Raw genomic sequence first — 57,004 nt, 5'->3', positions numbered from 1 at the left:
CGTGTTGTTGGCGACGCCCCCATGGGCCAGTTGATGAGGCGCCATTGGACCCCGGTGTGTCTGATCGAAGAAGTTTCAGAGGCTGACGGGCCACCGGTCAAAGCGCGTGTGTACGGCGAAGATCTGGTGGTGTTTCGAGATACGGATGGGAGCGTGGGCGTTCTCGACGAAAAGTGTCCGCACAGGCGTGTCTCCCTCGTCTATGGCCGCAACGAAGAAGGTGGCCTTAGGTGTCTGTACCACGGCTGGAAGATGGATGTCGCGGGCAATGTTCTCGAAATGGTGTCAGAGCCTGCGGCAAGCGGATTCGCGGAGAAGGTGAAGCACAAGGCATACCCCGTCAAGGAATGGGGTGGGTTTGTTTGGTCATGGTTTGGCCCCGCGGAAAGCGTGCCCGAGTTCGTACCCCCTCCATGGGCGCCGACGCAAGACACTCGGGTGTCAATCGCAAAGGTCATCCTTCCTTGCAACTGGGCTCAGATTCTTGAGGGAGCCATCGACTCGGCGCACAGCTCCAGTTTGCATTCGTCGGATATGGTTCCCGCTCGCGTCTCCGGTGCTGCGGCTACCGACAAAGCCTGGTTGCGCCCTTCGACGGACAAGGCGCCGCGCATGCAGGTGCAGCGATCTGGCTACGGTTTCCGTTATGCGGCGATCCGCAGGCCCATTCAGAATGCCAGCTCACACGACTACGTGCGCTCAACGGTTTTCGTTGCACCCGCGTCTGCGCTCATCCCCCCCAACAACTTGTACAACGTGGCGAACGTGAACGTCCCGATGGACGACACCAACACCGCCTTCTACTTTTTGGCCTGGGGGCACCCTGCTCAAACGCCTGAGACCGAAACCTGGCGAAAATTTCTCGGTCAGACAGTGGGGGTTGATCTCGACGACAGGTACCGGCCTTTGCGCAACGAAGAAAACCGCTTCTGGCAGGATCGGCAAGCCATGAAGGCCGGAAACTTTACCGGCATCAAAGGCTTTCCCAATCAGGACGTAGCGATGTGGGTGACGATGGGGCCCATTGCCGACCGCACCAACGACCGGTTGGGTGCCAGTGACATCGCCGTGGTGGAATTTCGCAAGCAGATGCTGGATGCGGTTCGTGCTTTCCAAAATGGTGAGCCAGCAATTGGAACCGGTGACGCTGCTATCCCGGCCAGCGTTTGTTCATTCCAGGCAGTGGTGCCAAAGACGACTGACTGGCGAGAATACGCTGCAACTTATGTGTGGGCAGACGGCATTGAACGTCCCGAACTCGAACCTTCTTATTCTGTCAATACCTGAGTCCACCATGAGCAAGCTTCAACTCTCGGTCGCGATGGGCGACTACGACCGTACCCGCGCTTTGCTGGATGGGCGAGTTCAGATCGACGGCGTCGACCCCGTCTTCATGAATCTGAACCCGGAAGAAATGTTTTTCCGGGCCATGCGAAGTCAAGATTTCGATATTTCAGAACTTTCGTTCTCGAGCTATGCCGTCAAAACCGCGAAGGGGGATTGCCCCTACGTTGCCATTCCCGTGTTCTTGTCGAGAGCTTTTCGGCATACATCGATTTATGTGCGAAAAGACAGAATCAAGCGTCCTGAGGACCTCAAAGGTAAGCGTATCGGGCTGCCTGAGTACCAGTTGAGTGCGAACGTGTGGGCTAGAGCGCTCCTGCAGGATGACTACGGCGTCGCTCCAGAGGACGTGATATGGGTGCGAGGGGGCATTGAAACCGCGGGCCGACCTGAAAAAATTGCGCTGTCTCTTCCAGAAGGCGTGAAGTTGGAAAGCGCTCGGGAAGGCGCGACCATTTCTGAGCTTCTGGATCTTGGTGAAATTGATGGATTCATGGCCCCAAGGCCTCCCAGCGCCAAGGTGCTTGCCAATCCCAACGTGGGTTGGCTTTTCGATGATCCAACCTCAGTGGCGAAGGATTATTTCCGCCGCACCGGGATCTTCCCCATCATGCATGTTGTGGGTATCAGAAAGAGATTGGCGGAACAGCATCCGTGGCTACCGGGTGCTGTATACAAAGCATTCACGCACGCAAAAGCTGCGGCTCTGGAGGCTTTGTCGGATACCTCTGCAACGAAGGTCACTCTTCCTTTTGTGGAAGAGCAATTGAAAGCGGCTCGCGAGACGATGGGCAACGACTACTGGTCTTATGGCGTGACAAAGAACAAAGCCACCATTGATACCTTCCTGCGTCACCACCACTCTCAAGGCCTCTCAGCGCGGCGGTTGGCAGTCGAAGAGATTTTCCACCCGGCTACGTACGAAACCTACGCTATTTGACGTTTGGAACTTGCGGGTCGGAGGAGGCGGCCTCATCGGCGGCCAGATTTTCGATCATTGTAAGAAGGCATTTCCGCACGATGGCAAGTGAACGGTCGGATAAACCTTGAACGCTGACGCCGTTGACCTCCTCGGCCAGCGGCACCAGCGCTTTTTCAAGCGAACGTCCTGCAGGCAGCAAAAAAACATGCATGTTCTTTCTGTTGCCAGCCAACTGCCGTCGCTCGATGAAGCCCATGCTCTCCATGGCCTTGACTGCGCTAAACGTGGTGGGCTCCATGACGCCAGCCAAGTCGCTCAGCTCGCGCTGCGTCAACCCGTCTTGTATCCAAAGAATTCGCAAAAATGTCCAATGCCCAAACGAAACCCCGTGGGCGGCCAGGCGAAGTTGCAGGGCCCGCATCTGCGCACGGGAGACATCTCGAATCAAGTGTGCCAAGCGGTCTTGCGGAACTGCTTCGCGCCAGTGTCTCAATAGATGTCGTGTGTGTTCGGTATCAGGCATGTGGAGGTGGAAGGTAGCCAACTTGAAGCTTTGGCATGATATCCACTGATCGACGGCTGGACTCGAGCATGGCGAGGCACACCTCCAGAGTCGCCCGGGACCAAGGTCCGCTGTGGAGCGGGGCGCGGCCTTCGCGCGCAACGCTCCACAGTTCGTCTACCACTTCACCTCTGGGAACCGAAGGAACTGTGGCTTTGACGAATCGGGAGCCGGACTTGTCGAACACATGAACGCCATTCGGTGTCAGCCGCAAGTCACCGCCTTCGCAGCTCACGAGTACCGGGCCGAAATGCTGACAAGCTTCGGGGGAGGCCTCCTGAGGAGCCGTATACAGACTGCCGCCGAAGTTCCGCTCCGCTTTCAACATCGCCTCCTGCAGCTCGTCCTCAACCTTAGCGAGCCGTTGCTTCGTCTGGTGATGAGCAGCAGGGTCCTTTGGCCGACCCATCTCGCCGATGCCATCCATGAGCGCGTCCGTGTCGTAGAAACCGTAGCCGTTGTAGGTCACGCTCGCGAAAGCCCCATTGGCGAAGTTCAGCAGTGCCGAGAACGCACCCTCCGTCGGTCTGGCAGGATCCCACGCTCCTGTCACTGCTCTCACCTGTGTGGTCAGTCCACCGGCCAGCAATCGGACAATATCAATCTGGTGCGCGGCTTGGCTGAACACAACCCCGCCTCCGCGCGATGTGTCCAGTTCTTCAGGACGCCGCGGCCGGTACAAAAAATCGGTGTACTGCATCGCATGCACAAGACGAGCCGCGCCGAAATCGCCCGAATCGATCAGTCGGCGGGCCAGAAGCACTGGCGCATTGAAGCTGTGGCTGTGTCCGATGATCAGTTGCGCACCTGACTGTTCACACGCTTCAATCATGCGGGTGCAGTCGTCGACGTGGATCGCCATGGGCTTTTCGACCAATGCGGATTTTCCGTGCCTTGCTGCGAGCGCCACATGCTCTGCATGCATTTGATGCGGAGTAGCGATGTAGACCCATTCGACACTGGAGTCTGCACACAGCGCCTCAGGCGAAAGATGCGCGATCCCGCCGAACGTTTGTTCAAACGCGGTCCGCGCTCCTGGCCTTGGATCGAACGCTGCAACGAGCTTAACCCTTCGATCGCCAAGGAATGTCGGGAGCATCAATGTGAATGCTCTGCCCAGCCCAAGAACGCCAAGCCGTATGGGCGCGGCAGATTCTGATGGTGACCGAACGTTTTTCATAGATCCAGCAACAAGGAAGGGGACTTGGCTCTTGAGACGCAGACCATGATGTGATCTGACTTCTCCTCTTCCAGCAATACCAGATCTCGATGATCGGCTTCGCCCTGAAGAAGCCGTGTCTTGCACGAGCCACAAGTACCGCTTTCACACGAGCTGGGAACGTGAATCCCATCACCGCGGAGCGTGTCGAGAATGGACTTTCCTACCGGTACTGTGAATTTCTGACCACTGCTTTTAAGCTCCACCTCAAACGGCTGGTCATCGGCGTGGGGCTTCGTGTCCCCACCAAAACTTTCGGAGTGCACGGTGCTGCTGGGCCAATGACCCGTCATGTCCTTGATGGCATCCATCAGTGGCTTGGGACCGCAGAAATAAACGTGGCGGCCCGTCGCTGCTCCAGCTTTCTCCAGCACCGGCCAAAGATCGAACGCATTGGCCGGATCTCCAAGGTCGTGGTGCACCACGACACTGGAAGAAAAGTCTGCGCCTCGCAACTCTTCAAGGAAGGCGGTTCCTGCGGGGTCTCGTGTCAGGTAGTACAACTTGAAGGGGCGATCCCCCTGCGTACTGAGGTGCCGCGACATGGCCATCATTGGCGTGATACCAATTCCGCCGGCGATCAGCACGAAGCTGCGCGCCTTGGGATCCAGCTCGAAAAGATTCTCGGGAAGACCCACCTGCACGGTGTGACCGATCTTGACGGTGTCAACCAAGCTCCTTGAGCCGCCTCTGCCATCGTGTTCGCGCTTGACGGCAATGACATAGCGGTGGCGCTCTTCAGGGTCGTTGCTCAAGGAGTATTGTCGAATGACGCCAATGGGCGTCTTGATGCGTATGTGTGACCCAGCTGTGAAGGGGGGTAGAGACTCCCCGTCGGGGTGAACCAGCTCAAAGCGTTGGATGTCTCGAGCAGCCGGCTCAGCACTCGCTACCACGAGGTTTAAAGAAACAGGATCGGATGACATGGGTATTCCTTGAGTTTTCCCTCTCGACACAAGGAGGGCTTTCGGTGCCAACAAGTGTTAGCCGGCTCGCGAGGATGCATTATCTTAGGTAGCTAAGTAAAATGCAAGAGGTGCACTAAGGCATCGCTCATGGCACTTTTCCGTGAACGCGCAGCACGGGCAGGCCTGCCATCACATCGCGCATTTGGGCGTAAGGATCATGTCCATTCATTTTCGCCGCCTGGATCCGGTTCGTCACGGCCGCTACCCGCTGACCCGCGGGTCGCCCGAGCGCGATTCCCAGAAGTCGTGGACGACCGCCTTGGTTGTCTTGAAGTCGCGCGTGGCCATCTGTTGCGATGCCGTTTTGCCCATCCATTCCGCAGTCAAGCAGCCACGTCACGTTAAGCGCGACCGACACAACTAGGCTGCTCGGCGTGGTGCCCAGCTTGCGCGGGTTGCAGGCTGCGTACGCGGTTAGTACGACGGCCTAGACGCACGAGGCGCTCTTGCGAACGAGGCCATCGGCTTGCTACGCACCCAGCGGACCAGCGACGAGAAGAGGGTTTTCAGTGTTGACAACGACCCAGCGGTTTGCAAGAATGCACAAGCTTAGGCCTCTAAGTAAAATACACGAAGCGCTCACGTCGGGTGCTCGCGGCCGATTCGTGACGGTATTGCCGGCGTCATGGGTCTTTTCTTCGATCCGGCTCGGTTCACGCCAAAAACCACATCAGGAGACATCAAATGCAACGAAGAACCCTAGCGGCAACTGCAGCGCTTGCCTTTTGCCTGGCGCCCCTGACTTCGCTGGCCCAACAAGCCTACCCATCCAAGGCTGTGAAATTCATCGTGCCATATGCGCCTGGCGGTCTCCCTGATTCCGTCGCGCGGGTTGTGGCGAAGCAGCTTGGTGATCGACTGGGCCAGTCGGTCGTGGTCGATAACCGACCTGGCGGGAATGGGGTGGTCGCGTACCAGACACTTTTGCAAAGCACGCCAAGTGACGGTCACGCTTTCATCGTTACAGACGGCTCGATGCTCTCGATCACGCCCTTGATCAACAAATCAGCCACTTATCAGGTAGGCAAGGACATCTTTCCCGTCTCATTGATTGCTCGCTCCCCCTTGTTCGTCGTGGCTCATCCCAGAACGGGGGTGAATACATTTGCAGAGTTTGTGAGCCTCGTAAAGAGCAAGCCCGATCAACTCACATACGGTTCATCAGGGATTGGAAGCACTCACCACTTGACGATGGAAGCGCTGAAAGCTGCATTGAACATCGACGTGCGTCATGTCCCGTACCGCGGGTCAGGTCAATCCACTCCCGCACTTGTTGGGGGCCAAGTTGACTTTTCCGTCGCCGCACTTCCTTCCGTTCTGGGCTTCATCAAGAGCAATCAGGTGCGACTGCTGGCAAGCAACGCGCCGAAGCGCTCACCGCAAGCCCCGGACGTGCCGGCCATCGCGGAAACGGTCCCAGGATTCGACTTTTCGGTCGTGGTCGGTGTACTTGCGGCACCTGGTACGCCTCAGGCGGCCATCGATCGAATCAGCAAGGAGATAGCAGAGGTGGTGAAGTTGCCCGAAGTGGTGAAGACCTTCGAGGCCGCCGTGATTGAGCCGGTGGGTGCTGGCCCAGCAGAGTACGGGCGAGTGATTGCACTTGAAAACGAGTTGATGTCAAAGGCGGGCAAAGCGGCAAACTTGAAGTCTGAATGACTCTCTGTGCACCCGGGGCACTGCGAGTGAGTCTTTGATGGTGCCCGACTACACCTGGCTATTCATTTTTGGCGCGTTTGTACTGGGCGGAACTGTCAAGGGTGCGCTAGGCGTCGGGCTACCATTGGTGACAGTTCCATTGCTCTCACTGTGGCTGCCCATTGGTCAAGCAATCGGCTTGATGGTGATGCCAGTTTTGCTGTCGAACCTGATTCAATCGCGGGAAGGGGCTGGGCTACGAGGCAACTTGCACCGCTTTGCGGGCATGATCGCAACGCAGTTTGTGGTCACAATCATCGCGGTGAGATTGACACTGGCAATGTCTCCTTCGGAGCTTGAAACCATGGTTGCTGTTTCCCTGCTGATCGCAGTGGGGTTGATGGCCTTTAGCCCGCAATTCACAGTCCACCCGCGGCACGAAGGCGCAGCTGGCATCGGAGTCGGAGCGTTGTCGGGTTTGCTTGGGGGTATCTCCTCGCTGACGGGGCCTTTGGTGATCGCCTACCTCATGGCTCTGCGACTGAACAGAGAGGCCTTCGTAGGCAGCATCAGTGTCATTTACTTGTGCGGCGCCATCCCTCTGTATGCCGCCATGCTTTACTTTGGCCGGATCGGCCTTGGAGATATTGGACTTTCCATTCTTGCCTTGGCTCCGATGGGTGCTGGCCTCTTGATGGGAAGAGCGTTGCGAACCCGCGTCAATGAAGCATTTTTTCGAAAACTTCTTCTGCTCTTCCTTACTGTGATTGCCATCCTTCTCCTGAGCTGAGCCACATGCAGACCGCATCCCATTTGCCCGCAATTCCACTGGTTTGGAATGATTCTCTGTTGTTGGGCTACGACCCAATGGACGCTTCACATCGTGAATTTGTTGAGGTCGTGACCGCACTTATGAACGCGACTGATGACCAACTCGGAGCGAGCCTTGAGTTGGTCGAACGGCACTTGCTCGATCACTTCAATACAGAAGACCGTTGGATGGCTGAAACCGATTACCCAGCGCGTGAATGCCATGCGAACGAACATGCTGCTGTACTTCGTTCTCTCCTACAAGTGAAGGAGCTTTGGTCGGAGGGAGATGCAGCGATCGTGCGCAGGTTCGGCAGCGAACTCTGCCAATGGTTTCCTGGGCATGCCGACTACCTGGACTCAGCCCTTTCGCACTGGATGAGCAAGATACGCATGGGTGGGAAACCTGTTGTAGTTCGCCGCAAACTCTCTTTTGCAGAGCACGCAATTTCTGAAACCAAGTGAGGCCCTCTTGCTAGATACAGCCAACGATATTTCTGCTCAAGTCCAAATCGATATAGAACGCGCCCTGCAAGAGGACGTTGGCTCTGGCGACGTGACCGCGGCTCTCGTGCCAGAACTGCAAATGGTCACAGCCGCGATCATCTGCCGGGAAGAGGCAATCATTTGCGGCCGACCATGGGTAGATGAAATTCTTCGCCGAGTGGCGCCAACTTCGGTCGCTCAATGGTTCGTCAAAGATGGAGAGACCTGCACATCTCGCCAGACTATCGTGGAAATATCCGGACCCGCACGCGATCTGCTGACAGCAGAGCGGGCGTGCCTCAACTTTCTCCAAACACTGAGCGCGGTGGCTACGAAGACCGCCAAGTATGTGGAAGCCGTTTCAGGCACCAATGCTGTAGTTCTCGACACACGAAAGACGATTCCCGGACTGCGAGTCGCGCAGAAGTACGCGGTGCGTTGTGGCGGTGGATCCAACCACAGAATGGGGCTCTATGACGCGATCCTCATCAAAGAGAACCACATCGCCGCTTGCGGTGGGCTGACGGCCGCCTATGCAGCGGCCAAAAGGCTTTCCGACAAGGTTTCGTTCATCCAGGTTGAGGTGGAGACATTGACGCAGCTTCAAGAGGCCATCGACGCCGGAGTAAACATGGTTTTGCTCGACAACATGTCGCTTGAGCAAACGAAAGAGGCTGTTACGTTGGCAGCGGGACGATGCAGCTTGGAAGTCTCCGGAGGAGTTTCCCTCGACACAATTCGCCAGTGCGCCGAGACGGGGGTGGATCGAATTTCCGTCGGGGCTCTGATCAAAGACATTACGGCCATCGATTTTTCGATGCGCTTCTCGGAGAGGCCTGTGGAGGCGCTGCGCGCGAAATAATGTAGAGGGTGAGCGTGCGCGCCCACGGATTGGTGAACGATCCATTGCGTTCACTTCGTTCAAAACTGACCGACTGTAGTGGCTTTTTACTGGCAGTCCAGGTGATTCGGAAACGGACGTTGGATCGGCGTCGGCAAGCTTGCGGTGGCACTACAACTGCAGCACCTCCAGCAGCGGTCATTGGGGCCGGTGTCTTTTCGCCCTAGCCAACAGCCGCTTCCTGCCCATCAGCGTGAATTCGCGTTGCAGCATCGAACGACGGCAGTCGCTGCGCAGCAGCCACTCAACTTCCGAGTTTGAACTACAGCACCTAGCTTGTCGCGGCACTGCAGATTCGTTGGTGGAGAACCTTCTCGCGCGCTGAATTCGTGGTCTGCAGACACAGCTATCTCCACAGCATGCGACAGATGACAGACGGGCTTGGAACGCGAAAAATACAAACCGTAGAAAGAGTTCGCGTAACCCCTTGATTTTGCTAGGCGGGTTTTACAGACTCAATTGTTTTTGTACAGACTCAATTGTTTTCGACAGGTGTCCTCACCACTGCCCGCTTTCCATGCGGATCGCAACTTCGCAGTCTTCAAAAATTTCCAGCTTGGCGATCTTCACGCGCACGCCGATCACACCGGGCATCTGCATCAGCCGGCGCGTGAGCTTGCCGATCAGGCTCTCCAGCAGGTTCACGTGTTCGGCCGTGCACTCGTCGATGATGATCTGGCGCACCTTGCGGTAGTCGAGCACGTGGCCGATGTCGTCGTCGTGCGGCAGCAGGGGCTGCGTGCCCTGGTTGAGTTCGGCGTCCACCTGGATCGGCTGCGGCGCCGATTTTTCGTGGTCGAGGATGCCCAGGTTGGCGTTGAAGCGCAAACCGTTGAGCGTGAGGATCTGGGTGCCGGCGTAGGTGGCGGTCATGGGCATCGGTCCGGTTCACATGAGCGAAAAATCGCGCTCGAAGCGCATGAGGTGCTGGCCGCCGTCCACCAGCAGCGTGGTGCCGGTGATGGACTGGTTGGTCAGCGCGAAGGCCACGGTGGCGGCCACGTCGTCGGGTGTTGACGAGCGGCCCAGCGGCGACTGCTGGTGGAGTGCTGCGAACTGCTCGTCGCTCAGCAGGTGGCTGGTGAGCGTGAGCCCGGGCGCCACACCCACCACGCGCACGCGCGGGGCCAGGGCCAGCGCCAGCATGGTGTTGGCGGCTTCGAGCGCGGCCTTGGACAGCGTGTAGCTGAAGAAATCGGGGTTCATGTTCCAGAGCTTCTGGTCGAGCAGGTTGACCACGGCGCCGCGTGCGTCGCGCTGGCTCAGGTGCGCGTGCAGGGCCTGGGCCAGCAGCACCGCCGCGCCGGTGTTGGCGCGCAGGTGGGTTTCCATGGCCGCGAAGCCGAAGCTCTGTGCGCTGTCGTGCTCGAAGGTGGAGGCGCTGTTGACCACCGCGTCGATCTGCCCGAAGCGCGCCACCACGGCCGGCAACAGCGCGCGCACACTGCTCTCGTCAGCCAGGTCCGCAAAGAAAGGGGCGGCGCTGTTCGCGCGGCCGGTGAGGGCGTTGCAGTCGACGGCGGTCTGCTGCGCATCGGTCACCGAGTGGCGATGGTGCACGGCCACGTTCCAGCCGGCGCGCGCCAGCGTGAGCGCGATCTCGCGGCCCAGGCGTTTGCCCGCGCCGGTCACGAGCACGGTGCGCGCTGCCACGGAGGCGGAGGAGTCAGGGGAGGGCATTGGGCGACAATCCGGGGGTGCAGACCCCCATGGCAACAGAACCGTTGAGTTTAACGAGCGACCTCCTTGCGCGGGTGGTCGGGGCCATCGCACAAGCCGGGGGCTGGTTGCCGTTCGACCGCTTCATGGCCATGGCCTTGTACGAGCCCGGCCTGGGTTACTACGCCAACACCTTGGCCAAATTCGGGCACACACCGCAGGGTGGCAGCGACTTCGTGACCGCGCCCGAGCTGACCCCGCTCTTTGGCCACACCCTCGCGCGCCAGGTGGCCCAGGCGCTGGACGCCACCGGCACCGACGAGGTCTGGGAGTTCGGTGCCGGCACCGGCGCACTGGCGCTGCAGGTCGTCGAAGCCCTGGCCAGCCAGGGCAGGGCGCTGCGCCGCTACACCATCGTCGACCTCTCGGGCAGCCTGCGCGAGCGCCAGCGCGCCACACTGGCCGAGCACGCCGATGTGGTGCACTGGGTCGATGCCTTGCCCGAGCGCATGGAGGGCGTGGTGCTGGGCAACGAGGTGCTGGACGCCATGCCGGTGCAGCTGCTGGCGCGTGTGGGCGGCGCGTGGTTGGAGCGCGGCGTGGCGTGGCACGAAGACCGGCTGGTCTGGGCCGACCGACCCACCGAACTGCGCCCGCCGCTGGACGTGCCCGGCGAGCACGACTACCTGACCGAAATCCACCCGCAGGCCGAGGCCTTCGTGCGCACCCTGGCCGACCGGCTGCAACGCGGCGCGGCGTTTTTTCTCGACTACGGTTTCCCGGAGGCCGAGTACTTCCACCCGCAGCGCCACATGGGCACGCTGATCTGCCACCGCGCGCACCGCAGCGACAGCAACCCGCTGGCCGACGTGGGGCAGAAGGACATCACCGCGCACGTGAACTTCACCGGCATCGCCCTGGCCGCGCAGGACGCCGGCCTGGCGGTGCTGGGCTACACCAGCCAGGGCCGCTTTCTGTTGAACGCCGGTCTGCTGACGCTGGCCCAGGCCGCCGATGCTCGGCAGAACGCGATGATGCAGAAGCTGCTCAACGAACACGAGATGGGTGAGTTGTTCAAGGTGATCGCGCTGGCCCCCGCCGCCAGCGCGCAGGGCTGGGTGCCTCTGGGTTTTGCCGCGGGCGACCGCACACACCGGCTCTGACCATGATCCGCTGGATGATCGTCATCTTCCTGGCCCTGCTGCTCATCAGCTGGTTCACGCCGATGCTGCGTCGCCTGGGCTTCGGCCGGCTGCCGGGAGACGTGCGCTTCAAGGCCTTCGGGCGCGACTGGAACCTGCCGTTTGCCACCACCATCGTGCTGAGCATGGTGGCCAGCCTCATCAGCCACCTGGTCTGAGGTGCTTGCAATCGGCGCGGCGGCCACCACTTGGGCGGCATGAGCACCGAACCCCTGCACATCGTCTGCCCCCACTGCCACACCACCAACCGCGTGCCGAGCGCCAGCCTCTCGCAGGCGCCCGACTGCGGCAAATGCCACCAGCCGTTGTTCACCGGCCACCCGGTTGCGCTGGACGAGGCGGCATTCGAGAAACACATCGCCCGCTCGCAGGTGCCGGTGCTGGTGGACTTCTGGGCGCCGTGGTGCGGGCCGTGCCGCGCGATGGCGCCGCAATTCGAAGCCGCTGCCCGTGAACTTGAACCCCACATGCGGCTGGCCAAAGTGAACACCGAAGAGGCGCAGCAACTCGGCGCACGACTGCAGATCCGCAGTATCCCCACGCTGGCGTTGTTCGTGGGCGGACGCGAGGTGGCTCGCCAGCCGGGCGCCATGGGTGCCGCCGACATCGTGCGCTGGGCGCGCGCGCAGCGCCCGGGTTGAACCCGGTGCCCGCGCCTGGGGCGCCGGGCTATCATCCGCCGCTTTGCGCTGCCCGAGCGAAGTGCCGCGCACCCAAGGAGACCCGCCGCCATGTCCCCTGACGTTTCCAAGACCGGCCGGTTGCTGGCCGATGTGGGCGGCACCAACGCCCGCTTTGCCTGGCAGGCCCACGACGGCGCCCCCGTGACCGAGGTGCAGGTGTTGCCCGTGGCCGATTTCCCCACCCTGCCTGCCGCCATGCACGCCTACCTCGACGGACTGGATCTTGGTCGGCCGGCCATGGCCGCGATCGCCATCGCCAACCCCATCACCGGCGACCAGATCCGCATGACCAACCACGATTGGGCTTTTTCGCAGGCCGCTGTGAAGGCCGAGTTCGGTCTGACCCACCTGCGCCTGCTCAACGACTTCACTGCACTGGCGCTGGCCTTGCCCGACCTGCCCGCCAGCGAACTGCGCCAGGTGGGCGGTGGCGCGGCGCATCCCGACAAGGCCATCGGCTTGCTCGGTGCGGGCACGGGCCTGGGGGTGTCGGGCCTGGTGCCCGATGGTTCGGGGGGCTGGGTGCCGCTGGAAGGCGAGGGCGGCCATGTGACGCTGCCAGCCGTGAGCGCCCGGGAGCGGCTGGTGATGGACGGCCTCACGCACTTGTATGGCCGCGCCTCGGCGGAGCGCCTGTGCAGCGGCCAGGGTCTGGTGGATGCGTTCACGCTGCTCTGCGAGGCCGATGGCGTGGCCTTGAGCGGGCTGAACACGGCCGCTGCCGTGACCGACGCGGCCCTGAAAGCCCGCCAGCCGCAGGCCCTCGAAGCCCTCAACATGCTGTGCGCCATGCTGGGTTCGGTGGCCGGCAACCTGGCGCTCACCTTGGGTGCGCGTGGCGGGGTGTACATCGGTGGCGGCATCGTGCCGCGCCTGGGCAGCTGGTTCGATGCTTCGCCGTTTCGCGAACGCTTCGAGGCCAAGGGCCGTTTTCAGGGCTACCTGAAAGACATTCCCGTGTGGGTGATCACCTCGAGCCAGTCGCCGGCCCTGCTGGGCGCCGCTCGCGCGCTGTCCGGTTTGCGCTGAATCCCCGCGTCACCAGCCGGTGGGGTGGCCGGGGGTTTCCCCGGATGTTGCTGTTCATTAATTAATGAAAAATGAACGACCCTGACAGACGCGGTCGTTCGCGACCCCTCGTGCGTCGGGCCCATCCACAAGGCCACAGGCCCACCTTCGGAGACACCCATGAAATTCCCCGTCACCCTCGGCGCGACCCTGGTGGCCGCCATGCTCGCCACCGCCTGCGGCAAAAAAGAAGAGTCCGTGCCCATGGCCACCACCCCCGCGCCGGCCGCGATGCCCGCCGCTGCGCCCCAGCAGACGGTGGAAGTGCTGCACTACTGGACCTCGGGCGGCGAAGCCAAATCGGCCGCCGAGCTCAAGGCCATGCTGGAAGCCAAAGGCCATTTGTGGAAAGACTTCGCCGTGGCCGGCGGTGGTGGTGAAAACGCCATGACTGTGCTCAAGAGCCGCGCCGTCTCGGGCAATCCGCCCACCGCCGCGCAGGTCAAGGGCCCGGCGATCCAGGAATGGGCCAGCGAAGGCATGCTGAGCAGCATCGACAGCGTGGCCCAGGCCGAGAAATGGGACGAGCTGCTGCCCAAGGTGGTGGCCGACGTGATGAAGGCCAACGGCAGCTACGTGGCCGCGCCGGTCAACGTGCACCGCGTCAACTGGATGTGGGCCAACCCCGAGGTGCTGAAGAAGGCCGGTGTCGAGGGGATGCCCAAGACCTGGGACGAGTTCTTCGTCGCCGCCGACAAGATCAAGAAATCGGGCAACGTGGCGCTCGCCCATGGCGGCCAGAACTGGCAGGACTTCACGGTGTTCGAGTCGGTGGTGCTCGGCGTGGGCGGGCCGCAGTTCTACACCGACGCGTTCGTGAAACTCGACCCGGCCGCGCTCAGCAGCCCCACCATGACGAAGGCGCTCACGACCTTCCGCAAGCTCAAGGGCTACACCGATGCCGCCTCCACCGGGCGCGACTGGAACATGACCACCGCCACCGTGATCCAGGGCAAGGCCGGCTTCCAGTTCATGGGCGACTGGGCCAAGGGCGAGTTCACCGCCGCGGGTCAGAAACCCGGTGAAGGCTTCCTGTGCGCCGCCGCGCCCGGCACAGCCAACGCCTACACCTTCAACGTCGACTCCTTCATCATGTTCAAGCTGAAGGACGAAGCCGCGCAGAAGGCGCAGGCCGATCTGGCCTCGGCCATCCTGAGCACCGGGTTTCAGGAAGTGTTCAACCAGAACAAGGGTTCCATCCCGGTGCGCCTGGGCCACGACATGAGCAAGTTTGACGATTGCGCCAAGCTCTCGGCCCAGGACTTTGTGGACACTGCGAAATCGGGTGGACTGGTGCCGTCGATTGCCCACGGCATGGCGGTGGAGCCGGCCAAGCAGGGCGCGATCCAGGACGTGGTGACCCAGTTCTGGAACGACGACAAGCTCAGCGTGGCCGACGCGCAGAAGCGCATTGCCCAGGCCGCCGCCGCCAAGTGATCCTGGTCCGTGAAACCGGTGCGGGCCCGCAAGGGCTTGCGCCGGCCGCGCCATGAAGAACAACCTCGACCACGTCCTGCCCAAGCTGGTGCTCGCACCGGCCTTTGTGCTGGGGCTGGCTTTCATCTACGGCTTCATGGCCTGGAACGGCCTGCTCTCGGTGACGGCCTCGCGCATGCTGCCCAACTACGAGTTGGTGGGGCTGGCGCAGTACGGCCGGCTGTGGGAGATGGACCGCTGGTGGGTGGCGCTCAAGAACCTCGCCATCTTCGGCGTGCTCTACGTCGGTCTTTCGATGGCGCTGGGCATTTTCCTGGCGATCCTGCTCGACCAGAAGGTGCGCGGCGAAGGCTTCATCCGCACGGTCTACCTGTACCCGATGGCGCTGTCGTTTGTGGTCACCGGCACGGCGTGGAAGTGGATCCTCAACCCCAGCGAGGGCCTGCAGAAGATGGTGCAGGACATGGGCTGGACCAGCTTCAGCTTCGACTGGCTGGTGCAGTCCGACATGGCGATCTACTGCGTGGTGATCGCCGGTGTGTGGCAGTCGGCCGGTTTTGCCATGGCGCTGTTTCTGGCGGGCCTGCGCGGCATCGACGACAGCATCATCAAGGCCGCGCAGATCGACGGCGCCTCGCTGCCGCGCATCTACCTGCGCATCGTGCTGCCTGCGCTCAGCCCGGTGTTTTTCTCCACGCTCATGGTGCTGGCGCACCTGGCCATCAAGAGCTTCGACCTGGTGATGGCCCTCACCTCGGGCGGCCCGGGTTACGCCACCGACGTGCCCGCCACCTTCATGTTCGCCATGAGCTTCAGCCGCGGCCAGATCGGCCTGGGTGCGGCCAGCGCCACCGTCATGCTGGCCACCGTGGCCGCCATCGTGGTGCCTTATCTCTACAGCGAACTGCGGAGCAAGCCTCATGACCGGTAAGCGCAACGTGCCCGGGCGCTTCCTGCTCATGACCACCTTGCTGGTCGGCGCCGCGTTCTTCCTCGCGCCGCTCTATGTGATGCTCGCCACCTCGTTCAAGGATGCCGACGAGATCCGCAACGGCAACCTGCTCAGTCTGCCGGGCAGCCTCAACTTCTCGGCCTGGGGCCAGGCGTGGTCCAGCGCCTGCACGGGGGTGGACTGCAACGGCCTGCAGCCCTTTTTCTGGAACTCGGTGTTCATGGCGATCCCCGCCGTGATCATTTCCACCACCTGGGGCGCGCTCAATGGCTATGTGCTGAGCCTGTGGAAATTCCGCGGCAGCGAGACCTTTTTTGGCCTGTTGCTGTTCGGCGTGTTCATGCCGTTTCAGGTGGTCTTGTTGCCCATGAGCCAGGTGCTGGGCTGGATGGGCCTGTCCAGTTCCATTGGTGGCCTGATCCTGGTGCACTGCCTCGCCGGCCTGCCCAGCACCACGCTCTTTTTCCGCAACTACTACGCCGCCGTGCCTGGCGAGCTGCTGCAGGCCGCCAGGCTCGACGGTGCGGGCTTCTGGCAGATCTTCCTGCGCATCATCGTGCCCATGTCCACGCCGATCGTCATGGTCACGCTCATCTGGCAGTTCACCCAGATCTGGAACGACTTCCTCTTCGGCGTGGCCTTCAGCGGTGCCGATTCCAAACCCGTCACGGTCGGCCTGAACAACCTGGCCAACACCACCAGCAGCGTGAAGGCCTACAACGTGGACATGGCCGGCGCGCTCATCGCCGCCCTGCCCACGGTGGCGGTGTACGTGCTCGCGGGCCGTTATTTTGTGCGCGGCCTCACGGCCGGCGCCGTCAAAGGTTAAGGACATCCCCCATGGCATCGGCACTCGACATCCAGGGCGTGCGCAAGTGTTTCGGCAAGGGCGACAAGGCCGTGGAGGTGTTGAAGAAGATCGACATCGCCGTGGCCCCTGGCGAATTCCTCATCCTGGTCGGGCCTTCGGGCTGCGGCAAGTCCACCTTGCTGAGCATCATCGCGGGCCTGGATGAGCCCACCGAGGGCGCGATCCGCATCGCCGGCCGCGACGTGGTGGGCGTGGCCCCGGCGCAGCGCGACATTGCCATGGTGTTCCAGAGTTACGCGCTCTACCCCACGATGAGCGTGGCCGACAACATCGGGTTTGCGCTGGAGATGCGCAAGGTGCCCAAGGCCGAACGCCAGCGGCGCATCGGCGAGGTGGCCACGATGCTGCAGATCGAACACCTGCTGGACCGCCGGCCGAGCCAGCTCTCGGGTGGCCAGCGCCAGCGCGTGGCCATGGGCCGGGCGCTGGCGCGCCAGCCGCAGCTGTTTTTGTTCGACGAGCCGCTGTCCAACCTGGACGCCAAGCTGCGCGTGGAAATGCGCGCCGAGATCAAGCGCCTGCACCAGGCCAGCGGCATCACCAGCGTGTACGTGACGCACGACCAGATCGAGGCCATGACGCTGGGCAGCCGCATCGCGGTGATGAAGGACGGCATCCTGCAGCAGCTCGGCACGCCCGACGAGATCTACAACCGCCCGGCCAACACCTACGTGGCCACCTTCATCGGCTCGCCCACCATGAACCTGGTGCCCGGGCGCAGCGTGGCCCAAGCCGGGCGCGGCTTCAGCATCGCCGGGGCCGATCTGCCGCTGGCCAGCCCGGGCGAAGGCCACACCGCCGCCCTCATGGGCCTGCGGCCCGAACACATCACGCTCACCGACAGCGCGCCCTGGCGCGGCGAGGTCAGCGTGGTCGAACCCACCGGTGCCGACACCTTTGTGGTCATCAAGACGGAGGCCGGCGACGTGACGGTGCGCACCGCGCCGCAGGTGCGCGTGGCGCCGGGCGACCGCGTCGGCCTGGAGATTCAGGCCTTGCATGTGAACTGGTTCGAGCCGACCACCGGGCAACGCATGGCCTGAAGGCTTGAACAGTCCAGCTTTCCCGGCAGACAGCCGGGGCACAACCTGCGACAGTGGTGCGATATCGGCTTGACCGCAAGCCGCGCCCTGCCACTGTCAAAGAGTCATCATGGTCATCGCCCCCATTCCGGCCAACGAAGATGCGCGTCTTGCAGCGTTGCGAGATCTGCTTCTGCTCGATACGCTGCCCGAGGTCCGCTACAACAACATCGTCGAGTATGCGGCGGCCGAATTCAATGTGCCCATGGTGCTGATATCGCTGGTCGACAACGACCGCCAGTGGTTCAAGGCCAGCGTCGGCATGGATGTGTGCGAGACCTCGCGCGACATCTCGTTCTGCGGTCACGCCATTCTGGCGCCCGAGACCATGGTCGTGCGCGACGCCCTCGAGGACGTGCGTTTCATGGACAACCCGCTGGTGCTCGGCGAACCGCACATCCGCTTTTATGCCGGTGCCCCGTTGGTGTTGCCGGAAGGCGAGATCGTGGGCACCTTGTGCCTGCTGGACATCGAGCCCCGGCATTTCAAACCTGCCGAGCTGTCCTCCCTCGGCAAGTTGCGCTCGCTGGTGGTCGAGCAGTTGATGACCGGTGCCGTGATTGTCTGAGGCCGTGCTGGCGGGCGCCCGTCGCCCGCTGCGCTAAGCTGTGCCCGCGTCTGTTTCCTTTCTCATTCAAGGAACCACCATGAGCCAGCCATCCCTTCGCATTGCCCTTGTGTTCAACCCCGAAGACCAGACCTGGATGCGCCGCACCTCACTCGCCGTGCCCGACTACTGGCGCGGTCACGGTGTGGAGCCCATGACCGGTGACGTGTTCCGCCTCGGCGGAAGACAGTTCACTGTTCAGGGCCGCCTCTGGGAGCAGGACGGCGAGGGCACGGTGCTGCGGGTCTTTGTGGGCAGCGCGCACGCCGAGAGCGATTCGGTCTTCGGCTGAGCGCCGCGGTCAACCGAGCCGCAACACCACCCGCAGCCCGTGGGGGTTGACCCGCTCCACGCGGGCTTCACCCCCGTGCCGTCGAGCGATTTCACGCACGATGGCCAGACCCAGACCACAACCCCCGGGCATCTCACTGGCGCGCCAGAAGCGTTGGAACACATGGGCCATCTCCTCGTCGGTGAGGCCGGGGCCGTTGTCTTCCACCGCCAGCTCTGCGCCCGTGGCCCGGGCGGCCACCGTCAGCGTGACACTGCTGCCGCGGGGCGTGTAGCGCAACGCGTTGTCGATGAGGTTGGCCAGGGCTTCGCGCAGTTGCAGCGCGTCGCCTTCCAGCCGCAGGTGCTCTGCGCCCTCGTAGCCCAGGTCAACGCCCGCGGCCATCGCGCGCGGGGTCCATTCACGGGCCACGTCGCGCGTGAGTTCGGCCAGGTCCAGCGGCTCGCGCCGGGCGTGGGTTTCGTTGCGGGCGAGCGTTAGCAACTGGTGCACCAGATGGGCGCTGCGCTCCGCGCCGGTGAGCACCTTGGCCAGGCGCGCCCCGAGCACCGGATCGTGGGTTTCGCGTTGCGCCAGCTCCACCTGGCTGATGAGCCCGGCCAGCGGCGTGCGCAGCTGGTGGGCCGCGTCGTTGAGGAAGCGCTTTTCCTGCACCACGCTGCGCTCCACCTCACCCAGCAAACCGTTCACCGCCTGCACCAGCGCGTGAACCTCGCTGGGGGCCTGTGTCATGCCGATGGGCGAGAGCGCGTTGACGGAGCGGTTTTCCAGCTGGCCCGTGAGCCGCTTGAGCGGCGCCAGGCCCCGGCGAATACCGCCATACACCAGCAGGCTCAGCAGCACACCCAGACCCAGCAACGGCACCAGCAGATCGGCCACCAGTTCGCGTGCGATCTGTTGCTGCGCCGCCGTGCCCTTGGCCACCTGCACTCGCAGCGTTTGCGGCGCGCTGTCTTCGCCGTAGCTCACGTCCATGGCCACGATGCGCAGGGGCTGTCCGTCGAGCGTGGCACCGTATTGCATGGGTTCACCAAAGCGGGTGGGCGGGTTGGGTGGCGCGGGCAGGCGCGGGTTGCCCAGCAGGAACTGGCCAGGGGGTGAGGTGACCAGATAGCTCAGCGGGTCGGACGGGTCCTGTGCCAGCACGTCTTGCGCAGCGCGCGGAAAGTCGATCAACAAGCCCGAGCCGATCGGCTTGACTTGCCGGGCCAGCGCCCGCACCGATTGCATGAGCGACTGGTCAATGGCTTTTTCGGCATAGCTCAGGGCAATGCGGTAGGTGAGCAACCCGCCACCTGCCCACAGCACCAGCTGCGGCAACAGAAGCCAGAGCATCAACTGGCGGTGCAGCGACAGGAGCGAGGGTTTGCTCAAGTGCGCTCTACCCGGCGGTCTTTTCGAGCAGGTAGCCCAGACCGCGGATGTTGCGGATGTTCAGCGGGGCGCCGGCGAGCTTGCGGCGCAGGCGGTGCACATACACCTCCAACGCGTTGGACGCCAGCGCGCCGGTTTCGCCCGGCACGGCCTGCCAGGTGCTCAGCACATCGTCGCGGCTGACCACGCGCCCGCTGTGGCGCACCAACAAGTCCAGCAGTGTCCACTCGCGCGGTGTCAGGTCGATCGCTTCGTCGCCGAGCCATGCGCGTTGCAGCTGGGCGTCCAGCCGCAAGGGGTGGTTGCCGTCGTCGCCGGCTTCGCCCGCGCCGGCGTTGGCCGAGGGCAGGTTGGCCCGGCGCAGCAGGGCCTGCAGGCGGGCCTGCAGCTCGTCCAGGCTGAAGGGTTTGGTGAGGTAGTCGTCTGCGCCCGCGTTGAGCCCGGCCACGCGGTCTTCCACCCCGTCGCGCGCCGTGAGCACCAGCACGGGCAGGGCAGGCAGGCGCTCGCGCAGCGTGCGCAGCACGGTCAGGCCATCCACACGGGGCAGGCCCAGGTCGAGCACCACGCCGTCGAACGGCTCGGCCGCCAGCCGGTCCAGCGCGACCTGGCCATCCTCGGCCAGGGTGATGCGGTGACCGCCCTGCATCAGCTGGGCACTGAGCCCGTCGCGCAGGAGTTCGTCGTCTTCCACGATCAGGAGGTGTGCCATGCGTGGATTATCCGGCGCTGGCTGGCGGGGGAGCGTGGGGGCTCAAAGCGGACCCGCCGCCGGGCCGCCCCAAGGCGGGGCCAGTCCCCTCGGGGGGCAGCGGACCACGCGCAGCGGGGGAGCGTGGGGGCTCAAAGCGGACCCGCCGCCGGGCCGCCCCAAGGCGGGGCCAGTCCCCTCGGGGGGCAGCGGACCACGCGCAGCGGGGGAGCGTGGGGGCTCAAAGCGGACCCGCCGCCGGGCCGCCCCAAGGCGGGGCCAGCCCCCTCGGGGGGCAGCGGACCACGCGCAGCGGGGGAGCGTGGGGGCTCAATCGTCCTCGAGGTTCCACTGAAAGCCGCAGCGCTTGCAGCAGACCGGGACGAGGCGCTGGGCCGAGAGTCGGCGGTCCTGAACCTCCTGCAGCTTGAGCAGACCGTAGGCCTGGCACTGCGCGCAGTTGGCCTGGTTGGCCATTTCTTCGGCATGCATGAGCAGGTAGAGGTAGCGGCGCATGGACCACAGCGCAATGGCCGCGCACACGAGCACGAAGGCGGTGTTCATGAGTCTCTCGCTGGCACTGGCCCCGCGAAAGGCTTCGAAGCTGGCCATCATGGCCACCGCCGAAATCAGCGCCAGCGCCATGTGCGCGTGGCTGGACAGGAGCTCACGCTCGTACCACTTGCGAAAACCCACCCGCTGGATGCCGTCGGCCAGCGGGCGGTTGAGGGGGTTGCGAGCGGTCATGGTGGGCTCCTGATCGCCGCATGGTGTCACAGGCTTGCCGGCCCTGCCGCCAAGTGGGGCAATCGCCCGCCCGGGCGCAGGCCTCAGGCCTCGGTGAGCTGCTTCAGCGCGAACGCGGGTGCCTTGCCCTCGCGGTCCTGGCCGGCGTACACCGTCATGTGCGGGTAGGGAATCTCGATGCCGTGTTCATCAAAGGCGGCCTTCACCCGGCGCAGGTATTCGCGCTTGACGCCCCACTGCTCCAGCGGCAAGGTGCGGAAGCGGCAGCGGATGACCACCGCCGAATCGGCCAGGCTTTCCACACCGGCGATCTCCAGCTCGGCCAGAATCTTCAACTCGAAGGCGGGGTCCTTCTGCAGGTCCACCGCCACCTGACGCATCACCGTCATCACCTCGTCCACGTTCTCCCGGTAGGCCACGCCGATGTCCATCACCGCGTTGCTGAAGCCACGCGTCATGTTGATCACGGTGCTGATGTGGCCGTTGGGCACGTAGTGCACGTTGCCGTCGTAATCGCGCAGCTGCACGTAGCGCAGGGTGACCACCTCCACCATGCCGGCGTGGTCACCGAGCTTGACCACGTCACCCTGGCGGATCTGGTTTTCCAGCAGGATGAAGAAGCCGGTGAAGAAATCTTTCACCAGACTCTGCGCGCCAAAGCCCACGGCCAGCCCCACCACACCGGCCGCGCCCAGGATGGGGGCGACCGACACGCCGAGTTCGGCCAGCACCAGCATGACGGCGATCAGGCTGACCACCACCGTGGCGAGGTAGCGGAACACGCGGCCCAGGGTTTCGGCGCGCTTGGTCGATTCGCGGTCGTCCATGCGGCTGGCGATGCGCTCGCGCAGGGTGCGGATGCCGCGCTGCAGGACCGCGATCAACACCCAGGCAGCCACCATGATGAGGGTCACGCGCAGCAGCGTGGTGGCGGCTCCGCCCAGGCTGGCCCACCAACGGGCGGCGGTTTCAATCAGGGTGTCGTTCATGGTGTCCTCCGTTCGTGAAAAGGAAAAGCTCGCGCCGGCCGGCAGGCCAACGCGAGCGGGTGGGGGTTTACGGGGCGGGAATCGCGGCCAGCGCGTCGAGGAAGCTTTCGCGCCACCAGTGCACGTCTTGCTCGCGAATGCCGGCCAGCAGCGCCTGGTGGCGGCGCAGGCGTTCTTCCAGCGGCATCTGCAAGGCGCGCTGGATCGTCTCGGCGGTGCGGGTGGTGTCGTATGGATTCACCAGCAAGGCCGCATGCATTTGCTCGGCCGCACCGGCAAAGCGCGAGAGCACCAGCACGCCCGGATCGGTGGGGTCCTGCGCGGCCACGAATTCCTTGGCCACCAGGTTCATGCCGTCGCGCAGCGGCGTGACCAGCGCCACACTCGCCGCGCGGTACAAGCCCGGCAGGCGCTTGCGCGCCACGTTGCGGTGGATGTAGCGCACCGGCATCCAGTCCAGTTCACCGAAGTTGCCGTTGATGGCGCCGCACAGGCTTTCCAGCTCCTGGCGCAAGGCGGCGTAGGCGTCGACCGATTCACGGCTGGGCGCGGCGATCTGGATGAGCGTGGCGCTGCCCAGGTTTTCCGGGTAGGCCTGCAGCAGCTGGCGAAAGGCCTTGAGCCGTTGGGGCAGGCCCTTGGAATAGTCCATGCGTTCCACACCCAGCAGCAGCCGCCGGCGCGAATACTCGTTGCGCATTTGCGTGTACATCTCCTGGGCGTCGGGCGCCTTGCCGAGCTCGATGAACTCGTCCACATCGATGCCGATCGGGAAGGCCTGCACCTGCAGCGTCTTGCCGAAGGCGCGGAACTCGTGTTCACCCAGGATGTCCGCGCCGGTCTCTGTGCCCACGTATCGCGAAAAGTGCGCCACGTCGGATTCACTCTGCAGACCCACCAGGTCGTAGGCGAACAGCGAGCGCATCAGCCAGTCGTGTTCGGGCACGGCGGCCAGCATCAGTGGTGGCGGCATGGGAATGTGCAGAAAGAAGCCCATGCGTTGCTGGCAGCCCATGGCGCGCAGTTCGGCGGCCAGCGGGATGAGGTGGTAGTCGTGCACCCAGATCACGTCGTCGGGCCGCAGCAGGCTGGCCAGCTTGTGCGCCATCATCTGGTTCACCCGCCGGTAGCCGCCGATGTAGCCAGCGTCGAAGTCGGCGAGATCCAGGCGGTAGTGGAACACCGGCCAGAGCACACCGTTGCTGTAGCCCAGGTAGTAGCTGTCGTGGTCTTCGCGGCTCAGGTCCACGGTGGCCAGCTGCACCTTGCCGGCGGTCTGCAGGTGCAGGTCGCCTTCGCCCGGTGTGCCGTCCTCCACGATCTTGCCGCTCCAGCCGAACCAGAGCCCGCCCGACGCTTCGAGTGCCTGGCCCACGGCCACTGCGAGGCCACCCGACGCTGCCTTGCGCGGGTCGGCCACGCGGTTGGAGACGATGACGAGGCGGCCCATCTTCTTCGCCGTCAAATGACGGAGTCCCAAGGTGCCGACAGTCGCACCGCCGCGTTGATGATGCCCACCATCGAGTAGGTCTGCGGGTAATTGCCCCACATCTCGCCGGTGGTAGCGTGGGTGTCTTCGGACAGCATGCCCAGCGGGTTGCGCGCGACCAGCATGGTTTCGAAGATGGCGCGCGCCTCGGCTTTGCGGCCGGTGCGGGCCAGCGCATCGATGCGCCAGAAGGTGCAGACGTTGAATGCGGTTTCGGGTTTTCCGAAGTCGTCGGCCCCCTCGTAACGGCGCATGTAGGGGCCGTCGCACAGGTGTTCTTCGAGGGCTGCCAGCGTGGACACGAAGCGTGGGTCCATCGGGTCGATGAAACCCACCTCGACCATGAGCAACACACTGGCGTCCAGATCGCGCCCACCGAAGCTCTCGGTGAAGGCCTGGCGCTCTTCGCTCCACGCTTCACGCAGGATGCGATCGCGCATCACGGCGGCGCGGTTGACCCAGTGCAGGGCGCGGTCGGGCAGGTCGATCATGCGGGCGATCTTGGCCAGGCGGTCGCAGGCGGCCCAGCACATCAGTGCCGAGCTGGTGTGCACACGGGCCCGGGTGCGAAGCTCCCACATGCCGGCGTCGGGTTGGTCAAAAATGCGCACCGCCTGTTCGCCCACCACTTCCAGCCGCTCGAACTCGGCCAGGCCCGCCGGATGCAGCAGGCGTTTGTCGTGAAAGGCCTGCGCGGCCGCCAGCACGATGTTGCCGTACACGTCGTGCTGGAAATGTTCCTGCGCCTGGTTGCCCACACGCACCGGGCCCATGCCGCGGTAGCCGGGCAGCGTCTCGCAAATGCGCTCAGGCAGCTCGCGTTCCAGGCCAATGCCATGCAAGGGCTGGATGTGGCCGCCGGCATCGCCGTCCCTGGCACCCACCACCACGTTGGACAACCAGCGCAGGTAGTCCTCCAGCGTGCCGACCTCGGCCAGGCTGTTGAGCGCGCGCACCACAAAAAACGCATCGCGCAGCCAGCAGTGGCGGTAGTCCCAGTTGCGCTGGCTGCCCGGGGCTTCGGGAATGCTGGTGGTCATGGCGGCCACGATCGCGCCGGTGTCTTCGAACAACGAGAGCTTGAGCGTGATGGCCGCGCGGATCACGGCTTCCTGCCATTCCAGCGGCAGCGCCAGGCGCTGGCTCCAGCCGCGCCAGTAGGCCAGGGTCTCCCGCTCGAAATGGCGCGCGGTGTCCCCGATGCCGCTTTCCAGCGTTTCGTCCGGGCCGAAGATGAAGTTGAGTTCGCGCGTGAGCAGAAACGGTTCGCGTGCGAGCACGTGGCTGATGGACGCGTCGGTGTGCAGGCGCAGGGTTTGTGCATCGCCCACGTAGCGGATGTGGTGGCTGCCCGAGGTGATGCGCGGAGCTTGCGCGCCCCAGTCACAGCGTGGTTTCAGCGTGATGCGGATGCGCGGCGCACCCTTGAGCGGGCGCACACGCCGCACCAGCTGCGTCGGCCGGAAATAGCGGGCACGCGAGAGAAAACGCGGCGCAAAGTCGGTGATGGAAATCCCCTGTGCCTGGCTGTCCCACAGCTCGGTCGCGAGCACGGCGGTGTTGGGTTCGTAGCGTTGGGTGGCCTCCACCATGTCTTCGAGTTCGATTGCCCAGGATCCCGTTTCGGCATCGGGGCCGCCCAGCAGCGCGTGAAACACCGGGTCGCCGTCAAAGCGCGGCAGGCAGCTCCACACCACACGGCCGTGCGGATCGATCAGCGCGCTGAAAGCACAGTTGCCCACCACGCCGAGGGAGAGCGAGGGAGCAGCGGGCGGCGCGAAACCGTTCTTGGCGAGGGTCATGTGTGGATCAAAGGGGTCTGGAGGGCGTCCGCGAGCCAGGCTCGCAGGGCTTCGGGGCTCTCGCACCGGTGCAGGGCACAACTCGTGCCCGCGCCGACCTTGATGCCGGCACCGCCCAGGCGCTGCACCACGGCGAAGCCGGCTTCGTCGGTCACGTCGTCGCCGGCGAACACCGGCAAGCGGCCGGCAAAGGGCGCCTCGTTCATGAAAGCCTGGATGGCCAGGCCTTTGTTGACGCCCACCGACTTGACCTCGATCACGGCCTTGCCTCGCAGCAGCTGAAGGCCGCTTGCCTTGTCGATGGAGCGCGCCAGGGTTTCCACGCACAGCGCTTCGAGCGAGGGCGCCAGGCGAAAGTGCAACGCCATCGAGGTCTGTTTGATTTCGAGCAGCAAGCCGGCGTGTCGCGACACCAGGTGCTGCGCGGCAGCCACGGCGCGGTCCAGCCCGGGTGGGCGCAGGGCAGCCGCGTCGCCGTGCGCCGACACGCGCAACGCCCCGTGCTCGAACGCGGCTGGCCAACGCCAGGGGGACAGCATGGGTTCGATGTCTTCGCGGGCGCGGCCAGTCACCAGCGCCAGTGCGCCGTTCAGGTGGGCATGCAGGCTGTCGAGCAGGCGCGCGAGGTCTCCGGGCACGTCCACCGCATCGGGCCGGGGTGCCAGATCGGCCAAGGTTCCATCGAAGTCCAGAAAGAGTGCTGACCTTTGCGTCAGCAGCGTGGGCAATGGTCTCATCAGCCAGACACCGTAACACGCGTGGCGTGTGCAAGGCCAGCCCGGCGGCATACCCCACCTTCAGGGTGCGAAGTTTTTCAGCCCGCTTGACGGATGCGGAACGTGCTCAATCGCCAGCAGGGGCGGGGTCTGCGGCGCCGAGACCACGGGCGACCGCGGCGACGCGCGCCTTGTGGATCTGTTCGCCCACTTTCGGGCCACTGAGGCCATCGGCCTGTGCCTGCGCGGCGATGCCGGCCGTGTTCACCGACTGCGCCCACACCAGCGCCTGCGCGAGCCGATCGCGTTGGGGATAGGCGATCTCGCCCATGCCCAGCCGTCCGCGCGCATCGCATTCGCAGGCCAGCAGCACCTCGTGAAAACGCGCCGGCTTGCGCAGCGCGTCGCAGCGTTCGAGCAGCCGCACCAGTGCGGCGGCACCGAGCGTTTCGCTGCGGTGGATGTTGCCGTGTTCGCGTGCCACCACGTCGGCCAGTTCGCGGCAGTCCACCGGCACCCGCAGCCGCTCGCACACGCCCTTGAGCAGGCGCGCGCTGCGCTCCTCGTGGCCGATATGGCGTGGCAGCACATCGGCCGACGTGGTGCCCTTGCCGAGGTCGTGGCCCAGGCAGGCAAAGCGCACCGTGAGCGGCGCGGCCAGGCGTGCGCTCATGTCGAGCACCATCATCAGGTGCACACCGGTGTCGATCTCGGGGTGGTACTCGGCGCGCTGCGGCACGCCCCAGAGGCGGTCGACCTCGGGCAGCAGGCGCTTCAAGGCACCGCAGTCGCGCAGCACGTCGAACATGCGGCTGGGACGCTGCTCCATCAGCCCACGTGCGAGCTCCTGCCACACCCGCTCGGCCACCAGGTGGTCGACCTCACCCTGCGCCACCATGTTTCGCATCAAGGCCAGTGTTTCGGCCGCCACGGAAAAGTCGGGAAAACGCGCGGCAAAGCGCGCCAGCCGCAGGATGCGCACCGGGTCTTCGGTGAAGGCGTCTGTCACGTGGCGCAGCACGCGGTGCTGCAGGTCGTGCTGGCCGTTGTGCGGGTCGATGATCCGTGCACGCGCCGGATCGTCGGCCTCGCTGGCCGCCACCGCCATGGCGTTGATGGTGAGGTCGCGGCGCGCCAGGTCGTCTTCCAGCGTCACGCCGGGTTCGGCGTGCACCACGAAGCCCCGGTAGCCGGGCGAGGTCTTGCGCTCGGTGCGGGCCAGCGCGTACTCCTCGCGCGTGGTGGGGTGCAGGAAGACGGGAAAGTCGCGGCCCACGGGCAAGAAGCCTTGTTGCACCATGGCCTCGGGTGTGGTGCCCACCACCACCCAGTCGCGGTCGACGTGCGATGCCTCGGATGCGCCTGCATCGCGCACCATCAACGCATCGCGCACCGCTCCACCGACGAGATAGGTTTTCATCCCGCCGAGTTTAGGCGCGGCCCTTGTCAGCGTCCGAGTCGATACGGCTCGTCGAAGTCGATGAAGTCGTGCTCGGTCAGTGCGTCGTCGATCCAGGCTTTCACGCCCGGCAGTGCACACACCCGGTCGACATAGGCCATCAGGTCTGCCGGCAAGGGCAGTTCGTAGGTCTTGATGCGCATGCACACCGGTGCGAAGTAGGCGTCCGCGATGCTGAAGTCACCGAACAGCAGGGCCCCGGCCGGTTGTGCCGCGAGCAGTTCGCTCCACAGGCCCCCCAGGCGAGCCATGTCGGCGCGCACGGCCGGTTTGTCGCGCCAGATCAGGCGGCCGATCTCGGGCAGTGAAGCTTCGATGTTCATGGGGCAATGGGTTCGCAATGCGCTGAAGCCGCTGTGCATCTCGGCGCAGACGCTGCGTGCGCGGGCCCGGGCTTTGACGTCGGCGGGCCACAGCTGCTTGTCGGGAAAACGCTCGGCGAGGTACTCGGCAATCGCCAGCGTGTCCCAGATGGCGAAGCCATCGTCCACCAGCACCGGCACCTTGCCCAAAGGGTTCACGGCACGAAGGCGCTTCTTGAAGACGGAGTCGATGTCGAACGAGTCGAAGCGGATCATGACCTCGTCGAACGGGATGCCCGCCTGTGTCAGGAGCACCCAGGGTCGCATGGACCAGGACGAGTAGTTCTTGTTGCCGACGTAAAGCTGCAATGCCATGGGGCCTCCTGAAAGAGCCCCATGGTACGGACTTCGGTTGGGCGAATTGATGCCGAAATCGCCCCGGATTGATCCGCAGCGGCCGAGCTCAGGCGTATTTTTCGAGGATCCGGGTGGAGCGTTCGACTTCGCGGAAGGTGTGCACCTCCGATTCGGAAGACGAAACCGCCTCCATCACCGAGGTGGCCATCATGCGGTAGAAGGCCTTGTCCATCGCCTTGCGCGCCGCTGCCATCTGCTGGGCCACGTCTTCGCAGGAGCGGCCGTCTTCGACCATGTCGATCAGGCCACGCACCTGACCTTCGATGCGTTTGAGTCGGTTGATCACATCGCGCTGGTGTTCGGTGCGGTAGCCCGGGCTGTTGGTGGCTGCGCTGGCGCGGCGGGAGGGAGGCTTCACGCTGGTGTCGTTCATGGGTGTCCTCGGGTTGGAGTTGTACTCTGTACGGTTTAATGTAAGCTCGAAAAACACCCTGAAAAATGACACCTTGGTGTTATTTATAGAAGAAAGAATCAGATAAAAGTCACACTTCATTCCACTTTCAAACGGCAGGTGGCCGCCCGCCCTGCCGGAATGCCAGCAGCTTGCTGCGGCCACCTCGCCGCCCGAGGTAGGTGGGGGCGACGGAGTGCACGCTGGCGGGCGCGATGCCCAGCGAGGACAGTCCGGGCCACTGCTGGGTGGCCACGTTGTCGACCGACATGGCGTCCAGGTTGTCGCGGCTCATCAGCGGCTCACCGGGCATGAGCTCCATCACCCCGGCTTGCAGCCGCGCCAGCGCGGCAGGCAGCGGCAGCACCGGGCGCTGCCGGCTTCCGTATCGGCCCGCGATGCCCACGAGTTCGGCCAAGGTCAACACATCGGGTCCGGCGCATTCGAAGGTCTGACCCACCGTGCTCCGGGGCAGTCCCTGGTCGGCCAGGCAGACCGCCACCGCAGTGGCCACGTCTTCCACCCACACGGGTTGAAAGCGGGCGCCCGCGCTGGCCAGGGGCACCACCGGAAAGATCGACTGCAGGTCGGCAAACACGTTGAGAAAGCGGTCACCCGAGCCAAAGATCACGCTGGGGCGAAGCACGGTGAGGTCCAGCCCGGCGCCGCGCAGCACCTCTTCGCCGCGCGCCTTGCTGCGCTGGTAGCGTGATGGTCCGTCCAGGCTCACGCCCAGCGCGCTGATGTGCACCAGGCGGCGCACGCCATCGGCCACACAGGCTTCCGACAGGGCGAGCGGCAACTCCACGTGCACACGTTCGAACGCTTCTTCGGTGCCGTGCAGGATGGCGATCAGGTTGACCACCGCATCGTGGCCGTTCACCAACGCCAGCAACTGGGCGGGGTCGTGCACGTCGGCCTCGACCACGGTCACACGGGGCAGGTGCTGAACAGCGGCCGCCTTGATGGCGCGGCGCGTGGGCACCGTGACGCGCCAACCCTGGCGGTGCAGCTTTTCGCAAACGTGGCGGCCGACAAAACCGGTACCACCCAGAACGAGGATGTTTTTCATGGGATCAGGGAAGGTCTTTGTTGATGGTGGCTTCGCCGCTCAAGCGTGGGCCCACCGTGCCCAGGCGCGCACGCAAGGACTGCGGCTGACCCGTGATCAGCGCGGCGTAGCTGGTGGTGTTGGCCAACACCTTTTTGACGTAGTCGCGCGTTTCCTCGAACGGGATGTTCTCGGCCCAGACCTCGCCGGGCAGCACCGGTCCGTTGCGCCAGTTGCGCGGGCGTCCCGGCCCGGCGTTGTAGGCGGCAGCGGCCATGGGCAGTGAACCCTCGAAGTCGTCGAGCGCGAGCTTGAGGTAGGCGGTGCCGATGAGGATGTTGGTGTCGCGCTCCGTGATCTGGACCGGGCGGAAATCGGTCAGGCCGATCTTGCGGGCGGTCCAGCGCGCAGTGGCGGGCATCACCTGCATGAGACCGGAGGCGCCCACGCCGGAACGTGCGTCGGTGACGAAGCGGCTTTCCTGGCGGATCAGGCCGTACACATACGCCGGGTCGAGCCCGATCTCGCGCGAGCGGCTCACCACGGCCGAGCGGTGCGGCGTGGGAAAACGCTGGGCGTGGTCTTGCGCGGTCGGCGTGCGCAGGCTGGTGTTGATGCAGCGGTCCCACAGCTCGGCTTCGCAGGCCAGGGCCGCAGCGGCCAGCAGCTCTCGCTCGGCCATGCCGCCGGCATCGTGCAGGCCAATGGTGTAGTTCCACTCGCGCACGCCTTCGCTGCGCAGGCCCAGCCGCATGGCGATCAACGCGCGGCGCAGCCCCGGGTTGCGTTGGGCGGCCGTGGTTTCCTCTGCCGTGAGGGGTGCAGGGGCGGGTGGCGTGGTGATCTGGCGGCCGAGGTCTTCGAGTGCGAGCTGTTCGTAGAAGCCGCGCTCGGAGGCGATGGATTCGAGCAGCGCGCGGGCCTGTGCGTTGGCCGTGGGAACGTCGGGCAGCTTGAGCGCCTGCAGGGCGCGCGCTTTCCAGTAGATCCAGTCGGGCTGGTTTTGATTCGGCTCGGTCATGGCGGCGATCGCATCGCGCACGTGGCCCCAGGCGCCAGCCCGCATGCCGGCGCGCGCTTTCCATTCCAGGTGGTCGTCGTGCATGTGCCGGTCTTCGCCGTTGACGAAGTACGCCAGCGCCTGCGTTTCCAGCTTCTGCGCCGAGCGTTTGCCGATCACGCCCCAGACCCAGCTGCGTTCTTCGGTGGTGAGCTGCGCTTTCCAGCGGGTGCGGTCCATCTCCTGCGCGGCAGCGCCCGGGTCGTTGAACGCGAGCCGGATGATGGCCAGGGTCACCAGTTCCTTGGTGCGCGGGCGGATGGCGGTGATCTTTTCATCCAGATACTTGGCGGGGTCCTTGGCCACGGTGTCCACCATGGCCGCCCAGTCGGGGTCGATCAGCCCCACGGCCTGGCTGGCCACGCGAGGGCGGTTGGCGTCCATGGCCAGGCGCGCGCGTTGCCAGGCGGCCTCGGGTTTGAGGTGGCCGCTGCTGAGCAGCGACTGCGCCGCGGTGGCACAACCGTCGTCGGCTTCGCGCTGCGCGTGCCACAGGGTGCGCACGCGCTCGGCGGCCAGCTCGGGCGGCATGCGGCCGCTGGCGGCGTCGATCATCAAGGCGTAACAACTCACCTGCCGGTCGTCGTTCATGCGGAAACGTGGCAGCTCGGCGGAGAAGTTCGTCCAGTCGCGCGCTCGGCCCAGCAGCAGCAGCCAGTCGTTGCGCAGCCGGTCTTCCCAGTAGGTGCCGGGCATGCGGTCCAGGGCGGCGCGGATGTCGCCCGCCGTAGCCGTCTCCAGCCGCGCCTTCATGTCCCAGTAGATCGCGAGGGGTTCGAGCGCGTGCCCGCGCACGGCGGGCAACAGGTTGGTGAGCTGGGCGGTGTTGTTGCGGCGAAAGGCTTCGCGCATCTCGAGCAAGGTGGCGTCACCGCCGGTGCTGCTTTGTGCGTGCGCCAGTCCCGGCAACACCAGCACGGCCATAATGAACCGCAGAACCCACCGGTGCATGCCTCGCATGTCCGTTGTGTTCTGCGCTCTTGATCCCTGTTTCACACCAACCTGTTTCATGCGTTGATTATGGACACCAAAGACGGCCAGAGTTCCCCTCCACCCCACAGGAAACAGGCCGAAGGATCAACGGCGGCAGCCCTGAAAACCGAATGGCGCAAGGCCCTGGTTGAAAAGCGCCTGGGCCTGGCCGATCGCAGCTTTCGCAACGACATGCTGCAGCGGGTCATGCGGGTCTGGCTGATCGAACGGCCCGACGCGGTGATCGGTGCGTACTGGCCCATCAAGGGCGAGTTCGATCCCTTGCCGGCTCTGTTCCGATGGCAGGAAGCCGGGCTCGAAGAAGACGCACAAGGCGCGCAAAAGCTGCGCCGCATCGGCTTGCCCGTGGTCAACAAGGTCGACAAGACGCTGACCTTCTACACCTGGTACCCGGGCTGCCCGATGGAGGAAGACGCCTACGGCATTCCCAAGCCCAAGGACACCGAGATCGTGGTGCCGACCTTGATCTTTGTGCCCTGCGTGGGGTATGGGCCGGGTGGTTACCGGCTGGGCTACGGCGGTGGTTTCTACGACCGCACCCTGGCCAGTCTGCAGCCCAAACCCTTCACCGTCGGCTTGGGATACGACTTTGCCTACCTGCCTCACTTGCAGCCCGAGGCGCACGACATGCCTCTGGACGCGATCTTGTCCGACACCGGGGTCATGTGGCCTGAGCGGTAAGGCCTCCACGCTCCCCCGCTCCGCGAGGTCCGCAGCCCCAGGACAGGGAAGGGCCCCGGTCCTTGCCGGGTCCGCGGGGGCTGTTTCGGCTTGGGGCGGCCCGGCGCCGAAGCCTAGGGATGCTCCGCATTCGCGTGCACCTCGGTGATGCGCTTCTCGCGCCGCACCAGGTAGAGCCCGCTGCCGACGATGATGGCGGCGCCCAGCCAGGTGTGTGAGGCCGGCAGGCTCTGCCAGATCAACCAGTCAAGCCCCAGGCCCCAGGCCAAGGCGCTGTACTCGAACGGTGCTACCGCGGAGGCCTGGCCATGGCGAAAGGCTTCGGTGATGGCGAGCTGGCCGCAGAAGCCGGTGATGGCCAGGGCCAGCAGCAGTGGCGCGTCGTTGCGCTGGATGGCCACCCAGTCGGGCCAGGCGAGGGCTCCTGCCCCCACCGACATCAGCACCATCATCCACAGCACCATGCTCTCGCTGCTGTCGGTGCGACTCGCCAGGCGGCCGGTGACGGCGGCCACGGCGTAGCACAGCGCCGCGCCCAGGGTGGCCAGGCCCCCCACGGTGACGAAGCCGCTCTGCAGGTCTTCGCCGCTGGGGCGCAGCGCAATCAGCACACCGATGAAACCGATGCCGATCAACCACCAGTGCGCCGCGGGCACCCGTTCCTTGAGCACCGGCACAGACAGCATGGTGATCAGCAGTGGCGAAATGAAGAACAGCGTGTACGCGGCCGACAGCGGCAATTCGCGCACGCCCAACGTGAACAGCGAGAGCATGGCGATGCCGAGCACGCCGCGCAGCAGGTGCAGCGGCCAGCGCACCTTGAAGACGGTGTGCCAGGCGCCGCGCCACGCGATGTAAAGCAGCACCAGCGGCATCGCGGTCATGCCGCGCAGCGCGGCGATCTGCAGCACCGGGTAACGCGCCGACAGCGTCTTGAGCACCGCGTCCATGAGCGCAAAAAAGCCCACCGCGACGAGCATGAAGACGATGCTGCGCAGGTTGCCGGCGGCGAGGTGACGGGGTGTCGGCATCGGCTTCAGTCCATCTGGTCAACTGTGTCGGGATCGGGCACATCGCCGATGGCCTCTCGCGTGGCGGCGGCCTGCAGCAGCAGCCAGTCGCAAAACGCCTTGACCTCGGGCCGGTGCACGCTGCGCGGCGCGACCATCATCCAGTACACCAGGGGCGAATCCAGCCGCGTGTGGGGCAGTGGCTCCACCAGCGCGCCGCTGGCCAGGCTCTCGGCCACCAGGGGCAGGCGCGCGAGCGCCACACCCTGACCGGTGAGCGCGGCCTGCACGATCTGGTTGGCGTAGTTGAAGTACATCCATCGCTGCGGCGAGAGCTTGGCCGGTGGCGCGCTGGCACGCGTGCGTTTGCCCGAACCAGCAACCGGTTGAGCGCCGAAGGTGTCGAGCCAGCGTTGCCAGGTGAGCCATTCGAGATGGCGTGTGCGGTGTGCGTCGCCGGCTTCGATCAGCGCGCATTTCGACAGGTCTTCGATGCTTTTGATCGGGTGCGTCTTGAGCAGCCACGGGCTGGCCACGGGTGTGAGTTGTTCGCCAAAGAGCCGTTGCGCGCTGGCGGGAATGCCTTGCGGCACTGCGTAACGCAGCGCGAGGTCCACGTCGGAGGTGGCCAGGTCCACCGCGTTGTCGGTGGCGTCGATGCGGATGTCGATGTCGGGGTGGTCGCGTTGAAAGGCCTCCAGCCGCGGAATCAACCACATCGAGGCGAACGAAGCCCAGGTGGTGATGGCCACACTCTTGCGCCCGGCGCTCTGGCGGATTTGTCGCACGCTCGCATCAATGCGCTCCAGTGCGGAAGCCGCCGCGCGCAGCAACTGCGAGCCCGCGCTGGTGAGTTCGACCGCACGCGTGTGGCGCAGGAACAGGGCCGTGCCGACTTCGTCTTCCAGCGCCTGGATCTGTCGGCTGACCGCGCTCTGCGTCAGCGAAAGTTCTTCGGCGGCCGCACGGAAATTGAGGTGGCGTGCCACCGCCTCGAAGGCACGCAGGTGGCCTGCGGCAATCGGTCGCGTGCGGGGATGGCTGCTGGTCAGCTGCATGGCGGTGCTCCGGACATTGATGCGGTTATCGAATCAATAGCTTAGCGCGCTTTCATTGGACGGCGAAGGGGCGAAGCGCGAGCATTGGCTCCCAGGATGAGCTTCATCCCTTCTCAGGAGTCCCGCCATGAACACCCTCTCTGCACACACCGCTTCCGCTCAACACAGCCGCATGCCCGCCCGTGGCTGGCGGCTGGACACGCGCCGCGCGATGAGCCTGCGCCCGCAGGTGCCGAGCCGCCTGCACATCACCCAGGGCCGCGCCTGGGTGACGCTGGGCCAGGCGCCCAAGGGTGCGGCCAACGAGTCGGGCGATCTGGTGTTGAACGCCGGTGAAAGCCTGACGGTGCCGGCCGGGGCGCGCGTGGTCATGGAACCCTGGCAGCCCGGCGCCGGACCGGTGCGCTTCGACTGGTGCGCCGAGCCCGAGGCCCTCTCCCGGGAAGAGGCCGGCCGGTTCGGCCGCGAGGTGGTGACGCCTTCGCGCGAACTCGGGGTTGCGCTGGGGCAGGCCGGTCTGGCGTTCGCGCGCCTGGTGCGCGGGGTATTCGGCTACAGCGAATTCCTGGTGGCAGGCCGGGGCCGTGTGTTGACGCCCTACGAATCCAATCAACCTTGAGCCAGCCTATCTGCGCGTTCGCCGCTTCGGCTTGCGCGCAGCCACCGCAGCCTCCAGCGCCAGCCGCGCCCACGGCAGCATGAGCGCCGGCGATTCCAGCGCTTCATCGGGGGGCGTGAAGTAGTTGAGCTTCATCGCCTTGCCCTTGGCCTCGTAGACGAAGGGCCGTCCACCGGCTGCTAGCCAACGCGCTTCGGTGTCGGTGTTGGTCTTGAGGAACAGCGTGTCCCAGGCAATGATCGCGATGTTCATGCCGTCGGTGGAGATGCCCCAGCCGCCGAACATGCGCCTGGCCACGCATGGCCCCACGCCCGAGAGCAGCTCGCAGGCGTGCAACGCAAAGGGATCGACCGGCTTGACCATGACGCCATCTTAGAAGCCTGGTCCGGCAGAATGCGCCGATGGCCCGACCCAAATCCGCATCTCACGACCTCAAGCGCGACGAAATCCTTGACGTCGCAGCCAACTGTTTTGCACGTCAGAGCTTCCCCGCCGCCAGCATGAACGACATCGCCGCGGCCTGCGGCACCAGCAAGGCGCGCCTCTACCACTACTACGAGAGCAAGGAGGCGATCCTGTTCGACCTGCTCGACCGCTACACCCAGCGCCTGCTCGCGCTCATCGGCGAATCGGAGGCGCGTGCGCAGCGCAAGAACCTGAGCGAACGTGATGCCTTGAGCGAACTGGTGCGCGCCTTCCTGGTCGAGTACGAAACCTCGGCCACGCGCCACGTGGCCCTGGTGTCCGACACCAAGTTCCTCGGCGAGCTGCAGCGCGAACTCATCCTGAACCGCCAGCGCGACGTGGTGGCCGCGTTCACCCGTTTCCTCAAACGCGCCTACCCCGAGCGCGTGACGCCGGCCAACCAGACCGCGCTGACCATGATGCTGTTCGGCATGATCAACTGGACCTTCACCTGGCTGCGCCCCGGCGGCCCCATGAGCTACAGCGCCTTTGCCGACGAGGTGGTGGCCGTGATCGAGGGCGGTTTGAGCGGCTGATTTCCCTGTTGCTGCGATTTACCCATGCGTAACTGATTTCGTTTAGGTAAAATCCGGCGCTTCCCCCACTTGGAGACCGCCATGAGCAAAGCATTCGCCTCCCAGGCCGACCTGGACGACAAGAAGACCACCTTTGAGCAGCTCAGCCCGCACTGCTGGGCCTACACCGCCGAAGGCGACCCGAACTCGGGCGTGATCATTGGCGAAAAATTCATCATGGTCAGCGACGCCACCGCCACACCGGCCATGGCGAAAGACCTGATCAAGCACATCCGCACCGTCTCCGACAAACCCATCAAGTACGTGCTGCTGACCCACTACCACGCCGTTCGCGTGCTGGGCGCGAGTGCCTACCTGGCCGAAGGTGCCACCGAAGTGATCGCCAGCCGCGGCACGTACGAACTCATCGTGGAGCGCGGCGCACAGGACATGCAGAGCGAGATGGAGCGCTTCCCGCGCCTGTTCCGCGGCGCCGACAGCGTGCCCGGCCTGACCTGGCCCACGATGGTGATCGGCGACGGCAAGCCCGGTCGCCAGGGCAGCCTGGAAGTGGACCTGGGCGGCGTGAAAGTCAGCATCTGGCACCCGGGCCCGGGCCACACGCGCGGCGACACGATCGCCTGGGTGGAAGAAGAAAAGGTGCTGTTCAGCGGCGACCTCGTGGAATACGAAGCCGGCGTCTACACCGGCGACGCCCAGCTGGAAGAATGGCCCGCCACGCTCGAAGCCCTGCGCGCGCTCAAGGCCGAATACATCGTGCCGGGCCGGGGCGAAGCCATGAAGGGCAACGCCGATGTGAACAAGGCGCTGGACTACACCCACCGCTGGGTGACGACGCTGTTCCAGGCCGGCAAGGAAGCCGCCGCAGCCGGCATGGACCTCAAGACCGCGATGGCCCACACCCGCAAGAGCATGGACCCGGTGTTCGGCCACGTGTTCATCTACGAACACTGCCTGCCGTTCGACGTGAGCCGTGCTTACGACGAAGCCAAGGGCATCAAGAACCCGCGCATCTGGACCGCCGAGCGGGACCAGGAGATGTGGAACGCGCTGCAGGCCTGAGCCCGCAGCCCACCGCAGAACAAGCCGCCTTCGGGCGGCTTTTCTTTTGCGGCAGGCTACGATCCGCTGCGTTCATCCTCGCCGCCCATGCCCACCACCGTTCTCCATCACACCGCCTCCGACTGGAGCGTTGTCGCCGTCTTTGCGATCGTCTACCTCGGCATGTTCCTCGGCGGTCTGCCGCGCCTGAAGCTGGACCGTTCGGGTGTGGCGCTGCTCGGCGCCATCGCGGTGATTGCGCTGGCCGGGTTGCCGTTGGAAGACGCAGCGCGCGCGATCGACCTGCCCACCATCGTGTTGTTGTTCGCGTTCATGGTGGTGTCGGCGCAGATGCGGTTGGGCGGGTTTTACGCTGCGGTGACGCGCCGCGTGGGCGCCATGCCGCTGCCGCGAAGCGGTTTGCTCGCGGCGCTCATCCTCGTGGCGGGCGTGCTGTCGGCGGTGTTTTCCAACGACATCGTGTGCCTGGCCATGACGCCGGTGGTGGCGCGGCTCTGCCTGAAACGCGGCCTCGACCCACTGCCCTTTCTGATCGGCCTGGCCTGCGCGGCCAACATCGGATCAGCCGCGACCCTGATCGGCAATCCGCAGAACATGCTGATCGGCTCGGTGCTGCAGCTGCCGTTCGGTGGGTATGTGCGGCAGGCGCTGCCGCCTGTGGTGATCGGGCTGGTGCTGCTCTGGTTGTGGCTGGCCTACGGGCCGGGTGCGAAGGCGGGGAGCCCTCACCCCGGCCCTCGCCCGCCAGCGGGAGACGGAGCGAACACCCTGGGTGTTGAAGAGCCCGCGTTTGATGCATGGCAGACCACCAAGGGGCTGTTGGTGGCCGGTGCCCTGCTGCTGATCTTTCTCTTCACCGCCTGGCCGCGCGACGTGGCTGCGCTGGTGGGGGCAGGCGTGTTGCTGCTGAGCCGGCGGCTGCACACCTCGCATTTCATGGGCCTGGTCGACTGGCCGCTGCTGATCCTGTTCATGGGCCTGTTCGTGGTGAACCACGCGTTTGAATCCACCGGCCTGGCGGCACAGGCCGTGGCCTGGCTGGGTGCTCAGGGCGTGGTTCTCACCGACCCCGGACCGCTGCTGGTGGCCAGCGCCTTGCTCTCCAACCTGGTGTCCAACGTGCCTGCCGTGATGCTGTTGCTGCCGCACCTGGGCGGCAGTGGCGAGCAGGCCGGTGTGATGCTGGCACTGGCGACGACGTTTGCCGGCAACCTGCTGCTCGTGGGCTCGATCGCCAACCTGATCGTGGCCGACCTGGCCCGGCAACAAGGCATCGAGATCGACTGGAAGCGGCATGCGGTCACAGGCATTCCGGTGACGCTGGCCACGCTGGCCGTGGTGTGGGCGTGGATGCGGTTTGCGGGCTGACAGGCCGCGCGCGTGTCAGCGTTGTGCGCTCAGCACCCGCAGGTCGTTTTCGTAGTCCTTGAGCACGCGCACGGCGTGGGCACGCTGCTCGGGCGAGGTCGCGTTGTGCAACTGGGCGAACTGGGCGCAGCCCTGGCGCACCAGCTCGTCCGCATAAGCCTTGTAGCCCGGCGTGGGCGACTGGCCGATGCGAGCGATGTGGCCGCGCACGCGTTCGGTGGCGGTGTCGGGTGCGGCCTGGGCTTCTTTCACCGTTTGCAACAGGTCGGTCTGTCGGCGCAGCCGCTCGGCCTGGGTGCGCTGCGGGTCGAATGGAGACGCCTTGATGTTGTTGCGCAGCAGTTCCTTTTGTGCCGCGTTCAGCGTGCCGTAGAGCATTTCGCTGCGGCCCAGCGCGCGGTCATAGCGCTTTTCGATGCGCGCTTCTGCAGACGCTTGAAGGAAGTCGTCGGCAAACTCTTCATTGCTCTTGGCCTGGCGGCTCTTGAGGTGCTCCAGCTGGGCCGCGTCGAGTTGCAGTGCCAGGCGCGCCATGGGTTGCACGCTGGCATCGGCAGCACGGTCGATGCGCTGGCGGATCACGTCGAACTCGGCGCACACCTGTGCGCCTGTGATGTCCTGGGACGCCATGGATTGCCAGCGCTGCAGCAGTCCGGCGTACACCGGCAATTCGTTGGTGCGGTGCCATTGAAAGAAGGCGTTGATGTCGCCGCGCACCGGGGTCGACTGGCCATTGTTGAAGTCGACGTGGCTGTCGAGCCACCAATAGGTGGCGTTGTGCGCCTGGTTGTAGGCCAGTCGTGTCGCGGTGCAGGCCGAGAGGGTCGCGGCCATGATCACCAGCGCACAGACCTTGCTCACCCTGAGGGCGATAATCCGGCGCACGTGAGGCCCGGCAAGAACGCCGCGCAACGATTCCCCGAAAGAGGTGTTCATGTCGTTCCCTGTGGATGTGGTGGTGATGGCGGCCGGCAAGGGCACGCGCATGAAAAGTCAGCGGCCCAAAGTGTTGCACCGTTTGGGCGGGCGCGCACTGGCCCAGCACGTGATCGACTGTGCCGCGCGGTTATCGGCGCGCTCGGTGGTGGTGATCACCGGTCACGGCGCCGAGCAGGTGGAGGCCGGCCTGCAGGCGCCCGCCACCACCGCGCTGCGCTTCGTGCGCCAGGAGCCGCAGCTCGGCACCGGCCATGCGGTGCAGCAGGCGGTTCCTGTGCTGGCGGACGATGGCGTTGTGCTGATCCTCAACGGAGACGTGCCCTTGATCGGGCAAGCCACGCTGGAAACCTTGCTGCAGGCGTGTGACGGGCAGCACCTCGCGCTGTTGAGCGTGGACACGGGTGGCGATGCCACCGGCTATGGCCGAATCGTGCGCTCCGTGGATGCGGATCGATCGGTCCACGCCATCGTGGAGCACAAGGATGCCAATGAAGCGCAACGGCGCATCACCGAGTGGTACAGCGGTGTCATGGCGGCGCCGGCCTCCCTGCTCAAGTCCTTGCTCAAAGACCTGACCAACGACAACAGCCAGCGCGAGTACTACCTCACCGACGTGGTCAAGCACGCCGTGGCGCAGGGCTTGGTGGTGCGTGCTGTCACCACGTGCGATGCGGTCGAGGTGGCGGGTGTGAACAGCCCGGTGCAGCTCGCCGAGCTGGAGCGCGCCTGCCAGCGGCGCGTGGCCGATGTGCTGATGGAACAGGGCACACGCCTGGCCGATCCGGCACGCCTGGACGTGCGGGGCGAACTGGTGTGCGGACAGGACGTTGAGATCGATGTGAACTGCGTGTTCGAAGGACGCGTGCAGCTGGGCGACGGCGTGCGCGTCGGCGCGAATTGCGTCATCGCCAACGCCGTGATCGAGACCGGCGCGGTGATCCATCCGTTCACGCACATCGACGGTGAAAAACTCGGTGTGAAGGTGGGGCCCGGTGCGCTGGTGGGCCCGTTCGCGCGGCTGCGGCCCGGTGCCGATCTGGGCGCCGAGGTGCACATCGGCAACTTCGTGGAAGTGAAAAACAGCACCCTGGCCGCGGGTGCCAAGGCCAACCACCTGGCCTACCTGGGCGACGCCACCGTGGGCGAGCGGGTCAACTACGGCGCCGGCAGCATCACGGCCAACTACGACGGCGCCAACAAGCACCGCACCGTGATCGAGGCCGACGTGCACGTGGGCAGCAACTGCGTGCTGGTGGCCCCCGTGACCATCGGTGCGGGCGGCACGGTGGGCGGTGGCTCCACCATCACCAAGGACACCGCGCCCGGCGCGCTGTCGGTGGCGCGGGGCAAACAGGTGGCGATTGCCAACTGGCAGCGGCCCCGGAAAAAGAAACAGGCTCCCTGAGGAGCCTGCCGAGTGGTCGGGATGGGAGGCGGCCGGTTCAACGGCCGCCGCGCACGTCCATGGAATCGAAGCGGCTCTCTCCCGGTGACTTGCTGCTGGGCCCGCTGCGTTCGCCGCTTTTGCGCGGCGCGTTGAAGCCGCTGTTGCTGTAGGCGCTGCTGAAGCCGCCGCGGCGGGTTTCCTGGTTCAGGTCCATCAGGCCGCTCAGACCCATCACTTCGGAATCGCGGAACGCCGTGTTGGTGTTGATCGAGTCGAATTCCGAGAGCTGGCTCTCCAGTTGCTGAAGGCGGCTGTCCCGATCGTCTTCCTTTTCTTTCTCTTTCACGATGGGTTTGGGCAGCTCGGCCAGGTTGAGCTGCTTGCGAAAATCCGCCGGGGAGGGCATGCGGTGCAGGCCGTTCTTGAGAAACACGAAGCGCACGCCGGCGCTCTTGAGGATGCGGTTCTTCATCTTCACCATGTGGGCCTTGTGCCGGGCGTTGCTCAGGGGGTGTTGTTCGATGTCGAAGGCGAAGGTGGGCTTGCCGTCGTCGCCGCACACCACAAAGTCCACCTTCTGTTTGTTCAGGCGGTCTTCGGCGCGTTTGCGGTTGGCGGCGCGGCGCACCGACAGCAGGTCTCTGAGCAGCAGGTTGGGCAGCACCACCTGGCCAGGAAAGGTGTCCTGCAAGTAGTCCAGCATCTGGGCCTGCTCGGGCGTCATCAGGCGTTCCGGGCTGTAGCGGTCTTCGCGGCCCGACGATTCGCGGGTGGAGCGAAAGCGCCAGACGGCCAGCGCCACCAGGCCCAGCACGGCCAGCGCTCCCAGCACAGCAATCCACGTCGTGTTCATCAAAACCTCCAGTTCACGGTCCGCCTTTTCAGTTCGGCTGAAGGCGAAGGTTGTTACATAAAGTTTGGTTCGTCAACTCATGGACGTGGCAAGAAGTGCGCCAAGCGTGCGCTATGTATCACGTTTTCGCTGCCGCCTGAGTACCAATGTGGTGCATTCGACTCACGGGGACGGTTTCACTGGCAAGGCCAGCCGCGGGTCGAATTTGGCGCGCTTGAGACTGAAAAACGCCTTGATGTTGCGAACGTTGGCGTCGCTGGTGAACAGGCGCTGGGCAAGCGCGAGGTAGTCCGGCATGTCGTGGCAATGGACCACCAGCATGAAATCGGGCCCGGGGCTGACGCGGTAGCACTGTTGCACCTGCGTCACGGGCAGCACACGCGCCTCGAACGCGTCGAGCCATTCGGCGCCCTGGCGCTCCAGCGTGATCTCCACCAGAGCAGTGAGCCCGTGCCCGAGCACCGGCGCCAGGCGATCGGCGCTCAGGATGGCCACTTCGCGCTCGATCAGACCCAGCTGGCGCAGCCGTTTGGTGCGCCGCAGGCTGGTGGGCGGCGACAGGTGCGCCTGTTCCGCCAGGCTCTGGTTGCTCTGCGAAGCGTCTGTTTGAAGCAGATCGAGCAGGCGCAAGTCCGCTTCGTCGATCGCGATTTCTTCCATATCGGTCATGTCGATGATCGTAATCAACTTGATGACGGTGAAACGAAATTATTGTAGATAGGGTGTGACATTTTGATCTTTTATTTCGAGCCAGAGTCACTAGCATCGGCTCTTCACCAATTTTCGGAGAGCAGCATGTGTGGCATCGTCGCAGGGGTTTCGGGGCGCAATGTGGTGCCCGTGCTGGTTCAGGGCTTGCAGCGCCTGGAGTACCGCGGCTATGACTCCTGCGGTGTGGCGGTCCACACCGGCGGCCTGCAGCGCGCCCGCAGCACGGCCCGTGTGGCAGAGCTCGCGCAGCAGGTGCAGACCGACGGCATTGCCAGCGGCACCGGCATCGCCCACACCCGCTGGGCCACCCACGGAGCGCCCGTGGTGCACAACGCCCATCCCCACTTCAGCCATGGCCCTGGCGCTGCCGAAGGCACCGCGGGCCGGGTGGCGCTGGTGCACAACGGCATCATTGAAAACCACGACGAGCTGCGCGCGGCGCTGCAGGTCAAGGGCTACGTGTTCGAGAGCCAGACCGACACCGAGGTCATCGCCCACCTGATCGATTCACTCTACGAAGGCGACGTGTTCGCCGCGCTGCAGGCCGCGGTGGTGCAGCTGCACGGCGCGTACGCGCTGGCGGTGTTCCACAAAGACGAACCCCACCGCGTGGTGGGTGCGCGCGCCGGCTCGCCTCTGGTGCTGGGCGTGGGCTCGGTTGACGGCGTGCCGGGTGCAGAGCACTTTCTCGCCAGCGACGCCATGGCCCTGGCCGGCGTGACCGACCAGATCGTGTACCTGGAAGAGGGCGACCTGGTGGATCTGCAGCTCGGCCGCTACTGGGTGCTGGACGCCCAGGGCCGCGCCTTGGATGCCGCCAAGCGTCCGGTGAAGACCGTGCAGGCCCACAGCGGCGCGGCCGAACTCGGCCCCTACCGCCACTACATGCAGAAGGAAATCTTCGAACAGCCGCGCGCCATCGGCGACACGCTCGAAGGCCTGGAAGGCATCACACCCGAACTCTTTGGCGACGGCGCGTACCGCATCTTCAAAGACATCGACAACGTGCTGATCCTGGCTTGCGGCACCAGCTACTACAGCGGCTGCACCGCCAAGTACTGGCTGGAGAGCATCGCGAAGATTCCCACCCAGGTGGAAGTGGCCAGCGAATACCGCTACCGCACCAGCGTGCCCAACCCGCGCACCCTGGTGGTGACCATCACGCAGAGCGGCGAGACCGCCGACACCCTGGCCGCACTGCGCCACGCACAGGGCCTGGGCATGAAGCACACGCTGACCATCTGCAACGTGAGCACGAGCGCCATGGTGCGCGAATGCGAACTGGCCTACATCACCCGCGCCGGCGTCGAGATCGGCGTGGCCTCCACCAAGGCCTTCACCACCCAGCTCGCCGGCCTGTTTCTGCTCACGCTTGCACTCGCCCAGGTGCGCGGCCATTTGAGCGACGAAGACGAAGCCAGCCACCTCAAGGCCATGCGCCACCTGCCCGTGGCGCTGCAAGCCGTGCTGGCGCTGGAGCCGCAAGTGATCAGCTGGGCCGAAGACTTCGCGCGCATGGACAACGCGCTCTTCCTCGGCCGGGGTCTGCACTACCCCATTGCGCTCGAAGGCGCTTTGAAGCTCAAGGAGATCAGCTACATCCACGCCGAGGCCTACCCGGCCGGTGAACTCAAACACGGCCCGCTGGCACTCGTGACCGCAGCCATGCCCGTGGTGACCGTGGCGCCCAACGACACCTTGCTGGAAAAGCTCAAGAGCAACATGCAGGAAGTGCGCGCGCGCGGCGGCGTGCTCTATGTGCTGGCCGACGCCGACACACGCATCACCAGCAGCGAAGGCATCCACGTGATCCGCATGCCCGAGCACTACGGCGCACTCTCACCCATCCTGCACGTGGTGCCGCTGCAGATGCTGGCGTACCACACGGCGCTGGCGAAGGGGACCGACGTGGACAAGCCCCGCAACCTGGCGAAGTCGGTCACCGTGGAGTGAAGGGCGGAGTTGGTCACTGACTGTGAACCCGAAAAATGAGGTCTGTCGGAGAAAAATAGGTCTGTCGAAAACACCTCTTAAAAGGTAACAAAACGTCACCTTCTTGTTACTGTTTTCCTGACATCGGCTGAGGCGAAAAGCGACAGACCCCCTCGCTAGCCAATGACCTACCTCGTGTGATGAGGGACGACAGTCTGCAGCGTGTGACGTCGGTGGGCGTTGCCATGCGTACAGGCCCTCGTCTTGCGTGCAACAAATGGGAGGAACGTTATGAACCTGATACTGCTGCCCGATAGTGGTGACAAGAGCCTCGAGCATCACTACATGAACGCGCTGAGTAAGGCGGTCGAGCTCTACATCGTCTCGGCCTACCTGACGGAATGGGACGCTCCGGCCAAGCTAAACGACGACTGTAAGAAGTTCCTCTTCATTGTCGGCAAGGACTTCGGTATCACCCGCAAAGAGGCATGCCGTGAGGTCATGGGCTGGCTTCCGAAGCGATTCGAAGGGCAGTTCAAGGTGGCGACGGGAATTGAGGGGTTCCATCCGAAGGCGATGTTCTGGCGAGAGGGGAACGGCAGCTTCCACGCGCTTGTCGGCTCATCCAACCTGACTAGGGCAGCGTTCTCACGCAATCACGAGGCGAACGTCTACTTCCAAGCAAGCGAGTCACAATTCAACACCGCACGCGGTTGGGTCGAATCTATGACGACCTCGTGCCTTGCAGTCTCAGAGGGTTGGCTAGCGATCTACCGGGAGGCCCCCCGTGGTGGACCGACCGGTTCGTCAGGAAAGTCCTCAGCAGAGGAACTACTGGACGCCTTGCAGTTGCCACAGATTGCCGGAGCGGCTGAAATAGTCCGCAAGCGCCGGGATCAACTCGCGAGCTATGAAGTTCACAAGGCTGGGTTGATGCGCATTTTCAAAGCCTGCGCTACCGGGCGTAAGTCGAACGAAGACTTCTATAACGCGCTGCCCGAGCACTGGAGCTTCGAACTCAACAATCGACTGCAGGGCGCAGGTTGGGAGCGCCAGGGTAAGGCGAGTGACTTCCGCGAACTCTGCCAATCGTTTCTCCGCATAGTCGACGCCCCCGCTGCGAGTCGGGACGCGGTGGTCGCCGAGGAAATTGATGCACTGCGCGAAAAGGGCGTCCGGTCTCGAGGCGCGTTCTTATCCGAGATGCTTTGTCTCCGGTTTCCGGACCTCTACCCGGTGAAGAATGAGCCGGTTGAAGAGTTCTTGGCGGCGATCAAATTCAAGGGACCGCGCGGTGCATCTGAAGGCGTTGCCTTTGTTGATCTGGCGCAGCGCCTCCGCATGACCTTGCGTGCCAATCCAAATCACCCCGCCAAAAACATCGCCGAATTGGATGCGGTGCTTTGGCTCGGCTACGGCAAGAACAGTCCAGCGCGAAAATAGGATGCCATCCCAAGCCGCAGCGCATGAAAGCTGCGCTGGGATGCCGACCGACTGACTGGCGGGCACTCGTAAGCGGCCCGTCCGCCCCGAGCACGATAGGACTGCGGTAAACCCAGCGCTAAAACGCCAACTGCTCTATTCGAGGGGTCTTCTCAATGACAATCCCTCCTACGTCTGTCGCTTTGCCTTGGCTCGTCGCGGTACGTCGCCGACCGTTTCGGCAGGTGCATTTTCGGCGGAGCTTTCAACGAGTTCTCCAACAGCGGTTCGCAACCTCTGCAGTAGGTTTGAACGCGAGCGCTCAATCTCTTCCGAGGCTGTAATGGCGGAACGTTTCCGATTGCCAGACCCATTGGAGGGGCCACTTGCGAGCAGGTCATAGGTCGCTCTAGCCGCCGCTAAGAAGTCCTTCTCTTCACCAGACAAGAACTGCTCGACGATTTCTTCTACCCCGGGTGGAGGGTTCGGCAAGATGTCTGCAAGGCTCAGCACCGCCAATCTTGATGCGAGATCGAAGACCTCCAACGAGCGTGCGACGCTTGTAGGCGCTTCCCGCAGACTCAACGGCGCGAAGAAGCCCTCTTTTGGATGGATCGCCGCTAGCACCTGGGCAGCCTTTGCGTAGCGAGCAAGCGGGGTGATGCCGATTGGATTGGCCTCCCTGTGAGCCCAAATCCTCAGGATCAGATTGGCGACGCGATCTTCCGCAGCTGGACGCTCAGCATGGTCAGCGTTTTTTGCTGCGACTAGGAGTTCCGCGAGATGGTGTGCCATCCATCGGCCTAACGTGTCCACGCCGTCTTGCAGTTTGAGTTCCTTCACGAGATGCTGTCCAAGCTCCAACACACCCGTCGGCAGCTTCGATGGATCCGTCCCTACGGAGGACGACGACCAGGTCGTACGAGACACTCTTTTTTTCTTCTGAATCATCGATGCCATATCCGTCTCCCGTTCTCCTGGTCAGATCAATTTCCACGACAAGGTCCATTTGCCGTTCGAGTAGAAAATCTTGAATCGCAGACTTTGAACCAATCAGCCGATGACCGTATGACCGCGGAAAATCGGACGGATACTTGAGCGTCGAATCAGACATTTCATCGCTCCAAGCGATGTACCTAAACTTCACTTCACCGTCGGCCCCGACCCAGCGCCCGGATTCGCCATCCTTAGAGCTTACGAGCCCAAGGACTTTCGACGCATTGGCTCCGGGCTTCACCGCACACGAAGACACTTCGCGTCGAACCGCATCGTCGCCGTCAAGCCTATTGTCTCGCTCAGGGTGAAGCAGCCAGCCAATCAGCTTATAGGGCGCCTCATCGATCTCAAGATGGTCGCCCTGCTCTGGAATCTTGTAGTCCCAGGCGTTGTCGATTGACTGAAGAGCCCGCACTAGCGCGGAAGCAGTTTCGGGCGACACCAGGGCGCTGGAGATGTTCAGTGTTGACTTTTTCTGACCCTGCGCCCCATAGGTGTAGCCCGCCACGACAACTTCAGAGTCCGAGTCGCCTAACCCCAGCTCCTTGAGCAGGTCTTGCTGACGCACGCGCCTCAGCCAGGCTTCATCTTCCCCTTTCGCCGAGAACCACAGACGAGGTTCAAGCGGTTTGATCCCTCGGAGATCCGACAGCCAATGGGACGGCTCCGTCAGACCGCTACGAGACCACCAATACTCCCAGTCACGCCAGCGCCCCTCTTCGGACTCCGCAAGTGGCTTGGTCTGGAGCAACTCTCCGACAACACACCACATGGCGTGCCATTCGAAATGCGTGTGCGTACGCTCAATGGTCGGCAAAGAACCATGTCGATGGGAGCTTGCCGAATTCTCGTTTCGAAAGCGATGCTGTCTTCGTTCGTTGACCCACATCCACGAATCCGTTTCCGCCCTCCACCGGTCAAGAATCCAGCTTTCCGCAACGTCCAAAAACTCACTGCCAGTTACATCAGCAAAGAGTTGAAGAGAATCCTCATACCAGTAGGGAAGCGTGTCTGTCGAGTCGAAGCGAAAGCGTCTCCCGTCCTGGTCCGCAAATCGACCGAATCCCTTGTGACCCGTCGATGGGATGGGCGGCAGGGCGGATTTTGCGACTCCGTCCAGCAGGGAAGTCTCTGCGGCACTCAGTCGGAGATGTCCAGCCCGGAGAAGTGCAACAACGCTGCCTTTGGCGAAGTGCTGACAGAGCAAATGGGGGAAGCTTGAGTTGGTGGCGATCTCAAAGAGACTGCGTCCGTGTTTCGCTACAGCAGCGGGGGACTCTGCGGCGATACGCTCGAGTGCGATAAGCAACCAAAGCCTTGCGGCAAGCCAAAAGAATTGCGCTTTGGGGTCACGAAAGTCGGGCTCGACCGATCGATCCCACTGTGCAACTACGGCATCAATGATGGTGTTTTGTCCCAACCGCCCAGCGGCTCTTAATGCATGAGCTGCATTCCAACGCACTCGGAGGTCTGCATCGCCGAGCATCGCGTAGAGCAGGCGGGCTAATGACTCGTTAGTAGCTGCGGGGATTCCAAAGCGGTCAAGCGCGTCATCCCGATTCTTCAAGTCCGCGACCTCTTTGTCGAGATGTCGCGTCAATGCTTCCGCAGCTTCTGAGGGGGTGATCTGGCCAGCCAGCACGGCAAGCACGCCGTACACGGAGGCGGCGTCCCACTTGTTGGCGTGCAGTTCAATGCCCTCCAATAGCGCCTCACAAATCTGATCGCTCGATAGGCCGCTGCCGGAAAGCATGGCTGGCAAAATGTTTGCGTCTTGCCCCCAGTGCCTGGCCGTAGAGAAGTCCGGCAGGCGTTGTGCCACTATCGTAGGCAGCATCTCACGGCACCAACCTGCGACTGCCGGAGAAGTACCGACCCACTCCAGTATGGCCTCGGAAAGCGCGATTGCCAGGTCGCTCCGCCAGGGCCGCACTTCGCAAGCTGCAAGCGCTTCGAGATGCGCTCGGCGGTCGACAAGGCGGATGCCTCGCCGAATCTCCTGAAGTACTTCCGAAGTATTGACATAGTGTTGACGCTGCCTTGCCTCCACCTCAGCCCGAAGAAGGGTTGCTTCGATCTCAGCAGCTGTGATATGTCGACCTCCAGCTAGAACCGCGGCGCGAGTAACGTCGGATGATGAGTCACCAACGTCCGAATCGCCTGTCGTCTCAGTGTCGTCCGGAGCAGCAGCCTGTCCGTCGTAAAACTGAAGCATCTCCCTTCCGCGATCGACCCATTGAGAGGACTGCGAAGCGGACGCCATTTCTGTCGTTGCCCTGACTTGCGACAACCCATTGTGGCCGTCAACCGCCAGTACCGCCAGCCTAGACAGTTCCTCTGCTGCTGCGGACCTGTCGCCTGAGTGCCGCGAACCGTCGAGATGCCTTGCAAGCGGCACAAGCAGGTCGTCGTCTACGTCGAGGCCCAAATGCAGAAGCGGCAAGGCTGACTGAATCGAGATTGTCCCGGCAGACAGGCATACCTTCAGGGTCTCCGGAAGCATTCGGTAAGCGCGCACCTGGCCGGTGTCGTCCCATCGACCAAGGGCGGCTAGGCCAACACACGGGTCCAGCGTGGCGAGCGATCTAGCTATGGCTTGCCACGGGAAGCGTTCATGATCGCCCAACACATGCCAGATACTTGCAGTCAACTCGGCGAGTTGACATGACACCGCTCGTCGTCCTTCGGTATTCAGTGCGCCTGTTGCCGTCACCGCCAAGGGTTCAAGCATCTCTAGGTGAAAGATGCTGTCGACGTCAACGTCTTCGAGCACCGCCGATGCCTCCGCGAAGATGGCCTCACTGTCATGGGGACTGATCGAACTGAGCAGCCTTGCCACGCTCACCAGGCGTTCGGCTCTATCGGTCGCGGGGGCCTTGTCGTCTTTGACCGCAGCTGCGTGTGAAACTGCACGTTGGAGTACAAAGTTATGCGCGCCACTATGCAGCGAAAGCGCCTGGAAGGTGGCCAACTCTTCTCGTGAGACATGGCCGTCCTTTGGCCGACTTGCACCACGAGCAAGCTCTCCACACTCTTCAGCATCGATGTCGGACAGGTGCAACATCGCAGCTATCGACTGACCGATCCGCTTCGCCATGGCTGCAACGTTGTGTTCGTCGCGCATCGAGTAGTCGTTTCGCCCGTAGCGAGTCACCGCGTCTCCAAGCTTTGCCCATTCGCCTTGGCGGTCGGTCCACGGGACGAGACACTTGGCACGGGCGTTATAGACCGGTAGCAAGTCCCGAACAGACTTCTCAAGTTTCTCCGCGCGCTCATCGTCGGTTCTCGTATTGACTATGGCCTTGGTCTTGCCGTCTTCTACAGACGTTGGCTTAGCGGGCCCGAAATACGAGTCAACGGTTGCGTCTTCACCTTCCAGAAGCTTCAGTAATGTGTGAGCTCGAAGAGTGGCGTCAAGGAAGTCATAAGAGCTTCGATGTACGCGGTCACGAGTCCTCACGGAAGGACTGGCGATGACCTCAAGAACTTGACGAACTTCAGGGACGATTCCCCGCCGAGCTGCAACGACCTCCGCACCGGTGAGGAGCAGCTCTATCAGGCCACTCTGTCCTCGTTGCTGCTCGATGCCGGACGTCGATGGCCCCGCGGCGAGCCAGCCACGCCGTACCCAACTACCAATATTCCTCTGCAACTGATCCAGTCCCGGATCCTTGCCTGCAAGTGCGAGCGGTACGCGGATCGTCACGTCCCAGAGCGGCGCTCCATGTAGTTCCGCGAGGACGGCCTCTACGAGCTTGCTTTCGCCTGAGGAGAGCAGCCGGTGCGTGATGATCTGTATGACCTTCGGCATCAAGGTCTTTGGGGTCCACCGACGCAGTGTCGCGATCCCCGCGCGTGCTCCCTCGGTTCGCAAGACTGCCTCGCCCTCAGCCGCGATTTCGCCATGGTCCAGCGTCCAATCCGACCGGCTGCCTTCACTGTCTTTATGACGCTTAAAGTAGGTTTCAAGCCAAGCCAGAAACTGCCGTCGCCAGTCTCGCATCCTGAGCTCATCGCCACGTATCGCCGCATCAAGCATCAGGTGGCTCAGAGTCCGACCGTGAAGTCCAACGTACTTTCGGTCTTGCAGGACTGCCTTGCGAAGACTCCTCTGTGCAAAGCGCGCGGACAGATCCAAGTTGTCTGTGAGCATCTTGCGGACCGCCTCGTCCGTACGGAGGGCGCGCGCGCCGCGCAACAGCACAAGAATCGCTTCAGAGCGGCGGCCCGCTTCCCTTGCAGCGCGCATTGCAAGCTTCAGCCGCTGTAGCTGAACTTCTCTCCGCCTAACAGGGTCCTTTATCGGTCTTGGCTCGGGATGCGACTGAGCCAGCCTCAACAGTTCAGTCCTCTCGCCGGCCGCAAGCAGCGACGCAGCGACGTGCTCAGCGCAGTATTCATCTTCATCGTGCTTTGCCAGCAGGCAAGCCGCTGCCGATGCTCGAATACGGGTGAGTGAACTTGCCGCGCGGTCAGAAATGAACGCTTCGAAGTCCTCATCCGCGAAAAACAGAAAGTTACCCTCGCGACGAAGTCCAGGCGCAAGGTCGTTGCACAGATCGTGAACATGAGCGTCTGTAACTTCAAGGACCGCCGCAAGCTGTTTTACCGGAATGGGGCGAGCGAGCGCTACAAGACCGGCGCACAACTTCCCAAACTCCACCGAGTCACCGCCCTTGCGCAATGCCTCCTTCACCCGTTCACCGAAGATCAGTCCAAGATCCTTTCCGCTGGGTTTGAGGTAGGCCAGCGCGTTCCTAGGCTGCTTGCTTGCGTAGTCAAAGGCGTAGCTCATCACCCGAGGGTTCCCGCCCGACAAAAAGTGCAAGTCCTCTATCCACCGAGGTGGCGCTGCCTTCCACCTCCGATGAATGAACTCCGTTGCCTCGGACAACGTAAAGTTGGCGACAGGAGTGAACTTGAACTCGGCCGGTAGACGCAGGATCTCCAAGCGACCAGTCCTCGCAGCGATGACTATCCGAACGTTCGGCGGGAGTTCTCCGAGAGCAACGACATCGTGAACAAAGCTGCGTTCTGGCGGCACTCGAGTCTGAGCCGCCGTCACAGAGTTGTCGGCAGCGTCGATCGCGATTACGAGCAAGGCGTCGTCGGCGCGTGACTGCACAACCTCCGCGGCCATGCGCAGCCGGGAACTGAACTCGCGAACGTAGTCCACGGAGTTCGATGCTGCTACCAAGACAGGTACGCCTAGCCGCGCTGAAATCTCATTGCACAAGTGCAGCAATGCATGGCGCGCAAGATGCCGCTGTCCGTCGGAATCCAAGTAGCGGCCAGCGCCGTAGCAGTCGAAGACTACCAGCTCTGATCCGTTGGGAAGCTTGCTCTTCAAGTCCTGCAGCGCGGTGGTCTTCCCGCTTCCTCCCTCGCCATGAAGACAGACTCTCTGTTGAACTGACAACTCGCGCGCGAGCACGTCTACACTGGCCCGGGGCACTACGTCGTCCACGGACTTTAACTGTGAAGGGCACGGAAGTAGCGCCTGTGGATCACCGACGAACATCGCCCCGAGGATTACGGACCTTGTGATCGGCGACGAGTCGCCTGGAAGCATGCGCATATAGACAACTTGGCGCAGCTCCAGCATGGCTTGGCGTGCCTCGGACGCGGCAATCCTTCCGATCGCCGAGATGACCCGGTGATGCATCTCAAACCGGGATGGACCTTGGCACTCGCTGAAGTCCAGCGCTTTTGCTAGGCGCGAAAACTCCTTATCACCCAGTCCGCTGGCGTTGAGCAAGGTCTTTCTGTCTTCGGCGGCTGTCGGGCTGGCATCCGACCTACGAGTCGCGCTTGCGCTCAGTGCCCGCAGCACTCTCCCGTGAACCGGCTGGTTGCTCACGAGCTTGACTTTGACATCCTTAGGCGAGAGCTGTGGCGCGACCCTGAGGACCTCAGCGTAGGCCGCGGCCAAGCGCGCCATAACCGAGTTGTTGCCACCACTCTTCCGAGTGGAGTGTGCGAGCCGCGCAACGCTCCAGGCGGTCCGGGGTGATGTCGTCGAGTACTTGAGCTGCTGAATCTCTACACGCGTGGCGCTGCGCAGTGAATCACCACCATAGAAGAGGGCGACGTCCACGCCCTCCCAGGCACCCAATTGCGCAGGCACCGGAATACCCTCCACCGTAACCGCGCCCAGCTCTGAGGATGCATCGAGAACTCTCAGCGCATGGCTTAGTGCCCACAAAACGTGGAAGTCGTCTCCTGCATTCGACGCCCTCGCTCCCGAGACATTTTCATGGTCCATCTTTTGCTCTCGTCCTCTCAGAGCCGTCCTTCGACGGGCTCGGGCCGTGGCCGGATGCGGCATCCTAGGGAATCTCCAAAACTTCTCCTTCAGCAAACCAGCCACTCTCGTGCCGCGCGAACTTCAGTGCGTCGGTCGGGTTCTCTGCCCACAAAACCAATGCCAGCGTTTCACAGGCCCGACTGCAAGTGACGTACAACAGCCGCAAGCTGCGGTCGATGGTCGTCTCTTTGCCGGCCTGGACATTGTCCAAATCGCGATCTCCCAACTCGGTCGCTCCAAACAACTTATCGTAGGAGATCTGGTTGCCGCCGGACTGCTCGTCATCCATGACGACCATCACATGCGTGAACTCCGACCCCTTGACCACCTGGTGCGTGGCCAGTTCTGAGTTGCCGGCGAGGTAGCGCCGGTACCGCTCCAGTTCGGCCCATGGCGCTTCGAACAACGCACACCACCCCCTTCGCCGTCGAGCATCGTCCGTCTCACTTTCCCTGCGTGGAATCGGCGCATCCGGCGGTGGCGTCTGGTCGCCAAACTGCTGCAGCAACCGAGCGTCCACCTTGAACACCTGAGCCTTGAGGATGGGCGCGATTACTTCGGCGACGTTGGCATCCGGGTTGGCACACATCGCGCCAAATGCCACGACAGCCTCTTGCATTTCTTCGGCCCTCGCAATCCGCTGACTAGCGTCGGTCGGCAACTGCTCAAGGCAGCCGGTCCGTCGCAACACGGCGGTGGCCGCGAAGTCGTTGACGGATCCATCTGCAGCCACGCAGGCCGCAAGTTGAGCAAGATCCTGAAGCAGTAGGCGAGCGGCCGAAGGTCCTGTGTTATCACCTCTGCCAGACGGCGCAGCACCGTTCGGGTCGATGAGCGTCATTGCCGTGTAGACATTCAAAAAGTCGCCGCGCGCCGCAACCAGCTTGTGCTCGAGCGCGAGCGACTGATAACCAGCAGGCGTCGCCCACGCATTGCTCTGGGCCGCCTGCCGCATCTGTGCCGCAACCCAGGCTTCTTTCTGACGTTTTTCTGGTGTCGATAGGGATGTGCTTCCGATGAACAAGCGCACCGTACCACTGGTCTTCTCGGTGCGGTGATGCTGCTCGACGCCGGAAGAGGACTGTGTACGACCGGCCAGCTTCGCCGCCCAGATCTTGTTGATGAGCTGAACTATTCGTTGCTGGCTGCGGTGGTTCATCTTTAGCTCCGGCTTTGCCCAGCCGGGAGGCACGAGGCCGGGCAGGTCGGAATGTCCGTCCATGTAGATGCGCTGACGGTGATCCCCTACGAGGCCGAGCGTGATGCCGTTGCCCCTAGGCTCCGTCAAGGTAATCAACGAGTCCAGCACGGACTTCATCGTGTCCTGGGACTCATCGATCAGTATGATCGGATGGCGGTCTCGCAGGATAGTTCGCAGCGTGGGCCGGTTCAGCAGCAGCCAAGCTGTGGCGTCCAGTACTTGGCCGTGCTGCAAGGCACCTTCTCCGTAGGTGTCCTTGTCAGGGTGGTAGATGAAGTTCGACACTCCCTTCAGGGCTTCTATGTCCGCCTCGATCTCGGCGAATTTCCTCCGATCTGTATCGCTGATTCCCCTCGCCTTGGCAGCCGCCTTGGCTTTGGCCTCTTCGAGCTGCGCTCCCTTATCAGCGATCAGCGCCTCGCGAATGTCGTCGTCAAAGCCACCGATTAGTTCCCAGCAAAATGAGTGGATGGTTGAAACGGCGACAAGTTCGTTGTTGCCCAGCCGGCCACTGATGACCGCAACGGCGTTCTTTGTATAGGTAACTACGCGTATGGATCGACCGTACAGGCGCAGGCGGCGGGCTAGCGTTCCGCCGTTCTCGTGCGGCACTACGCCGGTTAGCCGGCGCAACACTTCAACCAGCGTGTGCGTCTTGCCCGAGCCGGCGCCTGCGAACATGAAAAAGCTGCGCGGCGGCGGCTCCGTCAGGTATCCGCAGATTTCCTCGACGACGCCGGCGTCGCGGTCGTTGCCTTCAGGTGATACGGTGCAACTCATTGCGTTGCGCTTCCAGCGGGCTCAAGCTCGTCCTGCAGCCAGGCGAGGGCGTCGGCGATGTACTTCGGGCAGGTTACGTCTTCACCGGCAGCCACGCGCTCGAAGATGCTGGCTGCGAAATCACCCTTGCTGAACGAATCGCGCATCAAAGCATGAAGGTCGTTTAGCAAGTCGACCGTGGTGGCTGCTCCCGCAACCGCTTCGGCCGCGTCGGCCAGCGCGCCAGTCGGTAGTTTCGCGTTCTTGCCATCGCCATCGGCCTTCTGATGCCCACTGGCTTTGGTCGCCTCGACTTCTTCAACCAACTTGTTCAGCCCTTTGAACCACTCAATGTTGGTCAGGATCAGCGAGTCCTCGAAGGTCGACGGCCATTGGCCGCCCGCCTCGGCAACTGGAAGTTGCCATGCGAACCGCACCTTGTAGTCCGGGGCAGCGGTCCAGATAAGTTGCGCAGGAGTTGGCGCCTTGAAGTCGTCCACGTTGTGCAGTTTGGGATGCCACTCCCGTAGCGTGGCGTTGCCGCATTTGAGGCCAGCTTGGCCGGTGTTCACCGTGGCCATCCAGCGCATCTTGCCTTTGGGACCGGCCTTCTTCTCGGTCGGATCGAGGTCGGTGATGACGACGGTGGGAATCCGGAGCTTTTCGACCAAAGGCCTCAGCCTGTGGGCATGGCTGCCGCCGATGTCCAGGAAGGAGACGTAGCGGCTGTTTAACTTCTCGTATTTCAGCTCCATGAAGAGCGGCACCAGCATGCGCTCTGCGACGCCTTCCACGAACAGGGCGGCGTTGGCGAACAACAGATCGGTGTGCTGCACGCGGAAGTATCGTTCCGCGAATTGGCGTGTCTCTTCGTCATCGCCGAACACCTCGCCAAGGTCGACAACCTCGGTGCTCGGTGTCGGATGGGCTGTCGAGGGTGGTATCCGCCGGACATACCGCAGCCGGTCGAAGTCCTCGGCGTGCGCGAGATGGCTGGAATGCGTGCTTATCAGCAACTGACTTCTCAGCGCGCTGGCATCATTGTCGGCCGGGCTGATGAGCTTGTGCGCCTTGTCCGGAAAGATGCGCTGTACCTGGACGTGCAGGTGTGCCTCGGGTTCCTCGATCATGACGAGGTGCACCGGCGGCGGCGAGCCCTTCTCGGGGTTCATACGCGCGGTCTTGAACGACACCAATTGGTAGCTCAGCGACTGCAGGTTTTGGTAGCCCAGGCCGATCGAGAACTCCGGTAGCATGTCTTCGCCGGCTCCTCCCTTCATGCTGTATTGGACGGCGGTGCTGTGGTCTAGCAGATCGGCGGTGTGAATGCGCGTCCTGAACCGGATTTCCTGGGGATCGTGAAGGCCGGGGTAGCCGAGCAGCTTCACCTCGGCCACCGACGACGCCAAAGCTTCGTGGATCTTCTGGTCCAGGTCCTTCTGAGCATTGGCGACCGCATGGATGAGGTCGGCGCGTTGCCCGTGCCCGGTCACGGCGACGTTGAGATGCTGGCG

51 protein-coding genes (2 of these 51 running past the window's edge) are annotated in these 57,004 nt (G+C 63.7%); 24 read left to right on the top strand and 27 right to left on the bottom strand.

Annotation, left to right across the window (positions count from 1 at the left end; genetic code table 11):
• Positions 1-1,287, top strand: the 3' portion of a protein-coding gene (locus BSY239_RS17095; RefSeq protein WP_069049060.1) for a Rieske 2Fe-2S domain-containing protein. Its footprint begins 33 nt before the window's first position; only the last 1,287 of its 1,320 coding nucleotides appear in the window; its start codon lies beyond the left edge, outside the window; its stop codon occupies positions 1,285-1,287.
• Positions 1,288-1,294: 7 nt separating this feature from the next.
• Entirely contained in the window at positions 1,295-2,284 is a 990-nt protein-coding gene (locus tag BSY239_RS17090) for an ABC transporter substrate-binding protein (RefSeq protein WP_069047852.1), read from the top strand.
• Here BSY239_RS17090 and BSY239_RS17085 read toward each other — a convergent pair.
• The 3 genes from BSY239_RS17085 to BSY239_RS17075 are packed head-to-tail and all read right to left on the bottom strand — an operon-like array spanning position 2,277 to position 4,973.
• Positions 2,277-2,789 carry a MarR family winged helix-turn-helix transcriptional regulator gene (locus BSY239_RS17085; protein WP_083240039.1) on the bottom strand — a complete coding sequence of 171 codons (513 nt, stop codon included), beginning with the start codon at positions 2,787-2,789 and terminating at the stop codon, positions 2,277-2,279. The two genes, BSY239_RS17090 and BSY239_RS17085, sit on opposite strands and share 8 nt — an antisense overlap.
• On the bottom strand, positions 2,782-4,008 hold the full coding sequence (locus BSY239_RS17080; protein ID WP_069047850.1) for a Gfo/Idh/MocA family protein: 1,227 nt from the start codon (positions 4,006-4,008) through the stop codon (positions 2,782-2,784). The genes BSY239_RS17085 and BSY239_RS17080 overlap by 8 nt, the downstream gene beginning before the upstream one ends.
• Positions 4,005-4,973: a PDR/VanB family oxidoreductase gene (locus BSY239_RS17075; protein ID WP_069047849.1), complete on the bottom strand. Its 969-nt coding sequence runs from the start codon at positions 4,971-4,973 to the stop codon at positions 4,005-4,007. The genes BSY239_RS17080 and BSY239_RS17075 overlap by 4 nt, the downstream gene beginning before the upstream one ends.
• Before the next feature lie 726 nt (positions 4,974-5,699).
• Between BSY239_RS17075 and BSY239_RS17070 the strand changes: the two genes are divergently transcribed.
• The 4 genes from BSY239_RS17070 to nadC are packed head-to-tail and all read left to right on the top strand — an operon-like array spanning position 5,700 to position 8,811.
• The gene (locus BSY239_RS17070; RefSeq protein WP_069047848.1) at positions 5,700-6,674 is read left to right on the top strand and encodes a Bug family tripartite tricarboxylate transporter substrate binding protein; all 975 of its coding nucleotides are present in this window, start codon (positions 5,700-5,702) and stop codon (positions 6,672-6,674) included.
• Positions 6,675-6,711: 37 nt separating this feature from the next.
• Positions 6,712-7,443 carry a sulfite exporter TauE/SafE family protein gene (locus BSY239_RS17065; protein ID WP_069047847.1) on the top strand — a complete coding sequence of 244 codons (732 nt, stop codon included), beginning with the start codon at positions 6,712-6,714 and terminating at the stop codon, positions 7,441-7,443.
• A gap of 5 nt (positions 7,444-7,448) precedes the next feature.
• On the top strand, positions 7,449-7,928 hold the full coding sequence (locus BSY239_RS22200; RefSeq protein ID WP_083240038.1) for a bacteriohemerythrin: 480 nt from the start codon (positions 7,449-7,451) through the stop codon (positions 7,926-7,928).
• 7 nt (positions 7,929-7,935) lie between these two features.
• Positions 7,936-8,811, top strand: a complete 876-nt coding sequence (gene nadC / locus BSY239_RS17060) for a carboxylating nicotinate-nucleotide diphosphorylase (protein WP_069049059.1) — start codon at positions 7,936-7,938, stop codon at positions 8,809-8,811.
• Between the two features lie 537 nt (positions 8,812-9,348).
• On the opposite strand, the gene BSY239_RS17055 is transcribed toward nadC, so the two are convergent.
• Complete coding sequence (locus tag BSY239_RS17055) at positions 9,349-9,723, bottom strand: dihydroneopterin aldolase (protein ID WP_069049058.1); 375 nt, start codon at positions 9,721-9,723, stop codon at positions 9,349-9,351.
• A 15-nt stretch (positions 9,724-9,738) separates the two neighbouring features.
• A complete protein-coding gene (locus tag BSY239_RS17050) occupies positions 9,739-10,530 on the bottom strand; it encodes an SDR family oxidoreductase (RefSeq protein WP_069047846.1) in 792 nt (263 codons plus the stop codon).
• Between the two features lie 29 nt (positions 10,531-10,559).
• Between BSY239_RS17050 and BSY239_RS17045 the strand changes: the two genes are divergently transcribed.
• The 10 genes from BSY239_RS17045 to BSY239_RS17000 all read left to right on the top strand — a co-directional run bounded on the left by BSY239_RS17045 (position 10,560) and on the right by BSY239_RS17000 (position 18,703).
• A complete protein-coding gene (locus tag BSY239_RS17045; RefSeq protein WP_069047845.1) occupies positions 10,560-11,672 on the top strand; it encodes a class I SAM-dependent methyltransferase in 1,113 nt (370 codons plus the stop codon).
• A gap of 2 nt (positions 11,673-11,674) precedes the next feature.
• Positions 11,675-11,869, top strand: coding sequence for a DUF2905 domain-containing protein (locus BSY239_RS17040; protein WP_069047844.1), 195 nt, complete (start codon positions 11,675-11,677; stop codon positions 11,867-11,869).
• A gap of 39 nt (positions 11,870-11,908) precedes the next feature.
• Entirely contained in the window at positions 11,909-12,352 is a 444-nt protein-coding gene (trxC, locus tag BSY239_RS17035) for a thioredoxin TrxC (RefSeq protein WP_069047843.1), read from the top strand.
• A gap of 90 nt (positions 12,353-12,442) precedes the next feature.
• The gene (glk, locus tag BSY239_RS17030; protein ID WP_069047842.1) at positions 12,443-13,423 is read left to right on the top strand and encodes a glucokinase; all 981 of its coding nucleotides are present in this window, start codon (positions 12,443-12,445) and stop codon (positions 13,421-13,423) included.
• 159 nt (positions 13,424-13,582) lie between these two features.
• Positions 13,583-14,899, top strand: coding sequence for an ABC transporter substrate-binding protein (locus tag BSY239_RS17025; RefSeq protein WP_442905752.1), 1,317 nt, complete (start codon positions 13,583-13,585; stop codon positions 14,897-14,899).
• Between the two features lie 52 nt (positions 14,900-14,951).
• Positions 14,952-15,830 carry a carbohydrate ABC transporter permease gene (locus BSY239_RS17020; RefSeq protein WP_069047841.1) on the top strand — a complete coding sequence of 293 codons (879 nt, stop codon included), beginning with the start codon at positions 14,952-14,954 and terminating at the stop codon, positions 15,828-15,830.
• Entirely contained in the window at positions 15,820-16,680 is an 861-nt protein-coding gene (locus tag BSY239_RS17015) for a carbohydrate ABC transporter permease (RefSeq protein WP_069047840.1), read from the top strand. Before BSY239_RS17020 ends, BSY239_RS17015 begins: the two co-directional genes overlap by 11 nt.
• Positions 16,681-16,691: 11 nt before the next feature.
• Entirely contained in the window at positions 16,692-17,765 is a 1,074-nt protein-coding gene (locus BSY239_RS17010) for an ABC transporter ATP-binding protein (RefSeq protein WP_069047839.1), read from the top strand.
• A gap of 109 nt (positions 17,766-17,874) precedes the next feature.
• Complete coding sequence (locus BSY239_RS17005) at positions 17,875-18,372, top strand: GAF domain-containing protein (RefSeq protein WP_069047838.1); 498 nt, start codon at positions 17,875-17,877, stop codon at positions 18,370-18,372.
• 79 nt (positions 18,373-18,451) lie between these two features.
• On the top strand, positions 18,452-18,703 hold the full coding sequence (locus BSY239_RS17000) for a hypothetical protein (protein WP_069047837.1): 252 nt from the start codon (positions 18,452-18,454) through the stop codon (positions 18,701-18,703).
• A gap of 9 nt (positions 18,704-18,712) precedes the next feature.
• On the opposite strand, the gene BSY239_RS16995 is transcribed toward BSY239_RS17000, so the two are convergent.
• The 12 genes from BSY239_RS16995 to BSY239_RS16940 form a co-directional block, all read right to left on the bottom strand.
• Positions 18,713-20,077 carry a sensor histidine kinase gene (locus tag BSY239_RS16995; protein ID WP_335583405.1) on the bottom strand — a complete coding sequence of 455 codons (1,365 nt, stop codon included), beginning with the start codon at positions 20,075-20,077 and terminating at the stop codon, positions 18,713-18,715.
• Positions 20,078-20,084: 7 nt separating this feature from the next.
• Entirely contained in the window at positions 20,085-20,789 is a 705-nt protein-coding gene (locus BSY239_RS16990; RefSeq protein ID WP_069047836.1) for a response regulator transcription factor, read from the bottom strand.
• 309 nt (positions 20,790-21,098) lie between these two features.
• Positions 21,099-21,515 carry a hypothetical protein gene (locus BSY239_RS16985; protein WP_069047835.1) on the bottom strand — a complete coding sequence of 139 codons (417 nt, stop codon included), beginning with the start codon at positions 21,513-21,515 and terminating at the stop codon, positions 21,099-21,101.
• 83 nt (positions 21,516-21,598) lie between these two features.
• Positions 21,599-22,504 carry a mechanosensitive ion channel family protein gene (locus tag BSY239_RS16980; RefSeq protein ID WP_069047834.1) on the bottom strand — a complete coding sequence of 302 codons (906 nt, stop codon included), beginning with the start codon at positions 22,502-22,504 and terminating at the stop codon, positions 21,599-21,601.
• A 67-nt stretch (positions 22,505-22,571) separates the two neighbouring features.
• A complete protein-coding gene (gene otsA, locus BSY239_RS16975) occupies positions 22,572-23,954 on the bottom strand; it encodes an alpha,alpha-trehalose-phosphate synthase (UDP-forming) (RefSeq protein WP_069047833.1) in 1,383 nt (460 codons plus the stop codon).
• An 11-nt stretch (positions 23,955-23,965) separates the two neighbouring features.
• Complete coding sequence (locus tag BSY239_RS16970) at positions 23,966-25,795, bottom strand: glycoside hydrolase family 15 protein (protein ID WP_069047832.1); 1,830 nt, start codon at positions 25,793-25,795, stop codon at positions 23,966-23,968.
• Entirely contained in the window at positions 25,792-26,532 is a 741-nt protein-coding gene (otsB, locus tag BSY239_RS16965) for a trehalose-phosphatase (protein ID WP_069047831.1), read from the bottom strand. Before otsB ends, BSY239_RS16970 begins: the two co-directional genes overlap by 4 nt.
• Positions 26,533-26,638: 106 nt before the next feature.
• The gene (locus BSY239_RS16960) at positions 26,639-27,931 is read right to left on the bottom strand and encodes a multifunctional CCA addition/repair protein (RefSeq protein WP_069047830.1); all 1,293 of its coding nucleotides are present in this window, start codon (positions 27,929-27,931) and stop codon (positions 26,639-26,641) included.
• Positions 27,932-27,957: 26 nt separating this feature from the next.
• Positions 27,958-28,647 carry a glutathione S-transferase family protein gene (locus tag BSY239_RS16955; protein WP_069047829.1) on the bottom strand — a complete coding sequence of 230 codons (690 nt, stop codon included), beginning with the start codon at positions 28,645-28,647 and terminating at the stop codon, positions 27,958-27,960.
• Positions 28,648-28,735: 88 nt separating this feature from the next.
• Positions 28,736-29,062: a metal-sensitive transcriptional regulator gene (locus tag BSY239_RS16950; RefSeq protein WP_083240037.1), complete on the bottom strand. Its 327-nt coding sequence runs from the start codon at positions 29,060-29,062 to the stop codon at positions 28,736-28,738.
• Positions 29,063-29,189: 127 nt separating this feature from the next.
• Positions 29,190-30,152: a complex I NDUFA9 subunit family protein gene (locus BSY239_RS16945; protein ID WP_069047828.1), complete on the bottom strand. Its 963-nt coding sequence runs from the start codon at positions 30,150-30,152 to the stop codon at positions 29,190-29,192.
• 4 nt (positions 30,153-30,156) lie between these two features.
• Positions 30,157-32,142 (bottom strand): lytic transglycosylase domain-containing protein, encoded by a 1,986-nt coding sequence (locus tag BSY239_RS16940; RefSeq protein WP_069047827.1) that lies wholly within the window; start codon positions 32,140-32,142, stop codon positions 30,157-30,159.
• A 69-nt stretch (positions 32,143-32,211) separates the two neighbouring features.
• On the opposite strand from BSY239_RS16940, the gene BSY239_RS16935 reads away from it, so the two are divergent.
• A complete protein-coding gene (locus BSY239_RS16935) occupies positions 32,212-32,865 on the top strand; it encodes a 5-formyltetrahydrofolate cyclo-ligase (protein WP_083240036.1) in 654 nt (217 codons plus the stop codon).
• A gap of 113 nt (positions 32,866-32,978) precedes the next feature.
• Here BSY239_RS16935 and BSY239_RS16930 read toward each other — a convergent pair whose 3' ends face one another.
• Positions 32,979-33,896 carry a DMT family transporter gene (locus BSY239_RS16930; RefSeq protein ID WP_069047826.1) on the bottom strand — a complete coding sequence of 306 codons (918 nt, stop codon included), beginning with the start codon at positions 33,894-33,896 and terminating at the stop codon, positions 32,979-32,981.
• A 5-nt stretch (positions 33,897-33,901) separates the two neighbouring features.
• Complete coding sequence (locus tag BSY239_RS16925) at positions 33,902-34,933, bottom strand: LysR substrate-binding domain-containing protein (RefSeq protein ID WP_069047825.1); 1,032 nt, start codon at positions 34,931-34,933, stop codon at positions 33,902-33,904.
• 127 nt (positions 34,934-35,060) lie between these two features.
• On the opposite strand from BSY239_RS16925, the gene BSY239_RS16920 reads away from it, so the two are divergent.
• A complete protein-coding gene (locus tag BSY239_RS16920; RefSeq protein ID WP_069047824.1) occupies positions 35,061-35,552 on the top strand; it encodes a DUF2917 domain-containing protein in 492 nt (163 codons plus the stop codon).
• A 6-nt stretch (positions 35,553-35,558) separates the two neighbouring features.
• Here BSY239_RS16920 and BSY239_RS16915 read toward each other — a convergent pair whose 3' ends face one another.
• Positions 35,559-35,915 (bottom strand): TfoX/Sxy family protein, encoded by a 357-nt coding sequence (locus tag BSY239_RS16915; RefSeq protein ID WP_069047823.1) that lies wholly within the window; start codon positions 35,913-35,915, stop codon positions 35,559-35,561.
• 38 nt (positions 35,916-35,953) lie between these two features.
• Here BSY239_RS16915 and BSY239_RS16910 point away from each other — a divergent pair, with 38 nt between their 5' ends.
• The 3 genes from BSY239_RS16910 to BSY239_RS16900 all read left to right on the top strand — a co-directional run bounded on the left by BSY239_RS16910 (position 35,954) and on the right by BSY239_RS16900 (position 38,983).
• Positions 35,954-36,553: a TetR/AcrR family transcriptional regulator gene (locus BSY239_RS16910; RefSeq protein WP_069047822.1), complete on the top strand. Its 600-nt coding sequence runs from the start codon at positions 35,954-35,956 to the stop codon at positions 36,551-36,553.
• An 81-nt stretch (positions 36,554-36,634) separates the two neighbouring features.
• Positions 36,635-37,615 (top strand): MBL fold metallo-hydrolase, encoded by a 981-nt coding sequence (locus BSY239_RS16905; protein WP_069047821.1) that lies wholly within the window; start codon positions 36,635-36,637, stop codon positions 37,613-37,615.
• 87 nt (positions 37,616-37,702) lie between these two features.
• On the top strand, positions 37,703-38,983 hold the full coding sequence (locus BSY239_RS16900; RefSeq protein ID WP_069047820.1) for an anion transporter: 1,281 nt from the start codon (positions 37,703-37,705) through the stop codon (positions 38,981-38,983).
• A 15-nt stretch (positions 38,984-38,998) separates the two neighbouring features.
• On the opposite strand, the gene BSY239_RS16895 is transcribed toward BSY239_RS16900, so the two are convergent.
• A complete protein-coding gene (locus tag BSY239_RS16895; RefSeq protein WP_156775522.1) occupies positions 38,999-39,919 on the bottom strand; it encodes a DUF6279 family lipoprotein in 921 nt (306 codons plus the stop codon).
• On the opposite strand from BSY239_RS16895, the gene glmU reads away from it, so the two are divergent.
• The gene (gene glmU, locus BSY239_RS16890; RefSeq protein ID WP_069047818.1) at positions 39,918-41,327 is read left to right on the top strand and encodes a bifunctional UDP-N-acetylglucosamine diphosphorylase/glucosamine-1-phosphate N-acetyltransferase GlmU; all 1,410 of its coding nucleotides are present in this window, start codon (positions 39,918-39,920) and stop codon (positions 41,325-41,327) included. The two genes, BSY239_RS16895 and glmU, sit on opposite strands and share 2 nt — an antisense overlap.
• A 37-nt stretch (positions 41,328-41,364) precedes the next feature.
• On the opposite strand, the gene BSY239_RS16885 is transcribed toward glmU, so the two are convergent.
• A complete protein-coding gene (locus tag BSY239_RS16885; protein WP_069047817.1) occupies positions 41,365-42,162 on the bottom strand; it encodes a DUF2726 domain-containing protein in 798 nt (265 codons plus the stop codon).
• A gap of 162 nt (positions 42,163-42,324) precedes the next feature.
• A complete protein-coding gene (locus BSY239_RS16880) occupies positions 42,325-42,822 on the bottom strand; it encodes an Lrp/AsnC family transcriptional regulator (RefSeq protein ID WP_069047816.1) in 498 nt (165 codons plus the stop codon).
• A 135-nt stretch (positions 42,823-42,957) separates the two neighbouring features.
• On the opposite strand from BSY239_RS16880, the gene glmS reads away from it, so the two are divergent.
• Together glmS and BSY239_RS16870 are read left to right on the top strand one after the other, a co-directional pair.
• Positions 42,958-44,826, top strand: a complete 1,869-nt coding sequence (gene glmS, locus BSY239_RS16875; protein WP_069047815.1) for a glutamine--fructose-6-phosphate transaminase (isomerizing) — start codon at positions 42,958-42,960, stop codon at positions 44,824-44,826.
• 270 nt (positions 44,827-45,096) lie between these two features.
• Complete coding sequence (locus BSY239_RS16870; RefSeq protein WP_069047814.1) at positions 45,097-46,248, top strand: phospholipase D family protein; 1,152 nt, start codon at positions 45,097-45,099, stop codon at positions 46,246-46,248.
• A 168-nt stretch (positions 46,249-46,416) separates the two neighbouring features.
• Here BSY239_RS16870 and BSY239_RS22520 read toward each other — a convergent pair whose 3' ends face one another.
• The 4 genes from BSY239_RS22520 to BSY239_RS16855 form a co-directional block, all read right to left on the bottom strand.
• A complete protein-coding gene (locus BSY239_RS22520) occupies positions 46,417-47,070 on the bottom strand; it encodes a hypothetical protein (RefSeq protein ID WP_156775521.1) in 654 nt (217 codons plus the stop codon).
• Positions 46,976-53,488, bottom strand: coding sequence for an ATP-binding protein (locus BSY239_RS16865; protein ID WP_069047813.1), 6,513 nt, complete (start codon positions 53,486-53,488; stop codon positions 46,976-46,978). The genes BSY239_RS22520 and BSY239_RS16865 overlap by 95 nt, the downstream gene beginning before the upstream one ends.
• A gap of 64 nt (positions 53,489-53,552) precedes the next feature.
• Complete coding sequence (locus BSY239_RS16860) at positions 53,553-55,511, bottom strand: UvrD-helicase domain-containing protein (RefSeq protein WP_069047812.1); 1,959 nt, start codon at positions 55,509-55,511, stop codon at positions 53,553-53,555.
• On the bottom strand, positions 55,508-57,004 hold the 3' portion of the coding sequence (locus BSY239_RS16855; protein WP_083240035.1) for an AAA family ATPase. It continues 882 nt past the right edge of the window; 1,497 of the gene's 2,379 nt are visible here — the last part of the coding sequence; its start codon lies off the right edge, out of view — the gene reads right to left on this strand; its stop codon occupies positions 55,508-55,510. Before BSY239_RS16855 ends, BSY239_RS16860 begins: the two co-directional genes overlap by 4 nt.

Source organism: Hydrogenophaga sp. RAC07 (genome assembly GCF_001713375.1).
Taxonomy (GTDB): Bacteria; Pseudomonadota; Gammaproteobacteria; order Burkholderiales; family Burkholderiaceae_C; genus Hydrogenophaga.
Note: the sequence above shows the minus strand (reverse complement) of the source record. Positions and strands in the feature narration are given on the sequence as shown.

Coding starts and splice junctions, on each gene's coding strand:
- BSY239_RS17090 (WP_069047852.1), top strand. CDS start 1,295: ATGAGCAAGCTTCAACTCTCGGTCGCGATGGGCGACTACGACCGTACC.
- BSY239_RS17085 (WP_083240039.1), bottom strand. CDS start 2,789: ATGCCTGATACCGAACACACACGACATCTATTGAGACACTGGCGCGAA.
- BSY239_RS17080 (WP_069047850.1), bottom strand. CDS start 4,008: ATGAAAAACGTTCGGTCACCATCAGAATCTGCCGCGCCCATACGGCTT.
- BSY239_RS17075 (WP_069047849.1), bottom strand. CDS start 4,973: ATGTCATCCGATCCTGTTTCTTTAAACCTCGTGGTAGCGAGTGCTGAG.
- BSY239_RS17070 (WP_069047848.1), top strand. CDS start 5,700: ATGCAACGAAGAACCCTAGCGGCAACTGCAGCGCTTGCCTTTTGCCTG.
- BSY239_RS17065 (WP_069047847.1), top strand. CDS start 6,712: ATGGTGCCCGACTACACCTGGCTATTCATTTTTGGCGCGTTTGTACTG.
- BSY239_RS22200 (WP_083240038.1), top strand. CDS start 7,449: ATGCAGACCGCATCCCATTTGCCCGCAATTCCACTGGTTTGGAATGAT.
- BSY239_RS17055 (WP_069049058.1), bottom strand. CDS start 9,723: ATGACCGCCACCTACGCCGGCACCCAGATCCTCACGCTCAACGGTTTG.
- BSY239_RS17050 (WP_069047846.1), bottom strand. CDS start 10,530: ATGCCCTCCCCTGACTCCTCCGCCTCCGTGGCAGCGCGCACCGTGCTC.
- BSY239_RS17045 (WP_069047845.1), top strand. CDS start 10,560: ATGGCAACAGAACCGTTGAGTTTAACGAGCGACCTCCTTGCGCGGGTG.
- BSY239_RS17040 (WP_069047844.1), top strand. CDS start 11,675: ATGATCCGCTGGATGATCGTCATCTTCCTGGCCCTGCTGCTCATCAGC.
- trxC (WP_069047843.1), top strand. CDS start 11,909: ATGAGCACCGAACCCCTGCACATCGTCTGCCCCCACTGCCACACCACC.
- glk (WP_069047842.1), top strand. CDS start 12,443: ATGTCCCCTGACGTTTCCAAGACCGGCCGGTTGCTGGCCGATGTGGGC.
- BSY239_RS17025 (WP_442905752.1), top strand. CDS start 13,583: ATGAAATTCCCCGTCACCCTCGGCGCGACCCTGGTGGCCGCCATGCTC.
- BSY239_RS17020 (WP_069047841.1), top strand. CDS start 14,952: ATGAAGAACAACCTCGACCACGTCCTGCCCAAGCTGGTGCTCGCACCG.
- BSY239_RS17015 (WP_069047840.1), top strand. CDS start 15,820: ATGACCGGTAAGCGCAACGTGCCCGGGCGCTTCCTGCTCATGACCACC.
- BSY239_RS17010 (WP_069047839.1), top strand. CDS start 16,692: ATGGCATCGGCACTCGACATCCAGGGCGTGCGCAAGTGTTTCGGCAAG.
- BSY239_RS17005 (WP_069047838.1), top strand. CDS start 17,875: ATGGTCATCGCCCCCATTCCGGCCAACGAAGATGCGCGTCTTGCAGCG.
- BSY239_RS17000 (WP_069047837.1), top strand. CDS start 18,452: ATGAGCCAGCCATCCCTTCGCATTGCCCTTGTGTTCAACCCCGAAGAC.
- BSY239_RS16990 (WP_069047836.1), bottom strand. CDS start 20,789: ATGGCACACCTCCTGATCGTGGAAGACGACGAACTCCTGCGCGACGGG.
- BSY239_RS16985 (WP_069047835.1), bottom strand. CDS start 21,515: ATGACCGCTCGCAACCCCCTCAACCGCCCGCTGGCCGACGGCATCCAG.
- BSY239_RS16980 (WP_069047834.1), bottom strand. CDS start 22,504: ATGAACGACACCCTGATTGAAACCGCCGCCCGTTGGTGGGCCAGCCTG.
- otsA (WP_069047833.1), bottom strand. CDS start 23,954: ATGGGCCGCCTCGTCATCGTCTCCAACCGCGTGGCCGACCCGCGCAAG.
- BSY239_RS16970 (WP_069047832.1), bottom strand. CDS start 25,795: ATGACCCTCGCCAAGAACGGTTTCGCGCCGCCCGCTGCTCCCTCGCTC.
- otsB (WP_069047831.1), bottom strand. CDS start 26,532: ATGAGACCATTGCCCACGCTGCTGACGCAAAGGTCAGCACTCTTTCTG.
- BSY239_RS16960 (WP_069047830.1), bottom strand. CDS start 27,931: ATGAAAACCTATCTCGTCGGTGGAGCGGTGCGCGATGCGTTGATGGTG.
- BSY239_RS16955 (WP_069047829.1), bottom strand. CDS start 28,647: ATGGCATTGCAGCTTTACGTCGGCAACAAGAACTACTCGTCCTGGTCC.
- BSY239_RS16950 (WP_083240037.1), bottom strand. CDS start 29,062: ATGAACGACACCAGCGTGAAGCCTCCCTCCCGCCGCGCCAGCGCAGCC.
- BSY239_RS16945 (WP_069047828.1), bottom strand. CDS start 30,152: ATGAAAAACATCCTCGTTCTGGGTGGTACCGGTTTTGTCGGCCGCCAC.
- BSY239_RS16940 (WP_069047827.1), bottom strand. CDS start 32,142: ATGCACCGGTGGGTTCTGCGGTTCATTATGGCCGTGCTGGTGTTGCCG.
- BSY239_RS16935 (WP_083240036.1), top strand. CDS start 32,212: ATGGACACCAAAGACGGCCAGAGTTCCCCTCCACCCCACAGGAAACAG.
- BSY239_RS16930 (WP_069047826.1), bottom strand. CDS start 33,896: ATGCCGACACCCCGTCACCTCGCCGCCGGCAACCTGCGCAGCATCGTC.
- BSY239_RS16925 (WP_069047825.1), bottom strand. CDS start 34,933: ATGCAGCTGACCAGCAGCCATCCCCGCACGCGACCGATTGCCGCAGGC.
- BSY239_RS16920 (WP_069047824.1), top strand. CDS start 35,061: ATGAACACCCTCTCTGCACACACCGCTTCCGCTCAACACAGCCGCATG.
- BSY239_RS16915 (WP_069047823.1), bottom strand. CDS start 35,915: ATGGTCAAGCCGGTCGATCCCTTTGCGTTGCACGCCTGCGAGCTGCTC.
- BSY239_RS16910 (WP_069047822.1), top strand. CDS start 35,954: ATGGCCCGACCCAAATCCGCATCTCACGACCTCAAGCGCGACGAAATC.
- BSY239_RS16905 (WP_069047821.1), top strand. CDS start 36,635: ATGAGCAAAGCATTCGCCTCCCAGGCCGACCTGGACGACAAGAAGACC.
- BSY239_RS16900 (WP_069047820.1), top strand. CDS start 37,703: ATGCCCACCACCGTTCTCCATCACACCGCCTCCGACTGGAGCGTTGTC.
- glmU (WP_069047818.1), top strand. CDS start 39,918: ATGTCGTTCCCTGTGGATGTGGTGGTGATGGCGGCCGGCAAGGGCACG.
- BSY239_RS16895 (WP_156775522.1), bottom strand. CDS start 39,919: ATGAACACCTCTTTCGGGGAATCGTTGCGCGGCGTTCTTGCCGGGCCT.
- BSY239_RS16885 (WP_069047817.1), bottom strand. CDS start 42,162: ATGAACACGACGTGGATTGCTGTGCTGGGAGCGCTGGCCGTGCTGGGC.
- BSY239_RS16880 (WP_069047816.1), bottom strand. CDS start 42,822: ATGGAAGAAATCGCGATCGACGAAGCGGACTTGCGCCTGCTCGATCTG.
- glmS (WP_069047815.1), top strand. CDS start 42,958: ATGTGTGGCATCGTCGCAGGGGTTTCGGGGCGCAATGTGGTGCCCGTG.
- BSY239_RS16870 (WP_069047814.1), top strand. CDS start 45,097: ATGAACCTGATACTGCTGCCCGATAGTGGTGACAAGAGCCTCGAGCAT.
- BSY239_RS16865 (WP_069047813.1), bottom strand. CDS start 53,488: ATGGACCATGAAAATGTCTCGGGAGCGAGGGCGTCGAATGCAGGAGAC.
- BSY239_RS16860 (WP_069047812.1), bottom strand. CDS start 55,511: ATGAGTTGCACCGTATCACCTGAAGGCAACGACCGCGACGCCGGCGTC.